The following is a 56,946-nucleotide window of genomic DNA, read 5'->3' on the forward strand; positions in this document are numbered from 1 at the left end:
AACGCTTGGGCAATGCCAACTGGTGGCAACCGGCACCACGGGTGGTTTGTTAGCCGATAAAACGGGTTTATCCATACATCGCTTTAAAAGTGGGCCGTTAGGTGGTGACCAGCAAATTGGTGCGCTCATTGCGGAAGGCGAACTTGATGCGTTGTTTTTCTTTTGGGATCCAATGAACCCTGCGCCCCATGACCCTGATGTAAAAGCCTTACTACGCTTGTGCTCCGTATGGAATGTGCCAGTAGCGTGCAATCGTGCGAGCGCAGACATGATAATCACCTCTCCCTTGTTCATTTCGGACGACTATCAGCGCGACATTCCGTCCTATTAACGTCAAGAAGTGATCCATATCAAGAATATCTCTTATAACTGGTCATAATTTTTACGTCGCAAATTGTATGTACTAGTCTATGCTCAAGAATAGTGCACGTTGGTATATGCGTGACATAAGCAAAGCGCCTCAGGTCGGCTGTATAACGTAGTAGAAAGGTTGTTTGATATGACACTTTATCCTTGGACTTCACAAGCGAACGGACTTTTCAAAATAGTATTAATAGCTCAGTTCTTGTTGGGGCTATTTATCGCGGGCTTTACCGGCACATGGTTACAAGCTGTTATTATTGGCGGCCTAATCGTCGCCTTTCCGTTGGTTTTACTTCAAACCAACCCCGCGGCTGCCGTTACACGACATGCTGTTGGCGTTGCCGTGCAATTGATAACGGCACTGCATATTCAACAGACCTCAGGGTTGATTGAAATGCACTTTGAAATATTCGTGTTGTTGGCGTTTCTAAGTGTTTACCGGGATTGGCAAGTGATCCTCACCAGTACCTTAGTCGTCGCGGTTCATCACATTCTATTTTTCATACTCCAAAGTAACGGCGTAGGCGTTTATATATTCCAAGAGGGGTATGTAACCTTGTGGATCTTAGCGATTCATGCTGGTTTCGCTGTGGCAGAGGGTGGGGTCTTAATTTTTACCACAAAAGCCAGTGAGCAAGAGGCTCTGTCGGGCTTTGTATTGACCAATACCATTGCATCTATATTTAAGGATAGTAGCCGTATTAACCTGAATGTAAATGTTGAAGGTAACGGGCGTGAGATAGAGCAATTTCGGCGTCTGATTGAAGGGGTTAAAACCGTTGTAGGTAGCGCCAAAGAAACCAGTCTTAGTGTGCTCAATTTGTCTGAAATAGTGACCGATAGCGTGTCGAAGGTAGAAACCTCATTATTCAAAAGTACTGACCAAGTGAATGCTATCGCCACCGCAATTGATGAGATGACAGCAACAAATGACGAGGTGGCCAAGCAAGCAGACAGTGTTTCCGAGCTAGCTTCGTCATCGGAATCAGACGTATTGGATACCAAAGCAACAATCGACAGCGTCAGTCATGATATTCAGGCATTAAACGTGGCACTGCGTGATACCTCCGACACAATTGAACACTTGTCCTCAATGTGTAATGACATTGATAGCGCGATGGCTGCGATTAAATCTATTTCAGAACAAACCAACTTATTAGCGCTCAACGCTGCGATTGAATCAGCGCGTGCAGGGGAGCACGGAAGAGGGTTTGCGGTTGTCGCTGATGAAGTAAGGCAGTTATCTATTCGGACCAGTGAAAACGCGGAAGACATTTCTAAAATCACGGCCAAATTGATCACTGAGGCAATGACGTCCGTTGAAAAAGTAAAGGGCTGTGTATCTCAAGTGGAAAGCAGCGTTGAGTTATCCAATGGGGCGGGAGAGAAGACACTGTCAATTACCCAAAGTATTCAACGCTTAAATGAGAATATAGAGACGGTTGCCACGGCAACGGAAGAGCAGTCAAAGGTATCGGGTTCGATTGCTGAGGCGTCAAATGTGTTATTAGCATCGTCACAAGAGCAAACCAAAGAAGCGAAATTGTCATTTGATAAGATCCGTCAATTACGCAGTGAGATCAATGCATTGAATAAACAGTTGGCACAATTTGATACGCCGTGAAGTATCACGCTTTTTGGTTCGTTGGCTTATTGTGGTTTGCGCTGGTGTTACTTTTGTTAGGTTGGTTTGCGACCGAGCAATTGGCGGTATTTGATCATAATGGCAAACTCTATGACAAAATAACTCAGGAAGATTCATTAGTGGCAGCACTAACAGCCAGCGGTGCTGAACTGCCGCAAGGCGTTAAAGTGGCCATTCATATTGAGGATAAGCAATGCTTGTGTCAGTGGGTGGCAACAAAGCATATAGTGTCAGTAAAATCGCTTGCCGAAGCGCAAGGATTTATGAATCTATCAATCACTCTAGATGATATCCCGAGCCTCCAAGACTGGATCCCATCAGTTCCCGCTATTATTTTGCTGTCTGAACGGCACGATATTGTGTATGCCGGACCTTATTCAGCGGGGATGTACTGCTCTGCCGGAAACGGTATCGTCGAGCCCTACATAACAAAAGCGCCAGACCTTGAATTAGGTCCAGCGGTGCCGTTTGATGCTGAGGGCTGTTATTGCCCTCAATAGACTAGAACGTTAATTAACTGTGTCGCGGGCCTTTGCGCATTAATCTTGACAAGCGTTGCTGTTGCTCCTCGGTCAATTGATTGAAGATTTGATGACGCATATAGGCATGTTCTACAGCCTGCTCCATGGCCACGGGCTCGAATTCGGCATAAAGCGATTCCCATGCAGCAAGGTCAAACACTGATTGTTGAATAATATCCCTTTCGGTTTGCTTTAGACTCTGCATTTGCGCGCGAAAAGCGGTTTGTTTGCTTTTGAACGTCGTTTCTATCGACTTGATGGCACTCATTTGCTCATCAGTAAGTGCTAACTTATGGCTGAGTTTGTCCCATTTCTTTTCTCTATCACCGCCACGTTCACCGCGCTCGCCTGATTTATCAGCCATGCGCTGACTGAGCGTCTGTTGCTGTTCTGAGTCGAGTAATTGCCATACGTCATGCATTAAGGTTGCCCGGTTTAACATCGCTTCTTTGCGTGAATCGGCGTGCTCTAAAAAGGCTTGCTGTGCAGCATCAGCATCCCAACTTTCACTTTGTACTATCGCTGACATGGTATCTCGCGCTTCCCTTCTTGCCTCCTTAAAATCGCCCCGAGATGTTCGGGCAGATTCGAGTATCAGTTTAACCTCCTCCCGTTGCTCCGCGGTTAATGATAATTGCTTTAGCTCTTTAAGTAGTGGCGTGCCTCGCTTGCCTTTTTCATGCGCGTAACTGCCTGCGCTAAGTGACAATGCACACAATGTGATAACGACCGGAATGTAACGTTTCATGATTCACCTCTTGGGTTCGGTTTAGTAACGTTTTCAGTCTATGGGATTGAACGCAAAGAAACGCAAAGCCTATGTAAAGGTTGTGTAAAGCTCGGCACATAAAGGTGTATCACCGGACGAAACAGCGTAATCTACATAGGCAGATTAACGCTATCTTGGTTGAGTATGGAACAAAAAACACTTCTGATCATTGATGATGACCAAACACTGACAGAGTTGTTGGTCAGTTATTTCGAGCCACAACACTATCGGGTTATTGTCTGTTCAGACGGACGTTCAGGTTTATTCGAAGCCACATCAAGAACGGATATTGATGTTATCTTGCTGGATGTGATGATGCCTGAACTGGATGGCTTTGAGGTGTTGAAGCGACTGCGACAAACACATCTGACACCGGTAATAATGCTCACAGCGAGAGGAGACGATTTTGATCGGGTATTGGGTCTTGAGTTAGGCGCGGATGATTATTTACCTAAGCCTTTTAATCATCGGGAACTATCTGCGCGGGTAAAAGCGCTTATTCGGCGCAGCGAACACGCATTGTTGGCTGTCAGTCAGCAAGACATAAACGTTGGTGGGATCCGCATTAGTCCGGCTAAACAAATGGCCTATGTGAATGACACCGCTTTGAGCTTAACCATGACAGAATTTATGTTGCTGAAGCTACTTACTTTAAATTGCGGTGAAGTTGTGACCAAGCAAAAAATCAGTGAGCAGGTGTTAGGACGACGTTTAGCCGCGTTTGATCGAAGTATTGATATGCATGTGAGTAACGTACGAAAGAAATTGGCTGAGCAAGGCATTATCGACGCAATTAAAACGGTGCGAGGGGCCGGTTACACCTTAAGCGAGTTAGGCTAATGAACTGGCGTCGATTTGACCCTAGAAGAAGCTTTTTCGGGCGTATATTTTTATGGTTTTGGCTGATCACACTGGTAAGTTTGGGTGCCGGTATATTTGCCTCTCGGTTTTTCGCTCCATCGTCAGAGTTTTCAACCCCAAGCGCCGGGCAATTAGCGCAATTGCAGCGTGTCTCTGAGCGGCTCGCGGAATTGCCTATTACCAATAGAACTTCATTGATGAAGTCCTTGCGTAGAGTTGGCGGGCGTTTTGAAACGGCGGTATTTGTTATTGATGTGCAAACCAATGAGTTTGAGTTTGGCTTTCCACCGCCCCCTAGACCGAGCATGCGTTCATATATTGGGCTCGTTCAAGCCGAAAAGCCGGTCGTTGTAACCCGCGGCAATGAGCAATTTATTGGCCCCGCTATTGTGCGCATCGGCAATCGAGAGATGGCCGTGTTTGTGGGCAATTTAAAACATCAGGATACACCTCGCTTAGCGATGGCCATCAGTTTTGTTGTGGTAGCGCTTTTGGTCAGTGGACTTCTTTGCTACGGGCTGGCAAGAAGTTTTTCCCGGCCGGTAAGAGAAATTCAACGCGCCACGGACAGGCTTGCGGGTGGCGATTTAAATGCCAGAGTGACGTTGTCGTCTAAACGCAACGATGAACTGGACGCGTTATCTTCGGCCACTAATCAAATGGCGTCTCAGTTGCAAAAGCTGTTCAGTGAGCATCAGCGCTTTTTGGCTGATATTTCGCACGAACTACGCACCCCATTAACCCGACTTCAAATCGCCATTGGCGTCGCTGAACAACGCCTTCAAGCAAATTCTGATTTGTCTGCAACAGATCGACAAGTGGATATTGACATGCTTGAACGCGTCAGCAAAGAAACTGAGCAGATGGAAGGCATGATAGCGCAGTTGTTATGGTTGTCGCGCCTCAACAGTGACAGCGTTCAAGTAGAGTATGAACAAAAGCCACTATCTGAATGGATTGAAACGTTGTTTTCTCCTTTAGTCGACGATTTATCCTTCGAAGCTGATGCAACAGGTAAAAGCGTGTTATTTGAATGCGACGTGAATAAGCCTGAGCCTGTCGTAACCTTATGTCGAGATTTGTTGTTAAGTGCCTTAGAAAACGTCTCGCGCAATGCAATTAAATATGCCAAACAAACAGTAGCGCTGCGTGTATCAGTACAAGCACAGCAGCTTGTTATTGAAGTGAGCGATGATGGTAAAGGGGTTAAACCACAAGAGCTGGACGCATTATTTCGTCCATTTTATCGCACAGACGACAGCCGAACCCGAGATACCGGCGGCGTTGGGTTAGGTTTAAGTATTGCACAGCGTGCAATTGAGCGACACGGTGGTAATATACGCGCTATCTTACGTCAGGACATACAAGGGCTTACGGTGATCATCGAGTTGCCGTTAGAGAGTGGTACTAGCCATGTGGGCAATCATTCATGAGCATGAACTTACAGAGCGCCACGCTAGTGACATAGAGGTGTTTTGGCAAACGCAGGTAACGCTTGGCAAATTCAGTGGTCAGCACGGCGCCAATATTCACTATGCCCTGGTTCAGCCAGAAAACCCCAAAGCACATATCGTATTCTCCAACGGTCGCATTGAAACGCTATTGAAGTATAAAGCGTTCGCGTTGGAGTGTTATCAAAATAACATCGCATTGTATATGTTGGATCATCGAGGGCAGGGGTTATCTGACCGAATGATCAAAGATCCGCAGCGTGGGTATGTCGAAAAGTTCGATGACTATGTGCAGGATTTGGCAACATTCGTAGAGCAAATTGTGATGCCACTGTCGGGGCCCAAACCGGTTCTTGCATGCCATTCTATGGGAAGCGCAATCGGTTATCTTACCGCGTTACAGCATCCGAACTTGTTCTCGCGCGTATTATTTTGTTCACCCATGTTTGGGGTTAAACCTGCTATTCCCAAAGCGTTGTTGGCCGTTCTCTTGAAAGTTGGGATCACCACCAATCGCTGGTTTGGCCGCAAGCCTTGGTATGCCATTGGACAAGGGCCATATATAGACATTCCATTCAAGTTGAACATCTTAACCCACAGTGATACTCGCTACCGTATTTTTAGAGCGGAATATAAAAAAGCACCGCAGTTGCAGTTAGGTGGTGTTACGTTTCATTGGCTTGAACAAGCGACCAAAGCAATGGATAAGATAGAGGCGTCTGCCCCAGAGTTTCCATTGAATTGTAAAGTTTTGATGTCAGGTGCTGACAAGGTGGTTGATAATAAGCGAATTGCGCGAGTGGTAAATCGTATGCCGACATGTAGCGTGTTGAAAATTGAGGGTGCACGACATGAATTACTGTTTGAACGTGACGATTTACGCGATCAAGCGCTAACAGCATTGTTTGAATATGCCACCACACCTGAAGGAGAAGCGACGCCCAATGATTGATATTGTGTTGTATCAACCTGAAATTCCCCCGAACACTGGCAACATTATTCGATTGTGTGCAAATACAGGGTTTTCACTGCATCTTATCGAGCCACTTGGCTTCGATTGGGATGACAAAAAGGTCAGGCGTGCTGGGTTGGATTACCATGAATTTGCCGAGGTTAAGCGCTATCAGTCACTCAATGATTATATCCACACTCGACAGCCGAAGCGGTTGTTTGCGTGTGAAACCTGCGCGACCCAATTTCACTCTCAGGCGAGTTATCAAGCGGGTGATGCGGTTTTATTTGGTCCGGAAACCCGAGGACTACCTGATGATGTTATGGACGGCATCGCGGCGGAGCAGCAAATAAGAATTCCAATGCTGCCCAAGAGTCGCAGTATGAACTTGTCGAACGCGGTATCTGTGGTTGTGTATGAAGCCTGGCGTCAGTTGGGGTATCCCAATGCCTGCTAATGAATAGAGTTAGCTTCGATACAGTGTTTTGATAATGTGAAAGCCAAAGCGCGTTTTGATTGGGCCGTGCAATTTTAAAATAGGCTTCTTGAACACGACATCATCAAAAGCTTTCACCATTTGACCGCGTCTGAATTCACCCAAATCGCCGCCTTTTTTGCCGGATGGGCAAATTGAATAGCGCTTGGCTAACGTCGCGAAGTCTTTTCCTTTGGCTAATTGAGCAAGGATTTCATGAGCTTGTTTCTCGGTTTTAACCAAAATATGGATTGCACATGCGGTCGCCATAACGTCGCCCAAATTTGTATTGTTGGTGTATAGTATCAATCCCATCGACAGGGAACAAAGTTTTCAGACTGAATGAGAACAAATGATTCAGGTCAGTAATATTGTGTAATGGAGATATATCTATGCGTTTAATTATGATAGGTCTGTTAGTCAGCATTAGCGCTTCCGCATTTGCGGCAAATGTTGTGCGTTTATCAGAGCCTGTAGCAGTGTTTGAAGACTCTGAGGTGTTTGGCAGTGTTATCGACCCGACTATTCCACAAGTCACATTAGCAGAGTTATTAGAACAGCCAGAGCGCCATCAACAAGCGTTCAGGTTAACGACAACTGTTACTCAAGTGTGCCAAAAGAAAGGCTGTTTTTTTATTACCCAACTGGGTGAACAAACGTTGCGCATTGCGTTTAAGGATTATGCGTTTTTTATTCCATCAGACAGTACCGGTAAGCAGGTAACGCTGGTTGGAGAGTTGATCAAAAAGCCATTGTCAGAAGAGCAAGCGGCGCACTTCAATGCTGATATGGGGCCAAATGAAACCGCAATGGTTGCCGGAGAGCAATACGAAATCCTGGCGTCAGGCGTGCAGATCTTTAATTAATTTTTTAGCATTTCACTAACGGGAAGGGATCCATTGGTCCCTTCATATTCTCTTTTCATCACAACCTTCAAAAAACTTCACTTTTTTTCAATAAGATTTCCAGTGCATAAATATTCCACTTCACAAACTATGCGCGGAAGAAGCCTTCAACCCGCATGCTAAAATCTTCACATGAACGCCCTGCGGAGTAGAAAAGGCCATCGAGTATTTGGTTGGTGGGAGGCGCGAGTTAACTATTTATCCTAAGCGGTGGGTTAAAAGCATGTAAATTGGAATAAATATTCATTTATTGGCCTTGAGTTGAATTTTTTGTACTAAATTGGGGCTTGAAATTAGCGTTAAATGTGTCGAAGCTACGAAATAGGAGTAAGTGACTAAGAGTGAAAAGGCAGATGATTTTCTTTTGTTGGACGGTGAGTAATCGTCGTAGGTGTTCCATCGTTTTACCTGTGGAACAGTAAAAAGTTGCTTGGCTCACAGCTCTTTTGGCACTCGTATGTCCGATAATCAACATCAACAAGTCTTGCTTCAAGTTGAGAGATATTTTGCCAACGACCAATTGGCTCATGCCATTGCGCTTTTGAACCAATATTTAAAACAATCCCCCTTCTTCTACCAAGGTTGGTTGAGACTCAGTAAATGTTTGTTTCATGCGAATTACTTTACGCAAGCGTCAGACATTGCGAGACATGCTGAGCAATTTGATCCATTCGTGAAAGAGTTTGAGCGTATACAGCACTGTATGCAGCAAGAAGCGCTGAGTGAGGCAAGCAGAATAGCATCGAGTATGCTCGAAAAGTGCCCGCATCATCCCAGAGCTATATTCACACTCTCTCACCTCGCACTGCTGCAAAACAGGCCAGAGGAAAGTGTAGCGTTGTTGGAAAGAGAAATTCCGCATTTACCGGCTAATATCACACTTCGTAACATGCTGGTCGATAGTTATTCGCGCTCTGGCAATTTTACTCTGTCATTGAAGTCGGCTCATGATATTGTTGAGTTTCACGAATCCTTTGATTCGCTTTGGAAGTGGATTGGATTACTCCTTAAGTACAGTCAACATGACACGCTCATTGACGCTTGCTCAAGGGCTGCAGAGTACGCCGTCAATGACACGCTCAAGCAAAGTCAGTTAGCCCTCATTAAAGGACAGGCGCTCCGTATCAAGGGGGAACGCGACGCAAGTGTTTCGGCCCTGAAGTACAGTATCAGTCAAGATCCCAACAACACAGAGGCATGGTTGGCATTGGCGGATATGAAAAACTACACATTCAATAAGGATGAGACGCAACAAATTCGTGCCACCCTTGAATCAACCAAACTGTCTCGAAAGTCAAAGGCCATCGCTACTTTTGCTTTAGCCAAAGCAACCGAAATGTCGCAAGGCATAGCGCAAAGTATGCCGCTATATGAGGAAGCTAATAGGTTAGCTGCATCTGATAAGTTCTTTACACAGAGCATGCTGGAAGAATTTGATGCGAGAAGAAAGGCGTTTTCACGTGAGTCATTATCCACACAAGCGTTGCCTCTCGAAAATCAACCGCGCCCGATTTTTATTGTTGGTATGCCTCGCTCGGGCTCGACTCTTGTAGAGCAAATGCTCTCCAGTCACCCCGAAATTGAGGGAACCATTGAACAGCCGACATTACCGAGCGTTGAACTGAAAGCCAATAATTTGTGTCGTGCAAAATATCAGTCCAGCTTATTCAACTCGGTAGGCAGGCTTACACAAGAAGAGTTATCCCATTTGGGGGTGAGTTATATTGAGCAAAGTAGGCTTTTTAGGCATACAGATCTCGCCTATTTTATCGATAAGCAACCCTTTAATTATCGTCTCATTGGGCTTATTCACAAGATCCTGCCTGACGCCATTATTATTGATGTTCGACGCAGTCCCATGGACTGTGGATTCAGCCTGTTTAAGCAATATTTCTATTCGGGAGTTGAATTCAGTTATCGGCTTAAGGATATAGCTGTTGCTATTAATGCGTATAACGCCTTGATGGACCACTGGCACGAGGTATTGCCGAACAGTATTGTTACGGTTCACTATGAAGACCTGGTCAACGAACCCGAAAAACAGCTAAAACGTTTGCTAACTAAAATAGGTATTTGTTTTGACGAACAATGTTTGAATTTTCATGAGAACAAGAGAAGCGTCCATACCGCAAGTAGCGAACAAGTGAGAGAGCCTTTGCACAATCGAAGCATTCATGGGTGGCAAAAGGCTGAAGGTTGGCTCAAAGAACTTCAGGATAATTTACAGATAGTAAGCCCGACTATTTAAATCGAATGCCAGTAATTACCTTGGCTTTGATTAAATGTATGGATGTTTTATTTGATTTTTTAAAGCGTCTGTACTGCACTGTACAGGTGCAAAGTGTTGCACTGAAATGAATCATATGTTGGTCGTTTGTATTAGACGTCGAGTATGGTCCGCTGCATATGGCGGTTGTCCAAGGTGGCATAAAGTATGCTGAAAACAAGATAAAACAAATACATAGTCCGTTGAGGAAATACGAAATGAATGCACACACACAAAACCACGGCATTAAGCGATCGGCAGTGTCGGTATGCATAGCGACCGCGCTAGGCTTAAGTGCCGCAGGGACGGTAGTCGCTCAAGAAACTCAGGCTGAACAGGAAGCCGCTGTTGAAGTGATTAACGTCACTGGCTCCAGAATACCCACCGACCCGAATGTTGTTTCATCTGTTCCCATCCAGTCTTTAGACAGCAAAGATATTGCGCTATCGGGCGAATTAAACCTAGCAGATGTAGTTAATGATATCCCAGCGTTGATTTCATCAACTACGTCTGAAAACAGTTTAACCGGCGCCAATGCACTTAACCTACGTGGTTTGGGTGAAGACAGAACCTTAACATTGGTGAATGGGCGTCGCCATGTGGCCGGCTTCCGTGGTTCTCAAGCCGTTGATATCAGTACAATCCCACGCGCGTTGGTTGAACGCGTTGAAGTGACTACAGGCGGTGCATCGGCTATTTACGGTGCTGACGCGGTAACGGGTGTGGTTAACTTTATATTAAAAGATGACTTTGAAGGCATTCAATTGAACGCTACCAGCGCCGTGCCCGAAGAGTCTGGCGGTGAAAGCTTCGCGTTTGACGGTGCATTTGGTAAAAACTTTGATAATGACAAAGGCAACATCGTATTAACACTAAGTCTCGAAAAAGAGGGTGAGTTGCTGCACGGTGATCGTGATTGGTCTAAAAACAACGGCTTGCACTCAATTGTGCCGGATCCAAACGATAGCAGCAGACGTATTTTGGCCAATGACGTGCGTTATTGGTTAACCTCCAACGAAGGTTCAATCGCGCCTACCTTTGGTGGCCGAGATATTCTCTACGTCGACATTAACAGCAACGGCATCCCTGACTGTCAAGAATCACTAGGTGGTCAAGTGGGTTATCTTGCAGGGTGCTGGATCACTAACCCCGACGGTACTGTGCGTGTAAACAGTGATGGTCCAATATACGACGGTCTACTCAGTAGTGGCGGTGATGGCGGTCGTTTTAACTTTGATAACGACACTTTGATGCCTGACACCGACAAGGTGGTGGTGAACTTAAACGGAAGTTATCAAGTTAATGACGATCTAAGAGCGTTCTTTGAAGCGAAGTATGTCAACACAGAAAGTAATGTGTTTGCAGAATATGACTCATACTATGACACCTTATTTATCCTACCAGACAACCCGTTTATTCCTGAACAGTTACTGCCTGTTGTCGAGCAAACTGGCGGCTTGCTGTTAACTCAGGACGCTATTAATTGGGATAATGATGCGACGACCTACGAGCGTGAAACAATGCGTTTTGTCGGGGGCTTTACGTGGGATTATTCATATGATCATTCACTTGAATTTGCGGTTAACCATGGTCGCTTTACCAATACAACGGATTATACAGACCAATATTTAGACCGTATTTTCGCCTCTATCGATGCGACGACTGATGCTAATGGCAATATTGTGTGTCGCTCGGACCTTGATCCGAATGCAGCATACGAAATTGACTACTTCGCCTATAACGTGAATTACGCCAATGGCGATTTCTTCAGTGACCGATATTATTCATTCACGCCAGGTGATGGTCAGTGTGCGCCTCTTAATCCATTTGGTTTGAATGCGCTAAGTGATGAAGCAAAAGAATTTATCTCAGTACGTAAGCAAGATAAGCTGACAGTAGAACAAACAGTTCTTTCATTGACAGCCGTTGGCTCATTTGAAGTATTAGAAGACTTCTTGGACGATGCAATCGGCTATGCGGCTGGTATTGAGTACCGCGAAGAATCCAGTGACAACCGTTTGGATCCTGTTGAGTTGGGTATTCTTCCGCAGGGTACTTCTTACACACCTGGCGTATTGGTTAGTGAAGTTTCTCCTTGGTTGAACTTCTTAACCGGTATCGACAACGTACAGCAGTTTAATACGTCTGGGGAATACGATGTTTGGGATACATTCGTTGAAGTGCGTCTACCTATATTCTTCGATCGTGAATTTGCTTATGAATTTACCGTCGACGGTGCCGTACGTATGGCAGACTATTCAACATTAGGTAACGCGACAACGTGGAAACTAGGCTTCTCTTACAGCCCAGTTGAAGACTTTAACTTACGCGGTACCATCTCAGAAGCGGTGCGTGCGCCGAACATCACTGAATTGTTTGATCCGCAGTTACCTATCACGGTCAATCTAAATGAAGATCCTTGTGACCCAGCTAACGTAAACGCCGGTACAGCTCAGCGTCAAGCTAACTGTGTGGCTTCGTTGCAAGCGGCAGGGGTGGCAACATCAGAAATATTGGATGCCAATGGTAACTATATTTGGTTAAATCCATTAACCGCACGTTTCAGCGGCACATCAGGTGGTAACCCAGACCTTGACGTTGAAACAGCAGAAACCTTGACATTGGGTGCGGTATTCAAACCGAGCTTTATTGAAGGTTTAATCATTACATTGGATTATTGGGATGTTGAGATTGATGATGCGATTGATGCAGTAGACCCTTCAGATGTATTAGATGGTTGTTTTGACTCCGCAAACTTCCCTAACCTCGGTTTCTGTAGTCAATTCTCACGTCGTGGTGACGGCGGCTTGAATAGTTTGACCACGGGTGAATTAAACTTTGCTCGTATAGAAGCTGATGGTATCGACTTCTCGGTGAATTACACCTTTAGTGTAGATGAGAATGATTTTGGTATCAGTTTAGTGGGTACGCGTCAGAAAGCGCTGAATCGCTTCTTTAACCCAACCGATCCAAATGATGTGGATGTTGTGCTTGAAGAAGTTCAAACACCCAAAACGTCAGGTAATGTTGAGTTAAGCTGGACCCGTGGGCCTTTGAGCATGGCGTTCCAAACAACCTATCAAAGCCGACAGGCCTATGGTTCAGTTGAAAGCTCGTTAGGTATCAATGGCAATGAAGCGTTATTTGGACCAGGTGGTGGTTTCTACAGCAGTACCGTGATCCACGATATCAATGCAAGCTACGAAATTGATGAAAACCTATCAGTATTTGGTGGTATCAACAATATCGCTGACGAGAGTCCGTTCTTGACTGAACTTGCATGGCCAGTAAGCCCAAGAGGACGTACGTTCTTCATCGGCGTGAATTACTACATGGAATAAGCCGTTACTCTATTCATAATGGAAAGTAGCAAAGCCCAGCGTAAGCTGGGCTTTTTTGTTTTGTGCATAAAGCCACGAAAGTAATCGGTATTGATGATTTAGCAAAAGGTAGATGTTTCAGGCTGAGTCACAAGCCAACAAACCTCCAAGACCATAGTGATGCAGTCGTTCAAAAGCCCTGTTAGCAATGAATAGGTTTGTTTTTCCCAAGCTCATGTATGTCATCGTCATTGAGATCTTTGCTCAACCTAACCCTGCCTTGCAGTGAAATGACGAGGGCGCGCTTTAATCGCGGGTTTTTACTCTTGGGACAAAGCTTGATAGTGGTCGGTGTACCAAGCTGACCACTGGCGTGGAATGCCACTTGCCGATTGGGCCCGTGCATGTTGATGGAATCACTGACAACACTGGTTGCGAATAGCAAGGGTTCGTTATTGTCGCGTTGCTTATTTTGATTGCTGTCGGCAAAGACCATTTTGCTCTGCTGCCAGTTAGTAAAATCGCATTTTCTAGTATTCAGAGTTGGGCACAGTGTTATGGTGGTTTGGTCGTCAATTGCGCTGGCTCGTGCCATCCGAATAGTCGCACTGAGGCTATTTAACTCGCTGATGACGCGGGTTTTATTGATCAAAATGGTCATATTGGGTAGCGCGATTGTCAAAATGATAGCCACTATCGACATGCTAACTAGCAATTCAACTAAGGTAACCCCTTGCGATTTAGTGTTCTTAGAGAGTTTCATTCTTTCTCTTGTGTGGGTTAAGAAAGAGACAGATTAGGCGTGTTTAGAGGCACAGCCTACTGGTTAGAAGGCCAGAATAGCTGAATTACTCGGCTTTTTGCTCGCGACCCAATAACGCCATTGCGGCGTCCTTCGCTGATTTCTCCTGATAAAGTACTTGGTAAATTTGTTCACTGATGGGCATTTCTACGCCTTCACGCTGGGCTAATATGTGCACTTCTTCAGTATTGCGATAGCCTTCAACGACTTGACCGATATCTGCCATGGCCTTTTCCACACTGTGGCCTTGCCCCAATGCGATGCCGAAACGGCGGTTACGGCTTTGATTATCGGTGCAGGTTAAGACCAAATCACCTAAACCGGCCATACCCATAAACGTTTCTGGTTGTGCGCCAATCGTCACGCCTAAGCGAGTCAATTCAGCCAGTCCACGTGTGATTAACGCGGTTCTTGCATTGGCACCGAATCCGAGGCCATCAGCCAGCCCAGCGCCTATGGCGATAACATTTTTAACAGCACCACCCAGTTGCACGCCAATAAAATCGGGATTGCGATACACCCTAAAGGACTTAGGACAATGTAACTTGTCTGCGAATTCTGTTGCGAGCCTATCATCGGTAGCCGAAAGTGATATTGCAGTAGGTAAGCCGGCTACCATCTCTTTGGCAAAAGTGGGCCCGGACAATACTGCCATGGGGATGGCTTCACCTAGGATATCCTTGGCAACTTCTTGTAATAATCTGCCCGTGCCAGGCTCAAGGCCCTTGGTTGCCCAAATGACTCGGTGACTATCACGCAGAAAAGGTTTGATGCTTTCTAAGGTTTGTTTAAACGCATGGCTGGGCACAACAATCAGTAAGTCATCGCTCTTGCCAATAGCGTCTTTTAGGTTTGCTTCAATATGCAGCGCCTGAGGAAATGTTGCGCCGGGTAGATAGCGAGCATTTTGGCGAGTCTGCGCCAATGCTTGCATATGCTCACTGTCCCTACCCCAAAGATAGGTTGGAACGCCGTTGCGCGCTAAGCAAAACGCCAGTGCAGTACCGTAGGATCCTGCCCCGAAAACACTGACTGGCGTATGACTCATATTAAGCGTCTGCTGGCGCTTGTTGAGCAGCTTGCTGTTCTTCTGCGCGTCTTTGCAAGTGTGCGGCGAAGATCGCATCGAAGTTAATAGGAGCTAGGTTCACTGGCGGGAATGTGCCACGATTTACCATGTTAGATACTGCTTCGCGAGCATATGGGAATAACAAGTTAGGGCAATATGAGCCTAACAAGTGCGCTTTGTTTTGATCTGGCATTTCGCCTACAGCAAAAAGACCCGCTTGTTGCACTTCGCACAAGAACGCAGTTTCTTCACCAAGCGTAGCGGTAACCGTGATGGCTAACACAACTTCAAATGTCGACTCGTTGACTTGGTTTGTGCGCGTGTCGATGTCTAATTTTATCTCCGGCTTCCACTCTTTAGTGAATACTGCAGGTGAATTCGGTGTCTCAAACGAAATATCTTTAGTGTAAATGCGTTGGATATTGAATTGAGCGCCTTGAGTCTCTTCAGCGCTTGCTGCGCCGTTGGTTTGCTGTTCTTCTGCCATTTGACTGCCTGTATAGGTTTATTTATTCCGCTGAAAGCAGCGGATCAAGTTTATGTTGTGATTCGAGCATATACATATCGTCGCAACCGCCAATATGTTTGTCGTCAATAAATATTTGAGGAACAGTGTAGCCACCGTTCGCTCGGTTTATCATTTCGTCACGCAATTCGGGTTGTTTATCAATTGGATATTCGACAAAGCTTACACCCTTGCTCTCAAGAAGCGCTTTTGCTCTATGGCAATAAGGGCAATACCCTTTTGTGTAAATCTCAACCTTACTCATACAATGCTCTACTGTTATTTAGCTATTGGGAGGCCGGCTCCCGTCCATGCACCGTAGCCACCCTTTAAAACAGAGACTTGAGCGAACCCTGCTTTGCTTAGTTGTGAAGCGGTTTTGCGCGCGCTGTGCCCCATGGCACAAACTATAACAATGGGTTTATCTTTGTGTTTTTCAAGCTTACTAAAATTACCTTCGCGAATTTCTTCAGGTTTTAACTGGCGAGAGCCGAGAATATGACCTTTTTTAAATTCAGCCGGTGGGCGAATATCAAGAACCACAGCATCTTGCTTATTAATTTGCAGCGTCGCGTCATGTGTAGAGACTTCTTTAATAGGAGAAACGGCACTGCTGATATAGCTGTATACCAACATGATGACGAGTGCGACCCAAATAGCCGACAACAGAAAATTATTGCCGGCAAACTCGATGATTTGTTCCATGAACTTCGGCTCCGTAAAGCGCAACAAAAAAAGAACGCAAAGTATATAGAAAAATATCAGTATTGAAAGCCATGAACAGCGATCTAGCGCCAACTATAGCGTCTGGATCTAGCTTTAAACGAATCAAACTGGGAAAGATGTTTATAAAAGTGCTGGATACTGGTACTTTTCATGCTCTGTTTTATATCAATTATTGTCATTCACTGCCTTGAGGACACCATGGACAACGCTGCACAACAACCAAAGAAAACACTTGCTTTACTGATTCTGGATGGATGGGGATACCGAGAAGAAACAGAAAATAATGCTATTGCAGCGGCGAACACCCCGAACCTTGATCGGTTAACTCAAGAATACCCTTCTACGCTTATCTCAGGTTCGGGTTTAGATGTTGGGTTGCCTCACGGGCAAATGGGTAATAGTGAAGTCGGGCACGTAAACCTAGGTGCGGGTAGAGTCGTCTACCAAGACTTCACGCGTGTCAGTAAAGCTATAGAAGAGGGCACGTTTCAAACCAACAAGGTACTGCTAGAGGGTATCGATGGTGCTGTAAATGCCGGTGCTGCGGTTCACATTATGGGATTGATGTCGCCAGGTGGTGTCCACAGTCATGAAGAGCACATTTTTGCCGCGATTCAGTTAGCCGTGGCTCGTGGTGCCTCAGAAGTCTATTTGCATGCCTTCTTGGACGGTCGGGACACGCCTCCGCGTAGTGCGCAAGCGAGTCTAGAAAAAGCCGATGCTTTGTTCGAGTCACTTGGCACGGGGCGAACAGCAACGTTAGTAGGGCGCTACTATGCTATGGACCGTGATAATCGATGGGAGCGGGTACAACAAGCCTATGATTTGCTAACCCAAGGTAAAGCTGAATTTACCGCTGATTCTGCGGTAGAAGGCCTATTGGCAGCCTATGAGCGTGACGAAAATGATGAATTCGTCAAGCCAACAACGCTGGGCGAAGCCGCGACAATTAGTGACAATGATTGCGTGATTTTTATGAATTTCCGCGCGGATCGTGCACGTGAACTAAGCCATGCCTTTGTTGACCAAGAATTTAATGGTTTTACCCGCGCTAAAACCCCGAGTTTGACGGCCTTTATCTCGCTAACAGAATATGCTGCGAATATCCCTTCTAAGATTGCATTTCCATCTGAAGATTTAGTCAATGTGATGGGGGAATGGTTGGCGAAAAAAGGCAAAACCCAATTGCGCATATCTGAAACAGAAAAATATGCCCACGTAACTTTCTTCTACAGTGGTGGCAGAGAAGACGAGTTTGAAGGCGAAAAACGTATTTTGATCCCATCGCCAGATGTCGCCACATATGACCTACAGCCTGAAATGAATTCAGTGAAATTGACGGATGAGTTAGTCGCGGCAATCAATTCAGGTGAATTTGACGTGATCGTGTGCAATTTCCCCAACGGCGATATGGTTGGCCATACCGGTAATTTTGATGCAGCGGTAAAGGCTTGTGAAGCGGTCGATACCGCAATTGGTCGGATTGTTGAGGCGTTGCAACAGCATGGCGGTGAATGCCTAATTACAGCAGACCATGGCAATGCTGAACAAATGCGCGATTTATCCACTGGACAGGCGCACACAGCCCATACCAGTGAGCCAGTTCCTTTTATCTATGTGGGTCGAGACGCTGACATTAGAACGGGGGGAACGCTAAGTGATGTAGCACCCACCATGCTGCACCTTATGGGGATGGAGCAACCGCAAGAAATGACGGGCACATCCATACTCACCCTTAAATAACAGAAGCCTTTGCTGTTTTGTTGAAGGTAACTTCGCTAGACTGGCACGATGTTATTTAATCGGTGTAGCAATTTGCGAGCAGTCACTCAGTATTATTCAGCACTAATGATCTCCGTGAGGCGATCATTGGTGCTTTTTAGTGTCTGTCTTTCAGTAGTATTATCTGTACATGGGCAAGAGCCATCAGAACAAGATCTGGAGCAGATCCAACAGCAGATAAAGCAAACACAGGAGCAGCTTAAGGAAAAGCAAGCACAAGCAAGGCGTTTAGAGGCACAACTGAGAGAGGCTGAAATTGCGATCTCAACTACGGCGAAAGCGTTAGCGGATACCCAAGCTGATTTGAATGAGAACCAGCAAAAGCAAGCGGAATTGGCGCAACAAAAACAACAGCTTGAGCAGCAAATTGCACAGCAACAATCACAACTTGCGGCGCAAATAAAAAGTGCCTTCATGGCGGGCAATTACGATTACGCCAAAATGTTATTAAACCAACAAGATGCGGCAAAGTTTGAACGTGTCCTGAGTTATTACCAATATGTCAGTGAGGCCCGTCGCCAGTCGATCGAAAAGTTCCGTATCGATATCAGTGCATTAGAGCAAGTAAACCAGCAGTTGCAAAACACGATTGCGAGGTTGAACGAATTACGAGAACAGCAACAACAGCAACAAAAAGCCTTGGCCTCACAACAACAGTCGCGTGAAGCCACATTGAGTGCATTAAATCGCTCCATGGAAACGGATGCAGAGCGGGTCGAGCAATTACAAGCCAGTGCGCAGGCGTTACTTGATGCGATTGAACAAGCGCGAGAAAGAGCAGAGCAGCAACCTACAGAACTGGATGGTCTTAACCACCGCAAGGGGCAGTTAGCGATGCCCGCTGAAGGGCGCTTTAGGCGATTGTTTGGTGACCGTCGACAAGGCAGTGTGCGCTGGACAGGCGTCATTATTGAAGGCAGCGAAGGCAGCCAGATCAGTGCTATACATCAAGGGCGGGTGCTCTATGCGGATTGGTTAAAAGGCTTTGGGCTTGTCACGATCATTGATCATGGTGAGGGGTTTATGAGTGTATATGGTCATAGCCAAGCATTGTTAACCCAACCTGGAGATTTAGTCACCGCTGGGCAAATCATTGGTTTGGTGGGACGCAGCGGAGGACAAGATAGCCCGAATTTGTACTTCGAGATACGCCATAAGGGCAAAGCCCTTAACCCCAGTGCATGGTTAAAATGGCGATAACGCTTTTGCGATTAAGAAATTCATTGTGAGTTCGCATTTGTGGCCAAGCGTTGTTATTCTATCTAAAAAAATAAAGACTTTATCCGTGCGCGCATTCGTTTACATCTTAATTTTAATGTCTCAGGCAATCGTTGCGCAGTCGGTATATGCGGCTGACGAGCCCAAAGTCGCCCTTATTATAGATGATATGGGGTATCGCAAGTCGGATGAGAAAGCATTTGAACTGCCCCGTCATGTGACACTTTCTATCCTGCCGCATACGGCAAAATCGACTCAGTTTTCACAAAAAGCCCAACAGCAAGGCCGAGTGGTCATGTTGCATCTGCCAATGGAAACGCTTCAGCCAAGAACCTTAGGCCCGGGGGCATTATTAGCATCGATGGACAGCGGGTTTATGCTGCAGACGTTTGAATCTGCGCTGGAATCTGTACCTCATGCGATTGGGGTCAACAATCATATGGGGAGTAAACTGACCCAACTCAGTTTGCCGATGAAAACCTTGATGGGAGCGCTCGAAAAACGCGGTTTATTCTTTATCGATAGCCGTACAACGCGTTACAGCAAAGCGTTCAATATCGCGAATGAATACGGTGTTCCAGCCTTGCAACGCAAAGTGTTTTTGGATCACAACATCAATGAGCACGAGATAAACCAGCAGTTTGACCGTTTGTTACGCTTAGCACATAAATATGGTGAAGCGGTTGGCATTGGACACCCCCACCCCGAAACGTTACGAGTACTGAAAAGTCGCCTTGCTGAACAGTCAGATGTCGACTTTGTGTCGGTTACGGATTTATTAACTCAATACTCTCCTCGATTGGCCGCGAGTGAACAACAAAATGGGCCAGTAGCGGACGAGTTTTCTGAGTCAAAAGACTCAACAAATCAGCAGGTTGAGTTGTCGCCCTCAAATTAAACTTTTCCCAATCTTTGTTTTGTTATATTATAACGTCTCTGTGATAAGTTATATGTGAGCGAAACAAAAAGCTGTGTCAGATCAAACGCGATTATTAATGGACAAATTGGGCATCTGGGTGTCTGGGCTGTGTGCTATACACTGCCTTGCGTTACCGCTATTGCTTCCCATTGCACCCTTAGTCGCGAGTTCATTTGTTGCAGAAGCATGGTTTGAACGCAGTATTTTAACATTGTCATTGTTGGTTGGTTTCAGCGCCTTGACCATTGGTTATTTTCGTTACCATCGGAAAACCTACCCTGTGTATGCGTTAATCGCTGGCGGCTTAATTTATTGGTACAAGGACATGTTCGGCGAGCAATATGAGCCTTTTACGATTGCAGTGGGGGCTGGCCTCATTATCACCGCCCATGTGATGAATTTAAAATTGTGTAAGGCATACAAGCATCGCAGCAACACCTGTGAAGAAGCGGCGCTACCCGCGGGCTCTAAATTTTAGTTCAGCGTAATGCCTGAATAATGTTTGTCGCGCTTACGGGGTAGTTTGCGAAAATCGCGTCTACGCCAAGCCTATACAACCATTCAATATCGTCTATCTCATCTACTGTGAACACGGCCACTTTTACACCGCGGCTGTGTGCATCGTTAACAATAGCCTGATTCACCACATCGATGTCGATACCCAAATAGCCACACTCAAGCGCTTGAGCCTCAAGTGCCAAACCAACTGGCATTGAAGCCGTTAGCCATCCACGCTGATAAGGTAAATGTTGTTGTTGAGCCTCATACAATACCAGGTGATTAAATGACGACAGTAATATCTGATGGTTTTTAAGTTCAGGGGGGCAATGGGTTTGAATGTAGGAGTGCAAGTGCGCTACAGAGCGTATAGCTTTAACTTCAATATTGAGTACTTTGTCTTGCCAATCTAGCGCTAACACGTCAGAAAGTTTAGGGACTTTTTGTGGTTCGTCGAGGTGATGCCCCGCGCTTAACTGATCAATTTGATCCAAAGTGACCTGATCGATGCGAATTTTTTCGCCTGTCGTGCGTGTTAGCCAACGGTCATGCATGAGTATGTAGTCGTCTTCGACCTGAAAAATATCGATTTCAACGCCAAAAACAGGAGCGGTTAGCGCGAGATTAATTGAGGCAAGTGTATTTTCCGGAGCGTGTCCACTTGCGCCTCTGTGCGCGAGTACTTGCATGAGCTTCAAACTCCACGCGTGATGTGCGCTAGGCTAGCGTTCACACGTCTGTGCTGGTCGATGGTGAGCATTCAATGTTTCGTATATAGATGCTGATACCACCAAAATACCACCAATTAGGGTAGACAAACTAGGGTTTTCGTTAAGTACTAAGATAGCCAAAATAACCCCGTAAAAGGGTTGCATGCAGGCAATCAACGAAAATGTTTTCGCCCTGAGGTGTTGCAAGCTAGCCGCGACTAACGCATGCGGCAAAGCTGTTAACAGGCTGCCTAGCACCAACAGTTGGATCCAAAGTGTGGCATCTGCGGCATAAAATTCCGGTGATACAAACAGGACCAAACAAAGGCAGACTACTAAAATCTGATAAAACATCGTTTTTGCGCCACCGTAGTGAGCGAAGTACTTGCGATGCAGGATATTTCTCAGTGCGTAGAGGCATGCAGAACCAATTCCAATTAAAACACCCAGCGTTGTGTTATCGGATAGGTCAGGGGCGGGAACAATCAGATAAATTCCTAACAGGACGACCAGGCCACTGACGATGTCTTGCCACGCTAACTGAAACTTCTCAAAAAATGGCTCTATAAGCACGGTGATTACTGGGAATGTGAACAGCGCGATCATGCCAACAGATACGCCGGCATATTGCATTGCAGCGAAATAACTGGACCAATGCGCAGCCATTAAAACGCCTAAGCCCGTAGCAATGATATAACAGCGTCTGGAGTCCAACTTAAATGACGAGCGTGATGCTAGCATGAACATGAGCAATGCAATGCAGGCAAAAAGCGAACGACCAAAGGTAATGTCGATGGCATTGAGCGGAATTAAGATGGAGAAGAGTGACGCTGCACTTAACAGAATAACTGTTACATGCAGCGACAAGAGACTGCGCTTGACCGGATCCATGGGCTTTATTGTTCGCCCGCTATTCTCGCAAAGGGAGTACCTAGTCGAGTTACATCACCTGCTGACATAGGTTCGAGGTTAATTTTACCGGGTTCAAAACAGGCCACGATTGTAGAGCCAAGTTTAAACAAGCCCATTTCTTCGCCCTTTTTCAGTGTGATCGCGCTGTCAGGGTTTTCGCTATCATATTGCCAATGCACGACGTTAAGACCGGCCGGTGGTGTTACTGTACCAGCCCAAACAGTGGCGATGCTTGCGACGATCGTAGCGCCCACTAATACGATTGCCATTTTACCGACTGAAGTATCAAATATTGCGACCACGCGCTCATTTCTGGCAAATAAACCAGGTACGTTTTCTGCGGTCAGCGGGTTTACCGAAAATAAATCTCCTGGCACGTAAATCATATCCGTCAATACGCCGTCTAACGGCATATGGATACGATGGTAATCGCGAGGTGATAGATAAATCGTGGCAAAATCCCCGTTTTTAAACGGTTTGGCTATGTCTGGATTGCCACCTAACAAGGCGGTTAAACTGTAGTCATGGCCCTTGGCCTGAAAAATCGCGTCATCACGAATGTTGCCCAATTGACTCACGGTTCCATCTACCGCATGTACTAATACATTCTCATCTTCATCTATTGGACGCGCACCTGCTTTTAGTTCGCGGGTGAAAAAGGCGTTGAAGGTTTTATAGTGTTCAGGATTGGGTTCTGCCGCTTCACTCATGTCGACATTGAACTGTTTAATAAACAGTTTAATTAAGGTGGTTGTTAGCTTGCCAGCATTTGCCGCAGCGAGCGATCCTACCAAACGCGATATCAAATGCTTAGGCAAAATGTACTGCACATTAACTTTGAACCAATTGATCACCGAAAAAATCTCCAAGAAAAAATCCGGTGAATTGTACACTATTCTATCGTGTGCAATAGGAATTTAGTGGAATGAGCCAGTTCAGAACGCTATATCTTATTGTTTACCGGGCTTTTGCGCATGACTTGGCCGGCTTTCATCTAAGTTGGCCAATATTTTGTGGTAACTATCAAACCGCAATTGAGATATCTTCCCTTCCTCAACAGCCTCTCTGATCAGGCAACCAGGATCATGCAAATGTTTACAATCACGGAACTTGCAACCACCCAGGTAATCTCTAAATTCGACAAAACCTTGTGTTATTTGCTCCACAGGAAGGTGCCATAGTCCAAACTCTCTGACCCCAGGTGAATCGATGAGATCGCCACCGGATGGAAAATGCAATAGTTTTGCGGTTGTGGTTGTGTGCTGACCCAATCCGGAGGTGTCTGATATTTCTCCGGTAAGTTCATCATCTGCTTCGGGCAGCAATACGTTAATTAAGCTTGACTTACCTACACCGCTTTGCCCAACAAAGACGCTGACTTTGTGATTCAATATGGTTTGTAATGGAGTAAGGCCATCTTCAGTTTTGCAACTGGTGAAAACGACGGGATAACCTAGGTCTTTGTATAGTTGCAGTTGTTCGTGCAAGGCTTGTTGTTCGTCATCGCTGAGTAAATCCATTTTATTGATAACGATTACTGCAGGGATACGGGTGTCTTCACATGCTACCAAATAGCGATCGATGATATGAGTGGATAGCTCTGGCTTGATCGAACTGACAATAATAATTTGATCAATATTGGCTGCTATGGGTTTGATACCATCATAGAAGTCAGGGCGTGTAAGTACAGTTTTGCGATCGTGCACGGCTTCAATAACACCTTCCAAGCCGCCAGCACTATCCTGACCTGTGCTAACTTCGACGCGGTCGCCACAAACCACCGAATCGACACTTCGTCGAATATGGCAGCGAAGCGTATTACCATGCTCAATTTCCACATCGGCATGCTGTCCAAACCGGCCAATCACAGTTCCTGAGATCAGTGGTTCGCCATTGTGCTGCACTGTGGGGTCAGTCTTACTGCGTTGCTCAAGTCGACGTGTTCGATTGGCGCTGATGCGTCTTTTTTGTTGGTGGGTTAAATGCCGCTTTTTCTTCACTGGCTTCTAATCGTTGGCGTATTTGCTTAGTCATGTTACCGTTTGCGGCTGCGAAGTGCCATGATTTAATGGGTTTAATCCTTCTTTTTGAGAGCCGACATGAAAATAAGTGATAAGAATTTAGTCTGGATAGATATGGAAATGACAGGTCTGGATCCGGAAACCTGTGTTGTGTTGGAAATCGCTACCATAGTCACTGATCCTGAATTAAACATTATTGCCGAGGGGCCTGTCATTGCAGTGCATCAACCGGATGAAATTTTGGACAATATGGACCCTTGGTGTGTTGAAACCCACGGTAAAACGGGGTTAACCGCACGTTGCCGTGAAAGCCAAATTAATGTTGATGAGGCGGCTAAGCAAACTATCGCCTTCCTTGAACACTACGTGCCTAAAGGCAAGTCTCCATTGTGTGGAAACTCTATTGGGCAAGATCGTCGTTTTATGGTGAAGTATATGCCTGAACTGGAAGATTACTTTCACTACCGTAACGTAGATGTAAGCACCATCAAGGAGTTGGTTGCCCGTTGGAAACCCGAGGCATTAGATGGATTTAAGAAAAAAAATGTGCATCTGGCCTTAGACGATATTCGTGAGTCTATTGATGAGCTTAAGTTTTACCGCGAGAAAGTGTTTTCGATTTAAGCGCAAATATTGTTGAACGGTTGATTTTTAGCCGTTCAATGAACTTTTTTTGAAAATTCGGTTGCGCTTGGTCATTTTTTTTGTAAAATGCGCACCTCTTCGAAAGAAGCAGTCCTAAAAAGCGGGAATAGCTCAGTTGGTAGAGCACAACCTTGCCAAGGTTGGGGTCGCGAGTTCGAGTCTCGTTTCCCGCTCCAAATTTTCTAGTTTTATCCATTTTTCAAGTATTCGACAGCTCACGACCCCAAGGGGACGCGACCGAGTGTCGGCCAGTGTGAGTCTCGTTTCCCGCTCCAAATTTTCTAGTTTTATCCATTTCTCAAGTATTCGACAGTACACGACCCCAAGGGACGCGACCGAGTGTCGGCTTGTGCGAAACAATCGACGTTATCCACGTGGCTAAACGATGTTGCTTTACTCAATTGCAATATTGACCATTTCACCGTAAAGTTAACTGGTCTAACCAGAGGGTGATTTTATGGCGGCTGTAAATCCGTTACGCAATTTTGTGTTGAAAGTTAATCAATATCCAACATGGCTGAGTAGTCGGTTAATGACGTGGATGTTCAGGTTCAAAGTCAAACTGACTGGAACGGTGGGCATCGAGATACTGGAGACCGATCTTAAACGCGTCGTTTTTCGTCAAAAAAACCGTAAGAAAGTACAAAACCATATAGGCAGCGTGCATGCCGCAGGCATGGCATTGTTGGCTGAATCTGCAACAGGATTTATTGTTGGGACTAATCTTCCGGGCGATAAATTGCCTTTGATTAAAAACATGAATCTTAGCTACGTAAAAAGAGCTACTGGGGATATGCAAGCCGTCGCAGAATTAACGGATGAGCAAATTCAACAGCTTAAGACTGAAGACAAAGGTGAAGTGACGGTAAAAGTCATGGTAACCGATGCGATGGGGATTGAGCCGGTACTGTGTGAAATGGTCTGGGCTTGGGTTCCAAAAAACAAATAAAAAACAAAGACCTATAATCGTCACATAAATTTAATGAAAAGTTCGTTTGACAGCAGCGAATTTTCGCCATAAAAAGCAAAACTACAATCTGTTCCTAACCTAAACGTGGATGGTTATTGTTATGGCGAATTTAACTCGACTCGATTTGCTAAAACGTATGTTCAGTGATCCTAAAAATTACCCTTACGGATTTTCTCGCTCTGGTGATTTCTCTATTAACGAAAGCAAAGCGCTCAGCCAATACGGTTGTCTGATGGCTGCGCTGGTTGACGGAAAAATTGCACCAGAGACGGATGAAGATAACGCGTTTCTTGCTGCGGCGTATGGGAAAGCCGAACCTGAGGACATTATGTCTCGGGCGTGGGTCAAATATCAGAAGCGCATTAATCGTCCGAAAATGGGCAATATTTATGGATCAAGTAAAGTCAGCAGCAGCGATGATGCTGATGACACTATAGATGATGTTGAAGATTCAGATATCGTTATCGACGATTAGGATCTTTGACCTAAAAACTTGTAAATAAATTGTAAAAAATACCTAAAAGCGCAAAGTTTACGTGTGCTTTTAGGTTGTTTATCCTAAAAATGACGTATTTTGAGATACGTCCCTCACTATTATTCTCTTCGTTGTTTTAATACCACTATCTCATCGGTATAGTCGGTCGCGTGTACAGCTGAAAATGGTTTTTCAGGACTATGAAATAACAACCGTAGGAGATTACTTTGTGAAGATGATGTCGGGCGCTGCCATGGTGGTAGAGGCGCTAAAAGATGTGGGCGTTACACATGTGTTTGGTTACCCCGGTGGTGCCGTTCTAGACATTTATGATGCGCTGTTTGCGCAAGATTATGTCAAACACGTCCTCGTCCGCCATGAACAGGCTGCAGCTCACATGGCTGACGGCTACGCGCGTTCTACCGGCAAAACGGGCACGGTTCTCGTCACTTCAGGTCCAGGTGCGACGAATACTCTTACGGGTATCGCGACCGCGTACATGGACAGTATCCCCATGGTGATTTTATCTGGCCAAGTGCCTTCTATGCACATTGGCGAAGATGCATTCCAAGAAACCGACATGGTGGGATGTTCTCGGCCGGTTGTTAAGCATAGCTTTTTGGTTAAACGCCCTGAAGATATTCCGATGGCAATCGCCAAAGCATACTATATTGCCAATAGTGGCAGACCCGGCCCAGTCGTGGTCGATCTACCCAAAGATATTGTTAATATCCAAGAGTCTCATCCTTATGTTTTCCCTGATGACGTTACTATGCGTTCTTACAATCCGACTGAACGTGGTCATCCGAAGCAGATACGAAAAGCGGTTAGCGCTATTTTAGATGCTGAACGCCCGATTCTTTATGTGGGGGGGGGTGCTATTAGTGCGGGGGCGTCTGGACAAGTAACCAAGCTCGCTGAGCTATTGCATGCGCCGGTGACTTGTACCTTGATGGGATTGGGCGCATTTTCCGGTACGCACGACAACAACCTTGGTATGTTGGGTATGCACGGAACGCTCGAAGCCAATAAGTCGATGCACAATTCGGATTGTATTATCGCATTGGGTGCGCGCTTTGATGACCGTGTGACTAACAATGTCGATAAATTTTGTCCTCACGCGACCATTATTCATGTGGATATCGACCCCGCGTCTATTTCAAAGACGGTCAACGCCCATATTCCCGTAGTTGGGTCTGTGGAGAAAGTCTGTGAACAGCTTTTAGCTGAGCTCGAAACACATAATTTAGCCCACCAAGAAGAAAAGCTTGGCGATTGGTGGGAGCAGATTGGTCAGTGGCGCTCTAGGCAGTGCTTAAAATATCAAACCTCAACCGACGTTATAAAGCCTCAGCGCGTTGTAGAAGCGGTATATGAGCACACGAAAGGTGAAGCGTTTGTGAGTTCTGACGTGGGCCAGCATCAAATGTTTGCTGCCCTATATTATCCCTTCGATAAGCCACGCCAGTGGATCAATTCTGGCGGGCTCGGCACCATGGGGTTTGGTTTGCCTGCTGCAATGGGGGTGCAGTTTGCACACCCTGATGCTACGTCTGTGGTAATCACGGGGGACGGCAGTATTCAAATGAACATACAAGAGCTGTCGACCTGTTTGCAGTACAACTTGCCCATCAAGATCATTTCTTTGAATAACCGAGCGCTGGGTATGGTTCGTCAGTGGCAAGATATGATTTACAAAGGCCGGCATTCGCACAGTTACATGGACTCTATGCCTGACTTTGTAGCGTTGGCGCAGGCCTATGGCCATGTCGGCATTAAAGTAGATAAGCTGGATGAATTAGATGATGCGATGAAAGAGTGCTTTTCGCTTAAAGATCGTTTGGTGTTTATGGATATATCGGTAGACCAAAACGAGCACGTGTACCCAATGCAAATTAAATGGGGCGCGATGGATGATATGAGATTAAGCAAAACGGAGCGCACCTAATGAAAAGAATTATTTCAGTATTAATGGAAAATGCTCCGGGGGCTTTGTCGCGTATTGTTGGGGTATTTTCCCAGCGCGGGTATAACGTGGATTCTTTATGCGTAGCACCGACCGATGACCCAAGTTTGTCACGCTTGACCATTACCACGCATGGTGACGACAAAGTCATAGAGCAGATCACCAAGCAAGTGAACAAGTTGATCGATGTACTTAAGGTCGTTGATTTAACCGACGGCGCACATGTTGAACGTGAGCTCATGCTGATTAAAGTAGCCACACGCACTGAGTTAGCGCGTGCAGAGGTTAAGCGTAATGTGGATATTTTCCGGGCACGAATAGTTGATGTAAATGCCTCAAACTACACAATCGAAGTAACGGGTACGACAGACAAGCTCGATGCGTTTGCACTGACCTTAGCGCAATGCACTGAGATCATAGAATCATCGCGAACTGGGGTGTGTGGTTTAGCCCGTGGTGAAAAAGCGTTACGCCCTTAAATCTTGCCATAAAAGACTTCAAGCCGGAGCGCGATACCGTAAGACGGTTTGAAGTCTTCTTCTTTTAGCCATAAAACAAAAGGCTCAACTTCATAGTACAACCATTTGCGAGTAGGGTTAGTGCGCCATCTCGCACTTAAAAAGACTTGTTCGGTGTGCATGTTGGGGCGGCTTAGGCCTTCGACAAATAAGGTATATATAAATGCGCTGTCGTTTGTCACTTGCGTTAACCATTGTGCTTCGTGACGCCAACGCCAATCATTGGAAATATCACGGTAGTAGTAGCGGTTGTTTAAACGCCACAGTGATTCTTCGTCAACGATATGTTGGTAAGTGAGCCCTAACTCACCGCCAAGTCTGTCGCGATTGTAGTAATATAATTCTGCGTCATAAAACAGCGTATTCTCTGCATCAAGCACATATCCATCGCGATAACGACTTTTGACGAATATTTGATCGCGTCGACCGAAGCCAATGCGGTGCGATAACTTAGCGTCTGGTGTACGTCTGAACCGCAACGACAATGTGGTTTGGTCGCGCCGACCGAGTTGATCATTGCGAGCTGCTTTTACGCTGTTTTCATCTAAGTCATCTTCATCATCGGTTAGCAGTAAATCGACGCGATTTTGCAATGCTGGGAGCTTCACTCGCACGCGAAAACGAACGTCAAATTCGGCAAAGTCTCGGCTACGCGGCTCCCAACCCAAACGTATTCGACCTGACGCTCTGGCATCCTCGTGTGAGCGGTCGCCGGAAAGTGCAAAGAATGCATCTAAATCTTGCGCGGTATCATCCATGGCAGATTCGAAGTTTAATAGCCATTGATCAAACCATGCATGATCGGCAGTTGTGTCCTGTTGTTCTTGCGCATAGGAGGGAAGCGTTAGGCACGACAAAATCAGCCCGTAGGCGAGAGTTCTGATTTTGCTGCTAACAGGTTGTTTCATTTTGTTATGCGCGCCTTATGAAAGTACCAATTTTTGCGATTACTGAAACGTTATAATGACAAAACTTCGTAGCATTGAATAGGTGGGTTGTGACACAATGACGTTTATGCATTTCTAATACCAAAAATAGGTGATACATGGGCGGAATAAGTCTTTGGCAACTTCTTATAATCTTAGTTATTGTGGTGCTACTGTTTGGCACGAAAAAGTTGCGCGGCATGGGCAGTGATTTAGGCTCTGCGGTTAAAGGTTTTAAGAAAGCGGTCAATGATCAAGACGCAGATTTCGAACAGCAGAAGAAAGTAGAAGCTGACGAAGCTAACAAGCAAGTTGAACAAAACGCCGAAAAATCAAAAGCTGAGAAAACTGACGCGTAGCCACTATGTTTGATATAGGTTTTTGGGAGTTACTCGTTATTGCCGTTATGGCATTGCTTGTACTCGGTCCCGAACGTTTACCCGGTGCCATTCGGTCAACTGCGAGAACCATCCGCAGCGTAAAATCGATGGCAAATGGATTCAAAGCCGAGATGGATGAGCAGTTGCGTATTCACGAACTGCATGAAAATTTGCGCAAAGCCGAATCCATGGATATGCAAAACTTATCGCCAGAGTTACAGCGCAGCGTTGCTGAGTTAAAAGCCGCGGCCGAATCGGTGCAACAACCCTACAAAAAAATAGACGCTGAAAAACCCAAATCTGATGACGAACCCAAGTCCTGATAGCAGTTTGATTTCACACTTAATCGAACTACGCAGCCGTATCTTACGTGCGCTTTTGAGCGTACTTGTGGTGTTTTTATGCTTGGCATATTTTGCCCAAGACTTATACCACTTGCTCGCACAGCCTTTATTGGCCACCATGCCTGAAGGTGCAAATATGATCGCAACCGATGTTGCTTCTCCGTTCTTTGCGCCTTTTAAGCTTACTTTGGTGTTGTCATTTTTTATCGCAATTCCATTCGTTTTATATCAAGTGTGGGGTTTTGTAGCCCCCGGTCTGTATAAAAATGAAAAGCGTTTGATTGCGCCGTTGATGTTATCCAGTACGCTACTGTTTTACGCCGGCATGGCATTTGCGTATTTCGTTGTATTTCCGCTGGCGTTCGCTTTCTTTAACAGCGTTGCTCCTGAAGGTGTGTTAGTCAGTACAGACATCAATAGCTACTTAAATTTTGTCCTGAAACTATTTTTTGCATTTGGCTTATCATTTGAAATCCCGATTGCAATTATCTTAATGTGCTGGACGGGTATAACTGATGCTGACTCTCTGCGAGCAAAACGCCCCTATGTTATTGTTGGTGTGTTCGTGGTTGGCATGTTGTTAACCCCTCCAGATGTCATATCGCAAACCCTACTCGCATTACCAATGTGGCTTTTATTTGAACTTGGAGTGCTAGTTGGTGGTCTTTATTCCTCAAAAAAACAAGAACAGGAAACCTCATGAAGTATGTACCTTCTCTTAAACCGCGCATGGCAGTGTTGCTCATGGCGCTATTGGGTTTAAGTCATGTTGTAAATGCGCAAACACAAACCGTTGAAAGTGCTATCCAAGCTTGTAGCCAAGAGTCCAATAGTCTCCAACGCTTGGTTTGTTATGACCGATTGGCAAAGCAGTTGCGAGAGTATAGCGGTGGCAAAACGGCACTGCCGACGGTTAGTCAGAGACCCACTCCACGCCCGGCACAAATACCTGCTCATGCCCAGAATAAAGTGGCTGAAACACCAGCTGCAGTGGCAGCATCGCCATCTGTAGTGACTAATTCAGCACAAGATCAGTTTGGTTTAGAGCATCGCCAAGATACCGACGCCATGATCCAAAAGATCTACGCTGTGGTCACGGATATTACTTCAAATGCGTATAAGAAACGCACTATCACCCTAGATAACGGGCAACGTTGGCGCCAACAAGATGGTAGTTCTTTGAAAATTGCCGTAGGTGACACGATCTATATTGAGCGCGGTGTGTTAGGGGCTTTCTATTTAAGTACGGATGACCTCAACCGACGTATGAAGGTTAAACGAGCCGACTAGTGCGTTGGTTTGATGCAGGTGTGAATTGTTTCGACGATCGCCTGCCCCTAGCTGAAACCTTAGAAGCTGCGCGCACAAAAGGCGTTGACCGTATGTGCGTTATTGCCACTCATCAAAGGGACTGGGATAAATGTTTAGCGTGGGCTTCTCAGTACCCTGAAAACTTGTGTTGTACTATCGGGGTTCATCCACATTACGCGGATGGTGTTAGTGCGGATTGGTTAACACAGTTAACCCATCTGGCAAACACCCATAGCGTTTCAGCCATAGGCGAATGCGGGCTAGATTTTAATCGCATGTTTTCCACTCAAGAGAACCAGTTGCACGTGTTTGAACAACAGCTGCGTCTCGCCGCTGATTTGAAATTACCGGTATATTTGCACGAACGTGATGCGTTTGATCAGCAGTATCAGCTGTTAAGTGAATATCATTCAACCTTAGTGGGTGGCTTGGTACATTGCTTCACTTCTCACAAAGAACACTTGAAAGCCTATTTAGATTTGGGGTTTTATATTGGGATCACCGGTTGGATTTGTGATCCTAAAAGAGGTGATGCATTGCGCGACGCGCTCCAGTATTTACCGTTAGACAGACTCATACTTGAGACGGATTCGCCCTATCTATTTCCGAAGGGATTTAAACCGCGAACCCGCAATAATACACCTGCACACTTACCGTATATTGCTCAACAAGTTGCTGATTTAAAAAACATCACAGTTGAACAAGTCAATCAAGTGAGTATTATCAATACAACCCAATTATTGTGGCGATGATATGACGAGTCCTGATGCGAAATCCATTGCGATTGATGCGCCGATTAGACGTTGGCGCTTCGGTATTGCAAGTGCCATTATGCTCGTGCTCGTTTGGGGGGGCGTGTTTTTCAATCTGATAGAGAAACGGGACAATGAAGTACAGGGTATCGAGTACGTATTGGACGAACACGCTGCACTCGCGTTATCCTCAGTCATCGACTCGACTGATTTGCCTTGGCAATCTATCGGTGAAGACAGCTCTTTAGGTATGAATACTGCGGCATTTTGGTTTCGTTTCGAACTCCCATCGCGGGTAATCAATGATTCAGAAGGTGACTTCATATTAGAAGTCGATTATCCCATGCTTGATGAGTTGGACATTTGGCTGGTGGATAAAAAAACCAGTGCTGGCTTGTTTAACATTATTGAGCACTATCGCTTGGGCGACACAATTGCGTTCTCTGAACGTCCGATACCTCACCCTCTATTTTTAATTCCGTTAAAGCATTCAAATGACATTACCCATGTTTATGCACGGGTAAAAACCAGTGGAACGGTGCGCTACCCTGTCAGTATCTGGAAGAGTACAGAATACATCGCTGACTCCACTAAACATGCCAGTATTATGGCACTGTTTTTTGGCTTTATGGTGGCAATGGCCATCAGCAATCTATTTTTCTTTATCACGACCAGAAGCGTTACTTTTTTGGTGTATACCGGTTATGTACTTGGGCTTGGTATTACAATCGCGACATTGCACGGTTTTGCATTTCAATACTTATGGCCATCCAATACCTTTGTGCAGGGGCGGGCGATAGCTATTTTTGCCTCCTTAACCCTAACGTTTGCGGTTGTTTTCTCGTATCAGACCTTGGATGTCATTCGGCATAGTGTCTCGGCTAATCGCTATTTGCAGGTGCTCGCTGCCATTTTTGCATTGTATGCAGTGATTAGTTGCTTTGCGCCGTACGCCATCGTTATCAAAGTGTTTATGCTCATGCTGTTGATGGCAGTTGTATCCATCTTGGCCTGTGGTATTTGGCTATCACTCAGAGGCAGTGAAGTCGCACGTTACTATACGTTAGCTTGGGCGTTTTTATTGCTCAGCGGTTTTTCTGCAACGCTGGATAACCTTAATCTCGTCGAGTTACCGGTATCCTCGCATTACATTTTAATCTTCGGCGCCTCCATAGAGACCCTGTTGCTAGGGCTTATTCTTGCTATGCGTTACAGCCAACAGCGCGATAGCCTGTCGGCTGCACAAGCACAGGCACTTGAACAAGAACAAGAAGCGACGAAAGCTAAGGATGAGCTCATTCAAGTACAACAGCAAAGCCAGGATGAACTTGAGTATAAGGTTCAAGAGCGAACCTTGGAGCTCGAAATCGCGCTACGAGAATTATCTGAAGCCAATCGTGAGTTAGAGAAAATCAGTGCAATGGATCAACTGACGTCATTGCCGAATAGACGTCACTTTGACAAGCGCCTGCTGGCTGAAAGTCGCAGGAGTCGACGTGAGCAGACACCTTTAGCGATTGCGATGGTTGATGTTGATCACTTTAAGCAAGTGAATGACCAGTATGGTCATGTGGTCGGTGATGAGTGTTTGAAACAGATTGCCGCGGTTTTAAAATCTGGGTTAAAACGCCCAACCGATGAAGTCTGTCGATACGGTGGTGAAGAGTTTGCGTTAATAATGCCCAATACAGACTTGTTGGGTGCAACTCAAGTTATAGAGGAAATGCGCCAGGCAGTAGCAGAAACTCTTATACAAACCGATCATGAAGAAATGCGCGTGACAATCAGCGCTGGTGTCACGTCTTCAAGCATATCGTTTGAAGGGCAAGAAACAGCCCTCATTGAGTTTGCCGACAAACTGCTCTACGACGCCAAACGAAACGGCAGAGATCAGGTTATTGGTCGGGCATTTAGTCAAAAACAACAGGATAAGAAGTAATGCAAAACCCTCAGCGGTTTCCCCAATCACGCCCCAGACGTTTAAGAAGAACACCTGCACTAAGAGCGCTCGTGAGTGAGCATGCGCTCAGTGCAGACGATTTAATTTATCCAATGTTTGTGCTACCGGGCAATCAGTCGCGCGAAGCTATCCCTTCAATGCCCGGCATTGAACGCTTATCGATTGATTTGTTACTCAACGAATGTGAATCCTTGCTAGCGCTGGGCGTTAAAACGGTTGCGTTGTTTCCGGTAACCCCTGCTGAGCATAAATCGTTACTTGCAGAGCATGCCTATGCGGGTGATGGTTTAGCGCAAACGGCGGTTAGGGCGATTAAAGAGTGTCTGCCTGAAATGTCAGTGATCACCGATGTGGCGCTTGACCCTTTTACCGTGCACGGACAAGACGGGATATTGGATGATCAGGGCTATGTTTTGAATGATGAAACAACGGATGTACTCATCAAACAAGCGCTCAGTCATGCCGAAGCGGGTGCTGATATTGTGGCACCATCTGACATGATGGACGGGCGCATTGGCGCGATAAGAAACGCGCTAGAAGAGAAAGGCCATATTCACACCTGTATCATGGCGTATTCAGCGAAATATGCGTCTCACTATTACGGACCGTTCCGTGATGCGGTCGGGTCAGCTGGTAACTTGAAAGGGGCTGACAAGAAGACCTATCAAATGGACCCTGCGAATACTGATGAAGCATTACGCGAAATTGCCCTCGATATTCAAGAGGGGGCTGATATGGTCATGGTCAAGCCCGGAATGCCCTACCTTGACGTTGTAAGACGATGTAAAGATACCTTTCAGGTACCTACATTTGCCTACCAAGTCAGTGGTGAGTATGCGATGCACAAGGCGGCCTTTGCCAACGGTTGGTTGGCAGAAGAGCCTGTTGTTATGGAGTCGTTATTGGCGTTTAAACGCGCGGGTGCTGACGGTATTTTGACCTACTTTGCCAAGCAGGCTGCAGAATATTTAAAAGGTGTATAGCACCTTAACTGAAACTTAGCTGCCAACCCGCTTTGTGGGTTAACCAGGCTTCATTGTTCAGTTCAGCTTTGATCAGCGGGTGGGCGTTTAACCAACCATCGGGAAACGACATCCGCCAGTGATCACCTTCTAATTCCAAACTGATGTCCGGTAACTCTAGATTCGCCCGACGAATTGATAACACCACTGCAATACGAAGAATTCGCAATAAATTCAGCACCATAGGCTTCACGTCATCATGATAGCCTTGGAAATCTTCCACATTGATATTTTGTCGGTGGCCTTTCACCAAGTTGCGAATCGTGGTTTTTTGCAACAGGGTGTAACCCGGTAAATCAATGTGGGACAGTACGTAAGCGCCGTGCTGGTGATACAGCTTGTAATCAATGTGTAAGCCCAGTTCATGCAGCATACAAGCGGCTTTAAGCACCGCATCGGTGTCAAAGTTACAGATACCGGTTTGTTCGCACACTTGCTTGGATAGCATTGACGCGGTGCGGTGGACGGTTCTTGCGTGCACAATATCAATGCGGAAACGTTGCATCGCTTGATTCAATGTTTGCGAACGGCGATCGTTATCTTGCATCGAATCTAACATACCGTAAATCAGGCCTTCCCTCAGTGCGCCACCGGAAATGTTCATTTCTTTAATGCGCAACTGCTCAAACAGGGTAATAAGAATCGCTAAGCCGCTGGGGAAAATGGCACGTCTGGCTTCACTGAGTCCACTAATATCCAATTGCTCCATGGAGCCACACGCGATGCACTGCTCGCGCAATTGGTACAGATAATCTAAACGAATAGAGTCGCTAATACGCTGATTGACCAGGATCTCAACAATCGCTTGGGGCGTGCCTGAGGCGCCAAGGCAATTACGCCAGTCAAAGCATAAAAACTCGTCTTTAATTGGACTAACTAGTGCTTTAGCCGCCGCTTGCGCTTGTTCGAAGTTGTCTTTAGACAATTTTCCTTGGCTAAAATAACGCTCCATAAAGGTGACACAACCCATGTCCAGGCTGGTGACGTTTATGGGGGTCATGTCATTACCGAAGATAATTTCGGTACTGGCACCACCAATATCGATGACTAAGCTGCTACCTTGATTGGCTGAAGTATAGGCAACACCAAGATAAATTTGGCGTGCTTCTTCTTCGCCACTGATCACGTTAATCGGGTGGTTCAATACCTCTTCGGCTTGATGAATAAAGGCTTGTGCATTGCTTGCTAAGCGCAAGGTTGCAGTGGCAACCACTTTAATATTCGAACGTGGAATGTCTTGTAAACGTTCTGCAAAAGAGCGTAGACAATTGAGCCCGCGATCAAAACTCGCTTGGTCTAGCTGCATTTCGTCATTCAATCCGGCAGCTAAACGCACTTTTTGCTTAATTTTTCCAACGATCTGAACGCTGCCATTGATGACATGCACAACCACCATGTGGAAGCTATTGGAGCCTAAATCAACGGCTGCGTAATACTCGCCTCGCAGCGTAGGCAAACCGAAGGTGTTATCCATACTTAACGCGGGCCTCTGTTTCCTGATTGGCGGTTATTATTCCCACGGTTGGATTTGCCGCGAGAGCTTTTATTACGGTCGTTACTGCGGCGCTTGTGCTGGAACTTAGGTGTTTTAATATCCTCAAGCAACGCATTGCTGTCGTAATCGGTGACAGGAATTGAATGATTAATATAGGTTTCGATGGCCGGCAAGTTAAGCGCATACTTTTCACATGCGAAACTGATCGCGTGCCCGCTCTTGCCAGCGCGACCTGTGCGTCCGATTCGGTGAACATAGTCTTCGGCATCATCGGGCAAGTCGTAATTAAATACGTGTGTGACTTTATCTATGTGAAGTCCGCGTGCCGCCACGTCTGTTGCTACAAGAACATCGAGTTCGCCGCGAGTAAATTTATCCAAAATCGATAATCGTTTCTTTTGCGGAACATCGCCCGATAACATACCAACGCGGTGCCCATCGGCCTTTAACCACGCTTCAACTTGTTCACAACCATGTTTGGTATTGGCAAACACTATGGCTTTTTCAGGCCACTCTTCTTCCATTAGGGTCAGTAGAAGACGCATTTTGTCTTCGTCAGACGGGTAGAACAGTTCTTCCTGAACACGACTCGCGGTTTTCTGTTCTGGCTCTACTTGCACATGCGTTGGGTTGTTCATGTGTTCGTAGGCTAATTCTTGTACGCGCATACTCAAGGTGGCTGAGAATAGCATGCTCAATCGCTTGCTTGGTTTAGGCATGCGACGGAATAAGAAACGTATGTCTTTAATAAAGCCTAAATCAAACATGCGGTCAGCTTCGTCGAGCACTGCGACTTGAATGTGGTCGAGTGAAAACACGCCTTGTTTGTAATAGTCCAGTATACGCCCGGTGGTACCAATAATAATATCAACGCCCTTTTCTAACTTTTCGCGTTGACTTTGGTATCCTTCGCCCCCATATATCAACCCTAATGAGAGTCCAGTGTGTTTGCTGAGCAATTCCGCGTCATTGAATATTTGCACGGCAAGCTCTCGAGTCGGTGCCATAATAATTGCTTTAGGCGACGCATCAGTGTCAGTTGGATTCGATAGCAAGTGGTGAAATGTCGCAACTAAAAATGCGATCGTTTTACCTGTACCGGTTTGCGCTTGACCTGCGACATCTAGACCGTCTAGGCTAGGCGGCAAACTGAGCGCTTGAATAGGGGTGCAGTGCTTAAAATTGGCTGCATCAAGAGCCGCGATCACATCTTTATGGATCGGAAGCTCGGAGAAATGTGTAGTAGTTAAATGAGTTGTTTGCATAGCTTATAGCTTATCAATGCTTGCATTAAAAACAGATTCTATATAACACTTACGGTAGTGCTGAAACAGTATCAGCAACAGACCATTAACGGAGAAAAGAATGAGCGACAAAATTATCCAGTTAACTGATGATAAGTTCGAAGCAGATGTTATCAATGCTGCGGGTCCTGTGCTGGTTGACTTCTGGGCCGAGTGGTGTGGCCCGTGTAAAATGATTGCACCTATCTTAGAAGACATTGCTGGTGAATACGAAGGCAAGTTAACAGTTGGTAAACTGAATGTCGATGAAAATAACGAAACTCCGCCTAAATACGGTATTCGTGGAATCCCAACATTGTTGTTGTTTAAAGACGGTAACGTAGCTGCAACTAAAGTTGGCGCGTTGTCTAAAACTCAATTAGAAGAGTTCTTAAACGAACATATCTAAGCAATATCGCTGGTCAATAAAAAACCCTCTGCGAGAGGGTTTTTTTGTGTCTTTTCATTAGGTTGGCAGTTTAATGCTAGAATGAAGCGCTGATCAGGTAGTACATATACCCTACATAAATGGCGCTAAAAACTGAACCTTCAATGCGGTTTAAACGGCCTTGCTTACCCTTTAAACCAATACAAAATACGAGTAAGGCGGCGGTCAGGCCCACCATAAGCAGTGCGTCACGATATAAAAATTCAGACTCAACTTGCATCGGTGCGATAACACCGGCTAAACCGACAACACCAAGCGTATTGAATAAGTTTGACCCAATGACATTGCCCAAGGCTAGCTCATGCTCGCCCTTTCTAACGGCGACAAGCGCTGCGGCTAATTCAGGCAACGATGTACCTATCGCAATAATTGTTAAGCCGATAATAACGTCGCTCACACCGAATGCAGTGGCGACTTCGACAGCGCCCCAAACTAAGAGGCGCGAGCTGGCAATCAACAAGACCAAACCAATGCCAAGAGAAATCAGGCTGGTCTTCAACGGCTGATGCTCTGGTATTTCAGCCGCTACATCGTCAGCCAATGCATCCTCTCCGCCTTTTAATCCGGAGTAAATACTCCACACCATAAGCCCAACAAAAATACCCAGAAGGGCGTATGCATCATCGTGGGAGACTTCTAAATCTAACAGCTGATAAACTGAAAATAGGCTGATCCCCAGCAGTAAAGGCAGCTCCTTCTTGAGTACTTCCGATTTTACTGCTATTGGGCTGATGATGGCGGTTAAGCCTAATATCAAGGCGATATTGGCGATATTGGATCCATAAGCGTTACCTAACGCAAGTCCAGGGTTGCCTTGGCTTGCGGCAAAGGCAGACACAATCATTTCAGGTGCAGAGGTACCAAAACCGATGATTAACATACCAATCAGGAGTGGAGACATGCCTAAATAACGCGCTGTTGCTGCGGCACCATCGACAAATTTGCCTGCACTCCACAACAACACTACAAGACCGACTACTATGGCCAAAATGGGAAATGTCATATACACCTTTATAGTTATGTAACGGCTACTTTATTGTTAAAAACCTTCATGCTGGATCAATCAATGCGTTTCAGTAATAGAAGGCGTGTTTACCGTGATTTTTACCTTGTGATCGAACCGGTATTGTAGATGACCTGATACTGGGCGGCTACCGAATTACGCTAGAATTCGGTAATGAACGATAAATTTAGGTAACTTTTTCTCATCAGACTAGACGAAATGTAAATATGGTGCTAAGTTTCTTAACAGCTCAAACCCGAGCTTTCCAATTATCTTTCAAATCTGAGCAGTATTTATAACTCTTTTCGAATAAAAAGATTACGCATAGTAGCGTTTACGTACAAAGACCCACCAATATGAATTTAACAGAACTAAAGAATAAACCTATCAGTGAGCTGGTCGCATTGGCCGAAGAAATGGGCCTAGAAAACATGGCTCGTGCTCGCAAGCAAGACATCATTTTCTCTATTTTAAAAGCCCACGCCAAAAGCGGTGAAGACATCTTTGGCGATGGTGTGTTGGAAATATTGCAGGACGGGTTTGGTTTCTTACGTTCTGCTGACTCATCCTATTTGGCCGGTCCAGATGACATTTACGTATCACCCAGTCAGATCCGTCGTTTTAATTTACGTACAGGTGATACCATTGCCGGGAAAATTCGCCCGCCAAAAGACAGCGAACGTTATTTCGCGCTATTAAAAATTCGCGAAGTTAACTTCGACAAACCAGAAAACTCGCGTAATAAGATCTTATTCGAAAACTTAACGCCGCTGCATGCAAACGAGCGCTTGCGCATGGAGCGTGGAAACGGCAGTACCGAAGATATTACGGCACGTGTACTGGATTTAGCAGCACCTATTGGTCGTGGTCAGCGTGGCTTGATTGTGGCACCGCCGAAAGCGGGTAAAACGCTTTTACTACAGAATATCGCTCAATCCATCGCTGCGAACCATCCAGAATGTCAATTGATGGTGTTATTGATTGATGAGCGTCCTGAGGAAGTTACAGAAATGCAACGTTTGGTGCAGGGGGAAGTGGTTGCGTCTACCTTTGACGAGCCCGCTAGCCGCCACGTTCAAGTTGCAGAGATGGTAATTGAGAAAGCTAAACGTTTGGTTGAGCACAAAAAAGATGTGGTTATCCTGTTGGATTCGATCACTCGATTGGCGCGTGCCTATAACACGGTAATCCCGTCGTCAGGTAAAGTATTGACCGGTGGTGTTGACGCTAATGCCCTACACAAACCAAAGCGTTTCTTTGGTGCTGCTCGAAACGTCGAGGAAGGTGGTAGTTTAACTATTATCGCGACGGCACTCATTGATACCGGTTCTAAGATGGACGAAGTTATCTACGAAGAGTTTAAAGGTACCGGTAACATGGAACTTCACTTAAACCGTAAGATTGCTGAGAAGCGCGTTTTCCCTGCGATAGATTTCAATCGTTCAGGTACTCGCCGAGAAGAGTTATTAACCACGCAAGATGAATTACAGAAAATGTGGATCTTACGTAAGATTGTCCATGAAATGTCTGAAATTGATGCAATGGAGTTTTTGATTAACCGTTTGGCGATGACCAAAACAAACAATGAATTCTTCGATGCAATGAAGCGACAAAAAAGTTAATTCACGCATTTTGCAGCCTATAGAGCCATGTCTTTTGACATGGCTTTTTTATTTGGGCTATTGGTGAACATTGAGTTAATCTGTGAGTACGTTCACTAAAAAGATACTCAATATGAAGAAGTTCGCCCTATGTTTACTTTTCTGTGCCACAACATTCAACGTTGCCGCACGTCCAACGCCAGATCAACTCAATTCAATGAGTGGCAATATTGAAGCGGATGTCATTCAGTGGCGCCATCATTTGCATGAGTTTCCAGAACTATCTAATCGAGAATTCAAAACAGCGGCGTATGTAGAAAAATATTTGCGTGATTTGGGTCTTGAAGTGACCACCGGCATTGCCAAAACAGGTGTTGTCGCTGTGCTAGACAGTGGCAAGCCTGGCCCTGTCGTCGCGCTGCGTGCTGACATGGATGGATTACCTGTATTAGAACAAAATGACTTGCCATATAAGTCAACTCAACGTGGTGAGTTTAATGGCAATGAGGTGCCTGTTATGCACGCCTGCGGTCACGATACCCATATGGCAATGTTAATGGGCGCAGCCAAAATTTTAGTTGACGTTAAAGATCAGTTACGCGGCCAGGTTAAATTTATTTTTCAACCTGCGGAAGAGGGCGCTCCAGCCGGCGAAACAGGCGGCGCTGAAGATATGGTTAAAGAGGGGGTACTGAGCAATCCGGATGTCGATGCAATTTTTGGTTTGCATATCAGCTCAGATACCGATGTGGGTAAAGTGCGCTACCGTGAAGGTGGTGTTATGGCGGCGGTCGATCCGTTTAAAGTCGTCATCAAAGGAAAGCAGGCTCACGGTGCTTATCCATGGTTGAGCGTGGACCCTGTCACGACGGCTGCTCAGGTTATTATGGGGCTACAAACCATCGTTAGTCGTGAACTCAAGCTTGTCGATGATGCGGCCGTGATTACCATCGGCTCAATTCACGGCGGTAATCGTTCCAATATCATTCCAAGTGAAGTCGAATTGGTTGGTACTATCAGAACCTTAAATCCTGCCGCGCGAGATCACATTTATGAGGCGCTGCCGCGTAAAGTGCATGCTATCTCTGAAAGCATGCGCGCAACAGCCGAGGTTACCCTACCATTGGATTACAATTATCCGATTACGTTTAACGATCATTCGCTAATGGCGCAAATGTTACCTACAATTCAACGTACGGCGGGTGAATCAAATGCGCTTTATTCCAAAGCAGTGACCGGTGCAGAAGACTTTTCTTTCTTCCAAGAGAAAGTACCAGGCGTATACCTTTGGGTTGGCGGTAAGCCTCTAAACGTCGCGGCTGAAGACGCGCCAGCTCACCACACGCCAGAGTTTTATGTAGATGACAGTGGTATGCGTCTTGGGGTTGATTTGCTAACCAATATGACGGTGGATTATCTTTTTGCAGACTAGGTGACAAGGATAGCACTCAGTGATTAAATTTTTACTTAACAACAAACCTATAAGCGCGCTGATACTCACGCTGCTAGGGATGTTGTTACACTGGGTGCCTCCACCATTTGAAACCAAAGGTATATTCTCCTTTGGTTTTTCGTTTGCTGTTTTTATTGGCTTACTGTTCGGTTTAAGAGCGGCTATCGGCAGTACATTACTTATCAGTTTGCCGTATTGGTTACCGTTGTTTCTGACGCACCCCTTGCTCCAAGTGGAAGAACACAGTCCAATTCTGTTGGTTGTAATGATGTTGCAACCCATCGTCGTAACCTACTTTTGCTATAACAAACCAATACAAAGAACCTTAGTTGTTGGATTAGGCTATTGGATGGCCCTAATCGTTCCTGTGCTCTTTCTGCTGTTTTACGCAGAAAATCCCCATAGCCTTTTGCTGGCTTGCACGGCCATGGCCGTGAGCTGTTTTTCGGCGATTATCAGCTTGGTTGTGGGTCACTTTATGTTTATTGCCCGTTTCATGTTGTGGCCATCTGCAAAAACGCCGATGGTGGAAGTGCGTGTGCTTTTTCAATACTTTTTTGCCGGGGTATTCTTTTTTGCGTTGGTCAGCGTAATTTACTTTTATATTGCCAGCTTCCAAGCCCAACAAAAGCGTCAATTGCTGGGCTATATGCAGCAGCGCACCATGGTGCTTAGTGATCAGTTAGGGGCGTTTTTTGAGCGTCACCAATCGGCGATTACGTTGGCAGCAAGAGTCTTGCAAAACGAACCGCAATTAACCGACCGTATGTTGGCTGAGTTAGCGGTTCAACATCGTCAATTTGTGACGTATTTGGTGGCGGATGAAGAAGGCAAGATAACCCATGCGTATCCGAGTTCTATGATGGCAATGGCCAATCGCTCGGGTTTTATGTCAGTAGCAAACCGCGATTATTTTTATGAAGCAAAACGCACCGCCAAGCCTTTCATATCTGGGGCATTTAAAGGCAGAGGGTTTGGCAGCCAAAATATCGTGGCGATATCAGCGCCGATGTTCAACGGAGAAGGACGATTTACCGGGATCGTAGAGGGTTCGTTGGAGCTGAATGAATTTAACCTCTATGACGATAGGAATTTAACCGGCTTTGCAACCATGGTTAGTGATAGCCAAAATCAGGTTGTGTACGCAACAAACTCACTTGCGGTTGAGCGCTTAAGTGATATTAATAATGTTCAATGTCTCGGTCAGCCGTGCAAAAGCAAATTGGTTGAGTTTGAGCAACAGCAATGGTACGTGCAGTCGAGGCTAGACGGTCCAAATGGTTGGGGAACTCACGTTTTTTACCCACGAGAACAGTTTGTCGAATTAACTTCCAGCTACCTACTCACCGCGTTAGGTGTTCTATTCTTGCTTGGTGCTCTTGGTGTTTTGATGGGGTATTTCGTGGCTAACCTTGTGTCAAAACCCATGCGCACGCTAATGCACCATTTCGCTGTTTTCGACCCTGCCAGCACAACGGAGTTTAAGCGGGATGAGACGAATCGTTTATATTTGCGTGAAGTTGATGCGTTAAACAGCGAGTTTGTGAGTTTACGTTGTCGTTTAGTCGATACATTTAACGAGTTACAAAGAGCACGCTCAAAGCAGGAACAACTCAATAGAGAGTTGAATGATCTGAACAGTAATTTACAAGCCCGGGTGGATGAAAAGACTCAATCACTCTCTGCCGCACTTAAATTGGCCGAAGTAGCCAGTGATGCTAAATCCAAATTCTTGGCGAATATGTCACATGAAATTCGCACACCGATGAACGGTATTATTGGTAGTTGTGAAAACTTGGCCAGCGAAGCGTTACCGGATGATGTGCGGCGACGGATCAGTGTTATTGCCCAATCCGCACAGAATTTATTGCTGATATTGGATAGTGTGCTGGACTGGTCGAAGATTGAGTCTGGCCAAATGACGGTTAGAAATTACCCCTTTGATGTTGCCGCGGCTACGCGTTCAGCATGTGAACTGCATGGTGAGTCAGCGGTTAAGAAAGGTATTCGCCTAGTAGCCGATATCGCCGACAACGTACCGAATTTAGTTTCGGGCGATGCCGGCAAGTATGCCCAAATCCTAAATAACCTGTTGAGTAACGCCATTAAGTTTACGCAAATCGGCAAGGTAACGCTTTCGTTGGATTACAGCGAAAAAGTGATTCGCTTGATTGTGAGGGACACAGGGGTTGGTATTGACAGTGAAGAGTTGCAATTCATTTTCGATGAATTTGTACAAGCTGACTTAACCTCGACCAAGCAATTTGGCGGTACCGGTTTAGGCTTAGCCATTACCAAAAAGATGGTAGAGATGATGTCAGGCAATATCGCCGTCAATAGTACACCAGGCGAAGGCACGGTATTTTCCGTTAGCTTACCTATGCATGAAGCCCAGTCACCAAAGGTGGCTAAGCAAATTGGACTGCCACAACTCCCGTCCGGATTACGCATTTTAATTGTTGAAGATAATCAAATTAATGCGGATATTCTCAGCGATATGTTAAGTAAAGAAGGGATTAGGGTCGTTCATGTCAGTAGCGGCAAAGATGCGTTGTTGGCGGTCGAAAAGCACCGTTTTGATGCGGTTCTAATGGACTGTCAAATGCCGGAAATGGACGGCTATGAAACCACTCGCCATATTCGTCAAATGGACAATGACAAAGCGTCTATCAAGATTATTGCTGTAACGGCCAATGCGTTTGATGATGACAGAGAACGCTGCATGATTGCTGGCATGGATGATTACGTGAGCAAGCCTGTAACGCGGGCCGCGCTGATAGAAGCACTGGCCCGCAACATTCATGATGATTAATGTGAGTTCGCCTACTTAAAATGTAACAGGCGTGTCAATGCATAGTTCGTGGAACTTGGTTTAGGCCAGTATCAGGAATAGATCGGCGGATGATTCTCTTTTAAGAAAGTCATTTAGCATCTGACTTATCATGTGCTCTCTCCAGAATTAGTAGTGTGTTGTGGTTGTTCTGTAATGTCGCCATGCTCACGCAGGAATTGTTTAAACCCGGAAGCCGCAAGGCTTTCAGGTCGGCTGTTCAGTGTGACCGCCTGCCAATAGTTGTGTAAAGGGAAATCGGTAACATGAAGAATTTTCACGTCATCAGCTGGTGTGTGGGCCAATGTTTGCTCAGAAATAATGGCTAAACCAAGGCCTGTGGCAACCGATAAACGGATGGCTTCGTTACTTTCGATGACCATTGGGTTTTTCAGCGTAATACCATGTGATTGGCAATAGTCATCCACGAGTTTTCGCGTACCTGAGCCTGGTTCACGTAACAGAAAACGCTTTTCTGCTAAGGTACTGAGGTTGCAATTATCTGGGCCTGTATAGGTTTTAGGCGCAATAACACTCAACCGGTTCATCAAAAAGGGTTCAGCGTGAATGGCCATGTCAGCAGGAGGTTGGCTGAAGATATAGATATCATCCTGATTGCTCTGTAGGCGTTCAATAATTTGTGCACGATTCCCGACCTTTAGGGTTACATCGATGCCCGGGTGTTGTTCACAGAATTCTGCCAGTAACGGAGGTACGACATACTTGGCTGTGGTAACAACGGCTATTTTTAGCGTACCAACTTCCATGCCCTGTAGCGCTTGCATGTAACTGTCGAGGCGTGCTTGGGAACTTAATACCTCTTGTGCACACTGGTACAGCGCTTTGCCTGCATCAGTCATGTGTAAACGGCCATGGTATTGCTCTAGCAAAGCCATATTGAACAGTGAGGATAACTTTTTCAGCTGCAATGAAACGGTAGGTTGCGACAGCCCCAATGCAGAGGAGGCCGCTGTGATCGAGCCGCTATCGACGACTTGTTGATAGACTTGTAAGAGTCTGAACGTAAGTGAATTCATAACGCTCCTGCATAGATTAATGTAAAATAAAATACAAAATGGATTACGAAAAGTAAAAGCAAATCGGATTAATTAACGACTTTTAGCTACGTAATAAGGCTTAAATGGGAACAAAGTATTTTTTGCGGTATACTCTGCGCCCTTTTTTTAAGTATGTGATTTAACCTACGGATCTGACCGACGTTTGGAGTCCAAATGAATAAAGTTGCGATAGTGATGGGGTCGACTTCTGATTGGCCAACTATGCAAAATGCCGCAAAAATGCTTAAAGCATTCGGCGTTGAGTTTGAAGCAAAGGTAGTGTCGGCGCATCGCACTCCGGATAGATTAACCGAGTTTGCGGTTACTGCTGCTGATAATGGCTTCGACGTGATTATAGCAGGGGCTGGTGGGGCCGCGCATTTGCCGGGCATGATAGCAGCACATACGCATTTACCTGTGTTGGGTTGTCCTGTGCGATCAAGTCAACTCAGTGGTATGGATTCGTTGCTTTCAATTGTGCAAATGCCCAAAGGCGTTGCGGTTGGTACATTGGCTATTGGTGAGGCAGGGGCCGCTAATGCTGGATTGCTGGCAGCGCAAATTATTGCATTACATAACGAATCAGTACGCCAAGCGATTATTGATTTTAGACAAGAGCAAACGGATAAAGTACTGGCCAACGCAGATTTGGAATTAAGCGAATGAAAGTAGTCGTTTATGGCGATGGTCAACTTGCTCAAATGTTGAGTTTGTCAGGTTCGCCGCTCGGTATTGAAGTGGTAGCTGTAAACGTCAAGAACCATCAGCTGGTAAATCCTGTTGATAAAAGTCCGTTGAATGAATCACTCAAAAGTGCTTTGGAAAGCGCTAATGCCTTAACGGTTGAGTTTGAGCATGTGCCGGTTGATTTATTACAGGCAGCGAGCGCGACGGGCAAGCTTTTCCCAAGTTTCGATGCGATTCGCTTAGGTGCAGATCGCGTACTTGAAAAGCGTTTTTTAGATCGCTTATCCATTCCAAACTGCCAACATCGTGTGATCACGGATATCGCTCAACTACCAGAAGCGGTAGAGGCATTAGGTCCGCGCATCATATTTAAAGCCAGCTTAGATGGTTATGATGGTTATGGGCAGTGGCGTTTAACCGAAAGCAATACCATTGAAGACGTCACGCAAGAATTAGCGAAACTGGACCTTAAGGCTGTACCATTGGTTGCAGAGAAGATGGTGAGCTTTGAGCGTGAGTTATCGATCATTGGTGCGCGCAATGCAGCAGGCCAAATCAGTACTTATCCATTGGCCGAAAACCGACATCATCAAGGGCAACTCCACGTGTCTGTGGCACCTGCTCCGAACGTATCGACCGAACTTGAAGAGAAGGCTAAGGTCATTTTTTCTAAGATTGTGTCAGATCTTGATTACGTGGGTGTGTTGGCCGTTGAATTGTTTCAAATCGGCAATGACCTATTGGTTAATGAACTGGCTCCACGTGTTCACAACTCTGGGCATTGGAGCCTACATGGTGCGCATACATCGCAGTTTGAGAATCAATTACGCGCCGTGTTGAATTTACCTTTAGGTGATATGAGAACCACTGGTGTGAGCGCAATGGTCAACATTATCGGCTGCGGCAGTATCAGTAAAGAGGTCTTGGCGCTGCCGGGTTGCCACTTGCACTGGTACGGTAAAACCGTACGCGAGAAGCGCAAGATGGGGCACATCAATGTAGTTGCCAATGATTACGCAGAATTAGCGGCCCGCCTAATGGAATTATCGCGTTTGTTACCTGCTGAATTCTTCCCAGTACTTGGCGAAGAAGCCGGTAAATTGGCGTTGCAGAAAGATTCTTAAAAACAAGCTTGACAATTAAGGCGCGCTGCCTAAAATACGCGCCTCTACAGTGTGCCGACTTAGCTCAGTTGGTAGAGCAACTGACTTGTAATCAGTAGGTCGCCAGTTCGATTCCGGCAGTCGGCACCATTTTCTTTCTTGCCATTTTTCACACTGTTCTATTGTTCCCTGATATCGATCAACTCATCAGCACAAAGTATTTGCGTGCGCGATCAATCCATGCCCTAATGGGGTGGTTTTAACCAGCAGTCGACGTTTTAAACTTTAGCATACATGTATTTGGCCTTTCGAATTCCTCATCACATATTGACGAAAATGAGCTATGTACTCATTGCAGTTTTGATGTGTTTGAATCCGGTGGTTCACGCATTAGCGTCTTCTCAGATGGCTACTGCACAGCAGTTGGCTGGTGAGGACACCATGATGGTGTGTACCGGTAAAGGCATGGTGTACATTGATCAAGCGCTATATTTTGAAACCGGTGAAGTGCGCTATGTTGAGCTTGAGCATGCCGATGACGGTGACGAGCTTAAAATGAAGCCGATGACTGGCTGTGAGCTCGGTCAGTTTTCCAAAGTATCGACTATCGATCCAGTAATACCGCAAATCACTATTCAAGAAATCGCTTATGTTGAGCAAGTACGCGCACGTGAGTCGCGTGCTGTACAAACTTTTGCTTATCTTCCTTCAAACCCCAGAGCACCACCTTCTAAACGTTAAAAACCAACCTTACAAGTTTGTCGCCATGAGCGACGGTTTTAACGTTTTTTGAAGGATATTTATGTTTTTATCTACTCCCAACTGGCGTGTGACGCCTGTCACGCTGGCTATTTCTGTCTGTTTAAGTGGGCCAGTTTTGGCCACAGAATTACAAACACCTGATGCATCTGAGCAGGTGATGATTGAACGGATCACTGTACACGGTCAAGTCGCAACCAAAGACGACACTATCAATCGCACATTGGTTTCAGGCATCGCACCTGATGTGCGCGAACAAATAGACACTGAGCCGGGCTATTCGATTAATAGCAACGGCGTTGTGACCGGTATAGTGCAGCATCGTGGCATGTTTGGAGACCGAATTCATGTGAGTCATCAAGGCGCCAGTGTGTTTGGTGCGGGCCCTAATGCTATGGATTCGCCGCTATCGCATGTGATCGTAGCGCAGCATCCTAAAGTGACCTTTTATCGCGGTATCGCGCCCGTCAGTGCAGGCTATGAGTCAATCGGTGGCGCGATAAAATTTGAGCAACAAGATTGGCAGTTAAGCCACAACAATTCTTTGCAATATAGCGGAAATCTCGCAGCAGATTACACCGATAACGGTGGGCGTGAGCAATACAGTACATTTAACGAGTGGGTCGACAGCTCATGGGGTTTGCGCGTTGCTGCCCAATACCAAGTCGGGGAAAACTACCAAGACGCCAAAGGTGATGACGTGAATCACACATTGTATGAAAGGTTGTTGGGAAGTGTATCCGGTATCTGGGCCAGTGATGTCCACGAATTGACTTATGATGTGGGCTACAACAAAACAAACGTTGCCGGCACGCCAGCGTTAGCCATGGATATAGAGTTTATCACCGCACTTTGGTACCGCACTCAGTATCAGTATCAAGCCAATGACGCGACCTTTCGGGTGCGGTTATTTGGCAACAATAATCGTCATGATATGAGCAACTTTGTGCTGAGAAACGCCATGCCGGCCATGCAACGGCGCAATGGTGTTAGTAGCGATGTATTGGGTTTTGCTGCTGAATATGAGCGCGAATGGCGAGTCGATTCATCAGCTATCTACTGGGTTTCTGGCGTAGAGGCTGTCGAGCGTGATCACGAAAGTGATATTATAAACCCCGCCAATGAGATGTTTTTTATTCGTAACTTCAACGGGGTTGAGCGCGATCTGTTAACAGCTTTTTCTGAGTTGAATTGGCGTGACGATTCAGGCGTTTTTGCGACCTTCGGATTGCGTCCAACACGCGTGAGTTTCGATGCTATGGATGTCGGCACTAGCATGGCTATGATGAACCCTAATGCAGCGGCATTGGCCATGGCGTTTAATCGTGCGGACAAATCACAAACACGCACTTGGGTTGATGTCAGTTTGCAAGCAGGGTTGGCGCTGGATGATGACTGGACGCTCTTTGCAACCGTGGCGGAGAAAGGGCGAGCACCGGGATATCACGCCTTATTTACCTGGTTTCCATTGGGTATATCCGCGGGCTTAGCAGATGGTAGAAACTATTTAGGTAATCTTGATCTGCAAGAAGAAAAAGCGCGCGAATACGAATTGGCGCTGACCTATCAAACGAAACAAGCCAGCGTGAAGCCTCGCGTATTTTATTACGATGTAGCGGACTACATTTTAGGGCGACCGAGTGACAATCCTTCAGCGAATGCAATAGCCATGATGATGGGCGCGGCCATGCCACTGCAGTGGCAAAACATTGAAGCCGAGCTCTATGGATTTGATGTATCGGCCTCTGTGAATATTACTCAGCATTGGTCGCTACAAGCGGCTTATGAATGGGTACGCGGTAATGATGTAGCGCTCGACCAACCGTTATATCGTATTGCGCCGCAACGGTTGGATGTGAGCACTCACTATGCAGAAGGTGACTGGCAGGCATATGCAGCGCTAACACTGGTGAGTCGTCAGGATGAGGTATCACTAATTCAGAATGAACAGATTACACCCGGATATGCGGTAGTCAATCTGGGCGGCGCTAAAGTCTTGGCGGAAGGGTTGACCTTAAATGTGGCGATCAATAATCTGTTAGATAAGCAGTACGCGACGCATTTAGGCGGCGTAAATCGGGTTATGTCAGACACCCTGGCGATAGGTGAGCGTATTCCAGAAATGGGCCGTTCGGTAAACGTGTCTGTGCGTTACCTGTGGTAATCGCAAGTACAACAAACTAATTATGCTGTGCTTGCGTATCGCGGGCACAGTGCATCGTTAAAAAAGTGAGGATTTATGAAAGTACGCATCCGTGTAATGACGCTAGGCCTATTAGTATTAGCGTGGGTTGGTCAAGCCATGGCTTCAACGACCCCAAACGTTGAGATTTCAAACCCATGGGCGCGCGCGACATTTGCCTTGGCGACCACAGGCGCTGTTTATTTTAGCTTGAATAATCAAGGCGCTGAGGACCTAAAGTTGATAGGTGCCAGTGTGAGTGATGCCATTGCCAACGAAGCGCAAGTGCATGATGTGCTGATGGATGGAGACGTGATGAAAATGCGCCATCAAAAAGACGGTGTGATCATCAAGGGTAGTAGTACACTAGAATTTGCGCCCGGTGGTAAACATATTATGCTTATGGGGTTAGCGTCAGGATTGAATGAAGGGCAGACATTTGCGTTGGTTTTACAGTTCGAAAACGCGCCCGATATCACCATTCAAGTGCCGGTCAAAGCTGATGCGGGTAACGAGCACGAACACCACCATCATCATGAGTAGTGTTGATCAAGTAGAAATCTAAATATTGAGTTACACCGTTAAATACATGACGCAACCTAACGACAGACATCATTGCTCTGTCGCTTTTTGTCGGCGTTAAAATCGATTATCAGTATGATGCTGATAACCAAACAAAGGAGTTTCCATGCATAAGATTGATATAGGCATTAATGAGTCAAACCGAATTGCGATTGCAGATGGTTTGAAGCGTTTATTGGCTGATTCTTATACGTTGTATTTACAAACACATAATTTCCATTGGAATGTGATTGGTCCACAGTTTCGTGAACTACACCTAATGTTCGAAGAACATTACACCGAGTTGGCCATCGCCGTGGATGATATTGCTGAGCGTATTCGTACACTCGATGTGGCTGCTCCGGGCACTTACAAGGCGTTTGCGGAATTAAGCTCAATCAAAGAAGTGGAAGGCGTACCAGAGGCCAGTGAAATGGTTGCACTATTGACTAAAGGTCACGAGCAAGTGGTTAAAACTTGTCGGGCAGTCTTGAGTGTAGCGCAAGACGCTGATGATGAGTCCACTGCTGCGTTAGTTTCTGATCGCATGCGCGTGCATGAGAAAACCGCGTGGATGCTACGCGCTACTCAATCTAAGTAAGGCTGGAATTGCTAAAATGAAAGTGAAAAATGCTTTGATGCTGGCGGGGGCGATGTTGCTCTCGCCAACCATTACATTGGCTACTGAGTCGACGGACAACTCGGTTCAAGTTAAAGAATTAACCGACGGATTGAGCCACCCTTGGGGAATGGTGCAGTTGCCCAATGGCGATTTTATTATCAATGAACGTCCGGGAACTATGCGCCGCTTTAGCCAAGGCACATTAGGCGAGCCAATTACCGGCGTACCTGAGGTCGTTGCACAAAATCAAGGTGGCTTATTAGGTATTACGGCGGATCCGGATTTTGCCAGCAACAATACCCTGTATTTTTGTTACAGCAGTCCCGGCGAAGGTGGTGCCGCTAGCACCGTTGCGAAGGCTGAGTTAAAAGGGAATTCACTGAGCAATGTGAAAACCATATTTACCGCCTCTCCGCGTATTGATACCGGGTTTCATTTTGGCTGCCGCGTGGTGATCGACGGTGAAGGCTATTTGTTTATCTCACTCGGTGATAGAGGTTCACAGCGTGACCAAGCGCAAAACACGGATAACCATATTGGCACCGTAGTGCGCATTAAGACCGATGGTGTTGTGCCTGCAGATAATCCGTTTGTCAGTGGTGCAGCACCTCAAGTGTTTACCTACGGTCACCGAAATGTTCAAGGCATGACGGTACACCCGGTTAGCGGACAAGTCTGGACAAATGAACATGGTCCGAAGGGCGGCGATGAAGTTAATATCTTGGAGAAAGGCAATAACTATGGCTGGCCAGTGATCACCTATGGCGTTAACTATAACGATACGCCAGTGTCTGACTTGACAGAAAAAGAGGGAATGCAGCAGCCATTTCTTCACTGGACACCATCTATCGCGCCAAGTGGAATGGACTTTTATGACGGTGACGCATTTACCGAGTGGAAAGGTGACTTATTAGTCGGTTCGTTGAAATTTGATCACTTACGTCGGGTTGAGTTAGATGACAACAATAATGTTGTGGCTCAGCATGAGTTACTGCGTGATCGTGGCGAACGCATTCGTGACGTTATCGTTGGGCAAGATGGTCTTATTTACCTGCTAACGGATGAACCAAACGGTAAGTTATTACAGGTATCACCCAAATAAACGATATCGCAAGTCAATAAAAAAGGCGGTCATACAGACCGCCTTTTTTTAATGTTTGTCAGATCAGGATTTTATCGATATACGCCCAATCAGAATATCTTTAAACATTACCCAGTCACCCATTAGGCTGTAAAAGGGGTAAGTGAAGGTGGCAGGTTTGTTATGTTCGAAAAAGAAATGCCCAACCCATGCAAAGCCATACCCAATGACGGGCATTAACCACAGCAGCGCCCAGTTCTGAGTGAATATCGCAGCGGCAATAACAGCCAACACCAGCCATGAACCAATAAAGTGTAATAGGCGGCAGCGTGCATCTTGGTGTTCGTTTAAGTAATACGGATAAAACTCGGCAAATGTCGAAAACGTTTGTTGTTGCTGTTCTGCTTGCATAGTGCTCACCAATGCGGGTTGTTGACCTGAGGACAGTAATATTGCGTTATCCGGTATACGGTCGGGTTGATATTCATTTTTAATACCACATATTATAGCCATCTTGGCAAATACACGGCTGTTATTCAATGCAAAATCTGTCCTCAAATATCGTAGAGCTCACCCCAGAAAACTTTCAGCAAGTGCTGATCCAGCAATCACAAGAAAAATTAGTGATCGTGGATTTTTGGGCAGAATGGTGTGAACCCTGTAAGGATTTGATGCCGATTTTGCAGAAGCTCGCCGCCGAATATGCAAATGAAGTGATCTTAGCCACCGTTGATTGCGACAAACAGCAAGAGATAGCAGGCCAATTTGGCGTGCGTAATCTGCCGACCGTGATGCTGGTTAAAGAAGGGCAGCCGGTGGATGGTTTTGCGGGTGTTCAACCTGAAAGCCAAATCCGTGAAATGCTGGCTAAGCATTTACCTTCGCCTGAAGAGGGATTGCTAGAACAAGCCGCCGCGCTAATCGCCGAATCGAATTATGCTGACGCGTTCCCAATTGTGAAAAAGGCGTTTGAACTCAATCCGGACAATCTCGATGGCAAGCTGATGATGGCTGATTGCAATATCGAGCAAGGCTACATCGAACAAGCAAAAGAGATTTTAGCGACGATTGGTCTTGTTGATCAGGATGGTCGCTACAGTGCCTTGCAAGGCAAAATTGAGCTTGCCGAACAAGCCGCAGACTCTCCAGAGCTTAAAGCGTTACAAGAAAAGCTAGCCGCGGATCCGGATGATTTTGAAACACGCGTACAACTCTCCGTGCAATTGCAACAAGCGCACAAGAATGAAGAGGCGCTGGAGATGCTATTCAGTGTTATCAGTAAAGACCTGAATTTTGGTGAGGCGAAAAAGCTGTTTCTGGATATGGTCAATGCATTACCAGACGGCGATGCGTTGAAGTCGAAATACCGTCGTAAGGTATACAGTTTGCTCTACTAGTGTGCGGGGAGAACAACCTCCTCGGACCATAAAATCCCCATAACATAGGTGCTGATGCAGGGAGTTGCGTGATAGTATTCGCGCAGCTAACGTGTATTTTAATCTGTAGACCCTGACACATGTATCAACATCTGTATTCTCGATTTATCGCAGCGAACCCTAAGCGCCAGCACTTTGCCTGCCACAGTCATTATTTTTGGCCGGATGTTACGCGTGAAGCCCATATGCAATATTGGGATGACACCGCTAGTTATGTAGACGACAAATGGGGTTACTTTTTTCAAACCTGTATTCCGCAGGTTCAGCAAAAAATTGCGGCTGTGCTCAATGTACCCGCGCCTGACCAAATTGTGTTTGCACCCAATACCCATGAATTGTTGTATCGCATCCTGTCATGCTTGCCGACGGATAAAACACTGAATGTGTTGACCACTGACAGTGAGTTTCACAGCTTTTCGCGTCAAATAGCCCGACTGGAAGAGTCCGCCAGAGTAAAGGTGACTCGTGTGACATCGGCACCCTATGCCGATTTTAGCACGCGGATGATTGCCGAAATTAACAACAATGATTTCGATTTGGTGTTCTTTAGCCAAGTGTTCTTCAATTCAGGTGTAGTGGTTGACGACGTCGAGGCAATCGTCAGTGCAGTGACTAACCCGGAAACACTGGTAGTGGTTGATGGTTATCATGGCTTTATGGCTAAACCGACAGACCTAAGCCAGATCACGCAGCGTGCATTTTATTTGGCTGGTAGTTACAAGTATGCGCAAGGGGGTGAAGGCGCTTGCTTTGCGGTGGTGCCCGAGGGCTGCGAGTTACGACCAGAATACACTGGTTGGTATGCAGAGTTTGGTGAGTTAAGTGCCGCGAAGACGGGTGAAGTTAAATACAGTAAAAATGGCATGCGGTTCGCCGGTGCGACTATGGATTTCAGTGCCATTTACCGATTATTAGCCGTGCTGAACCTATTTGAGCAAGAAGGGTTAACCGTTGAGAAAATTAACCGTTACATTCAGTCATGCCAGCAAGCGTTTCTCGCCTATTTAGATGAGTTGCAACATCCGTTAATCAATCGTGACGCGTTATTGTGCCGGGACTTGGATGAACACGGCCACTTCCTAACCTTTGAATTGCCCGATGCTGATGTAGCGGGGCAGTTACACGATCATCTAGCGGAACACGGCGTGTTAACGGACTACCGTGGCAATCGCTTGCGGTTTGGATTTGCGCTTTATCATGTACCTGAGCAATACGATTTATCTTGCTTGGCGGGCGAGCCTCGCTAATGGACACTTCAACGTGGTTAATTGCGCTGAGTATGGTGCTGATTATCGAAGGCATAGGGCCACTGTTGTTTCCTAAACGCTGGCAAAAATTTATGTTCTCGATAAGTTTGCAGCCCGCCAATGAGCTTCGTCGCGTTG

At 46.0% G+C, this 56,946-nt stretch carries 57 protein-coding genes and 2 tRNA genes (2 of these 59 only partly in view); 42 read left to right on the top strand and 17 right to left on the bottom strand.

Annotated elements, in window-relative coordinates:
- The 3 genes from CSH93_RS07990 to CSH93_RS08000 form a co-directional block, all read left to right on the top strand.
- Positions 1 to 331, top strand: the 3' portion of a protein-coding gene (locus CSH93_RS07990; RefSeq protein WP_100642707.1) for a methylglyoxal synthase. It extends 80 nt beyond the left edge of the window; 331 of the gene's 411 nt are visible here — the last part of the coding sequence; the start codon falls outside the window, past its left edge; it ends in the stop codon at positions 329 to 331.
- 168 nt (positions 332 to 499) lie between these two features.
- Positions 500 to 1,987, top strand: a complete 1,488-nt coding sequence (locus CSH93_RS07995) for a methyl-accepting chemotaxis protein (RefSeq protein ID WP_100642708.1) — start codon at positions 500 to 502, stop codon at positions 1,985 to 1,987.
- The gene (locus tag CSH93_RS08000; protein WP_100642709.1) at positions 1,984 to 2,508 is read left to right on the top strand and encodes a DUF6436 domain-containing protein; all 525 of its coding nucleotides are present in this window, start codon (positions 1,984 to 1,986) and stop codon (positions 2,506 to 2,508) included. The genes CSH93_RS07995 and CSH93_RS08000 overlap by 4 nt, the downstream gene beginning before the upstream one ends.
- A 13-nt stretch (positions 2,509 to 2,521) precedes the next feature.
- Here the strand turns inward: CSH93_RS08000 and CSH93_RS08005 are convergent, their stop codons facing one another.
- Positions 2,522 to 3,277 (bottom strand): Spy/CpxP family protein refolding chaperone, encoded by a 756-nt coding sequence (locus CSH93_RS08005; protein ID WP_100642710.1) that lies wholly within the window; start codon positions 3,275 to 3,277, stop codon positions 2,522 to 2,524.
- 165 nt (positions 3,278 to 3,442) lie between these two features.
- Between CSH93_RS08005 and CSH93_RS08010 the strand changes: the two genes are divergently transcribed.
- The 4 genes from CSH93_RS08010 to trmL are packed head-to-tail and all read left to right on the top strand — an operon-like array spanning position 3,443 to position 7,019.
- A complete protein-coding gene (locus CSH93_RS08010) occupies positions 3,443 to 4,138 on the top strand; it encodes a response regulator transcription factor (RefSeq protein ID WP_100642711.1) in 696 nt (231 codons plus the stop codon).
- On the top strand, positions 4,138 to 5,592 hold the full coding sequence (locus CSH93_RS08015) for an ATP-binding protein (RefSeq protein ID WP_100642712.1): 1,455 nt from the start codon (positions 4,138 to 4,140) through the stop codon (positions 5,590 to 5,592). Before CSH93_RS08010 ends, CSH93_RS08015 begins: the two co-directional genes overlap by 1 nt.
- Positions 5,573 to 6,562, top strand: a complete 990-nt coding sequence (locus CSH93_RS08020) for an alpha/beta fold hydrolase (RefSeq protein WP_100642713.1) — start codon at positions 5,573 to 5,575, stop codon at positions 6,560 to 6,562. The genes CSH93_RS08015 and CSH93_RS08020 overlap by 20 nt, the downstream gene beginning before the upstream one ends.
- Entirely contained in the window at positions 6,555 to 7,019 is a 465-nt protein-coding gene (trmL, locus tag CSH93_RS08025; RefSeq protein ID WP_100642714.1) for a tRNA (uridine(34)/cytosine(34)/5-carboxymethylaminomethyluridine(34)-2'-O)-methyltransferase TrmL, read from the top strand. Before CSH93_RS08020 ends, trmL begins: the two co-directional genes overlap by 8 nt.
- 9 nt (positions 7,020 to 7,028) lie before the next feature.
- Here trmL and ppiC read toward each other — a convergent pair whose 3' ends face one another.
- Positions 7,029 to 7,307: a peptidylprolyl isomerase PpiC gene (ppiC, locus tag CSH93_RS08030; RefSeq protein ID WP_100642715.1), complete on the bottom strand. Its 279-nt coding sequence runs from the start codon at positions 7,305 to 7,307 to the stop codon at positions 7,029 to 7,031.
- Positions 7,308 to 7,429: 122 nt separating this feature from the next.
- Between ppiC and CSH93_RS08035 the strand changes: the two genes are divergently transcribed.
- The 3 genes from CSH93_RS08035 (at position 7,430) to CSH93_RS08045 (ending at position 13,549) form a co-directional block, all read left to right on the top strand.
- Positions 7,430 to 7,903 (top strand): DUF4920 domain-containing protein, encoded by a 474-nt coding sequence (locus tag CSH93_RS08035; protein WP_100642716.1) that lies wholly within the window; start codon positions 7,430 to 7,432, stop codon positions 7,901 to 7,903.
- Between the two features lie 496 nt (positions 7,904 to 8,399).
- Complete coding sequence (locus CSH93_RS08040; protein WP_100642717.1) at positions 8,400 to 10,190, top strand: tetratricopeptide repeat-containing sulfotransferase family protein; 1,791 nt, start codon at positions 8,400 to 8,402, stop codon at positions 10,188 to 10,190.
- 236 nt (positions 10,191 to 10,426) lie between these two features.
- Complete coding sequence (locus CSH93_RS08045; RefSeq protein ID WP_100642718.1) at positions 10,427 to 13,549, top strand: TonB-dependent receptor domain-containing protein; 3,123 nt, start codon at positions 10,427 to 10,429, stop codon at positions 13,547 to 13,549.
- Between the two features lie 181 nt (positions 13,550 to 13,730).
- Here CSH93_RS08045 and CSH93_RS08050 read toward each other — a convergent pair whose 3' ends face one another.
- The 5 genes from CSH93_RS08050 to CSH93_RS08070 all read right to left on the bottom strand — a co-directional run bounded on the left by CSH93_RS08050 (position 13,731) and on the right by CSH93_RS08070 (position 16,609).
- Positions 13,731 to 14,291 carry a GspH/FimT family pseudopilin gene (locus CSH93_RS08050; RefSeq protein WP_100642719.1) on the bottom strand — a complete coding sequence of 187 codons (561 nt, stop codon included), beginning with the start codon at positions 14,289 to 14,291 and terminating at the stop codon, positions 13,731 to 13,733.
- A gap of 85 nt (positions 14,292 to 14,376) precedes the next feature.
- On the bottom strand, positions 14,377 to 15,378 hold the full coding sequence (gpsA, locus tag CSH93_RS08055) for an NAD(P)H-dependent glycerol-3-phosphate dehydrogenase (protein WP_100642720.1): 1,002 nt from the start codon (positions 15,376 to 15,378) through the stop codon (positions 14,377 to 14,379).
- 1 nt (position 15,379) lies between these two features.
- Complete coding sequence (gene secB, locus CSH93_RS08060; RefSeq protein WP_100642721.1) at positions 15,380 to 15,886, bottom strand: protein-export chaperone SecB; 507 nt, start codon at positions 15,884 to 15,886, stop codon at positions 15,380 to 15,382.
- A 22-nt stretch (positions 15,887 to 15,908) separates the two neighbouring features.
- Positions 15,909 to 16,169, bottom strand: a complete 261-nt coding sequence (grxC, locus tag CSH93_RS08065) for a glutaredoxin 3 (protein ID WP_100642722.1) — start codon at positions 16,167 to 16,169, stop codon at positions 15,909 to 15,911.
- A 14-nt stretch (positions 16,170 to 16,183) separates the two neighbouring features.
- The gene (locus CSH93_RS08070; RefSeq protein WP_100642723.1) at positions 16,184 to 16,609 is read right to left on the bottom strand and encodes a rhodanese-like domain-containing protein; all 426 of its coding nucleotides are present in this window, start codon (positions 16,607 to 16,609) and stop codon (positions 16,184 to 16,186) included.
- Positions 16,610 to 16,828: 219 nt separating this feature from the next.
- Here CSH93_RS08070 and gpmI point away from each other — a divergent pair, with 219 nt between their 5' ends.
- The 4 genes from gpmI to CSH93_RS08090 all read left to right on the top strand — a co-directional run bounded on the left by gpmI (position 16,829) and on the right by CSH93_RS08090 (position 21,027).
- The gene (gene gpmI / locus CSH93_RS08075; RefSeq protein ID WP_100642724.1) at positions 16,829 to 18,373 is read left to right on the top strand and encodes a 2,3-bisphosphoglycerate-independent phosphoglycerate mutase; all 1,545 of its coding nucleotides are present in this window, start codon (positions 16,829 to 16,831) and stop codon (positions 18,371 to 18,373) included.
- A 129-nt stretch (positions 18,374 to 18,502) separates the two neighbouring features.
- Positions 18,503 to 19,612, top strand: a complete 1,110-nt coding sequence (locus tag CSH93_RS08080; RefSeq protein WP_240615525.1) for a murein hydrolase activator EnvC family protein — start codon at positions 18,503 to 18,505, stop codon at positions 19,610 to 19,612.
- Positions 19,613 to 19,697: 85 nt separating this feature from the next.
- Positions 19,698 to 20,528, top strand: a complete 831-nt coding sequence (locus tag CSH93_RS08085; protein ID WP_240615526.1) for a divergent polysaccharide deacetylase family protein — start codon at positions 19,698 to 19,700, stop codon at positions 20,526 to 20,528.
- 97 nt (positions 20,529 to 20,625) lie between these two features.
- On the top strand, positions 20,626 to 21,027 hold the full coding sequence (locus CSH93_RS08090) for a MerC domain-containing protein (RefSeq protein WP_100642725.1): 402 nt from the start codon (positions 20,626 to 20,628) through the stop codon (positions 21,025 to 21,027).
- Between the two features lies 1 nt (position 21,028).
- Here CSH93_RS08090 and CSH93_RS08095 read toward each other — a convergent pair whose 3' ends face one another.
- The 4 genes from CSH93_RS08095 to rsgA form a co-directional block, all read right to left on the bottom strand.
- Positions 21,029 to 21,736, bottom strand: coding sequence for a glycerophosphodiester phosphodiesterase (locus CSH93_RS08095; RefSeq protein WP_100642726.1), 708 nt, complete (start codon positions 21,734 to 21,736; stop codon positions 21,029 to 21,031).
- 33 nt (positions 21,737 to 21,769) lie between these two features.
- A complete protein-coding gene (locus tag CSH93_RS08100; protein WP_100642727.1) occupies positions 21,770 to 22,648 on the bottom strand; it encodes a DMT family transporter in 879 nt (292 codons plus the stop codon).
- A gap of 5 nt (positions 22,649 to 22,653) precedes the next feature.
- Positions 22,654 to 23,523 carry an archaetidylserine decarboxylase gene (gene asd, locus CSH93_RS08105; RefSeq protein WP_100642728.1) on the bottom strand — a complete coding sequence of 290 codons (870 nt, stop codon included), beginning with the start codon at positions 23,521 to 23,523 and terminating at the stop codon, positions 22,654 to 22,656.
- Between the two features lie 96 nt (positions 23,524 to 23,619).
- The gene (rsgA, locus tag CSH93_RS08110; RefSeq protein WP_100642729.1) at positions 23,620 to 24,669 is read right to left on the bottom strand and encodes a small ribosomal subunit biogenesis GTPase RsgA; all 1,050 of its coding nucleotides are present in this window, start codon (positions 24,667 to 24,669) and stop codon (positions 23,620 to 23,622) included.
- Between the two features lie 99 nt (positions 24,670 to 24,768).
- On the opposite strand from rsgA, the gene orn reads away from it, so the two are divergent.
- From orn to ilvN, 6 genes are all read left to right on the top strand, one after another.
- Positions 24,769 to 25,314, top strand: coding sequence for an oligoribonuclease (gene orn, locus CSH93_RS08115; RefSeq protein WP_100642730.1), 546 nt, complete (start codon positions 24,769 to 24,771; stop codon positions 25,312 to 25,314).
- Positions 25,315 to 25,435: 121 nt separating this feature from the next.
- Positions 25,436 to 25,511: transfer RNA gene (locus CSH93_RS08120), tRNA-Gly, on the top strand.
- 281 nt (positions 25,512 to 25,792) lie between these two features.
- Positions 25,793 to 26,284: a DUF4442 domain-containing protein gene (locus CSH93_RS08125; RefSeq protein ID WP_100642731.1), complete on the top strand. Its 492-nt coding sequence runs from the start codon at positions 25,793 to 25,795 to the stop codon at positions 26,282 to 26,284.
- Positions 26,285 to 26,405: 121 nt separating this feature from the next.
- Positions 26,406 to 26,780 carry a MaoP family protein gene (locus CSH93_RS08130; protein ID WP_100642822.1) on the top strand — a complete coding sequence of 125 codons (375 nt, stop codon included), beginning with the start codon at positions 26,406 to 26,408 and terminating at the stop codon, positions 26,778 to 26,780.
- Between the two features lie 229 nt (positions 26,781 to 27,009).
- Complete coding sequence (locus CSH93_RS08135) at positions 27,010 to 28,728, top strand: acetolactate synthase 3 large subunit (RefSeq protein WP_100642732.1); 1,719 nt, start codon at positions 27,010 to 27,012, stop codon at positions 28,726 to 28,728.
- Positions 28,728 to 29,225 (top strand): acetolactate synthase small subunit, encoded by a 498-nt coding sequence (gene ilvN, locus CSH93_RS08140; RefSeq protein ID WP_100642733.1) that lies wholly within the window; start codon positions 28,728 to 28,730, stop codon positions 29,223 to 29,225. The genes CSH93_RS08135 and ilvN overlap by 1 nt, the downstream gene beginning before the upstream one ends.
- Here ilvN and CSH93_RS08145 read toward each other — a convergent pair.
- On the bottom strand, positions 29,222 to 30,172 hold the full coding sequence (locus CSH93_RS08145) for a hypothetical protein (RefSeq protein WP_100642734.1): 951 nt from the start codon (positions 30,170 to 30,172) through the stop codon (positions 29,222 to 29,224). The genes ilvN and CSH93_RS08145 overlap by 4 nt on opposite strands.
- A 137-nt stretch (positions 30,173 to 30,309) precedes the next feature.
- Between CSH93_RS08145 and tatA the strand changes: the two genes are divergently transcribed.
- From tatA to hemB, 7 genes are read left to right on the top strand one after another with little or no spacing between them, the layout of a single operon-like run.
- Positions 30,310 to 30,549 carry a Sec-independent protein translocase subunit TatA gene (gene tatA, locus CSH93_RS08150; protein WP_100642735.1) on the top strand — a complete coding sequence of 80 codons (240 nt, stop codon included), beginning with the start codon at positions 30,310 to 30,312 and terminating at the stop codon, positions 30,547 to 30,549.
- A 5-nt stretch (positions 30,550 to 30,554) separates the two neighbouring features.
- Positions 30,555 to 30,893, top strand: a complete 339-nt coding sequence (gene tatB / locus CSH93_RS08155; RefSeq protein ID WP_100642736.1) for a Sec-independent protein translocase protein TatB — start codon at positions 30,555 to 30,557, stop codon at positions 30,891 to 30,893.
- Positions 30,874 to 31,617: a twin-arginine translocase subunit TatC gene (gene tatC / locus CSH93_RS08160; protein WP_100642737.1), complete on the top strand. Its 744-nt coding sequence runs from the start codon at positions 30,874 to 30,876 to the stop codon at positions 31,615 to 31,617. Before tatB ends, tatC begins: the two co-directional genes overlap by 20 nt.
- Positions 31,614 to 32,204 (top strand): hypothetical protein, encoded by a 591-nt coding sequence (locus tag CSH93_RS08165; RefSeq protein WP_100642738.1) that lies wholly within the window; start codon positions 31,614 to 31,616, stop codon positions 32,202 to 32,204. The genes tatC and CSH93_RS08165 overlap by 4 nt, the downstream gene beginning before the upstream one ends.
- The gene (locus tag CSH93_RS08170; protein ID WP_100642739.1) at positions 32,204 to 32,977 is read left to right on the top strand and encodes a TatD family hydrolase; all 774 of its coding nucleotides are present in this window, start codon (positions 32,204 to 32,206) and stop codon (positions 32,975 to 32,977) included. Before CSH93_RS08165 ends, CSH93_RS08170 begins: the two co-directional genes overlap by 1 nt.
- A 1-nt stretch (position 32,978) precedes the next feature.
- Positions 32,979 to 34,916 (top strand): sensor domain-containing diguanylate cyclase, encoded by a 1,938-nt coding sequence (locus CSH93_RS08175; protein WP_100642740.1) that lies wholly within the window; start codon positions 32,979 to 32,981, stop codon positions 34,914 to 34,916.
- The gene (gene hemB / locus CSH93_RS08180) at positions 34,916 to 35,920 is read left to right on the top strand and encodes a porphobilinogen synthase (protein WP_100642741.1); all 1,005 of its coding nucleotides are present in this window, start codon (positions 34,916 to 34,918) and stop codon (positions 35,918 to 35,920) included. The genes CSH93_RS08175 and hemB overlap by 1 nt, the downstream gene beginning before the upstream one ends.
- A 4-nt stretch (positions 35,921 to 35,924) precedes the next feature.
- Here hemB and CSH93_RS08185 read toward each other — a convergent pair whose 3' ends face one another.
- Together CSH93_RS08185 and rhlB are read right to left on the bottom strand one after the other, a co-directional pair.
- Positions 35,925 to 37,433 carry a Ppx/GppA phosphatase family protein gene (locus CSH93_RS08185; RefSeq protein ID WP_100642742.1) on the bottom strand — a complete coding sequence of 503 codons (1,509 nt, stop codon included), beginning with the start codon at positions 37,431 to 37,433 and terminating at the stop codon, positions 35,925 to 35,927.
- 2 nt (positions 37,434 to 37,435) lie between these two features.
- Entirely contained in the window at positions 37,436 to 38,719 is a 1,284-nt protein-coding gene (gene rhlB / locus CSH93_RS08190) for an ATP-dependent RNA helicase RhlB (RefSeq protein WP_100642743.1), read from the bottom strand.
- Positions 38,720 to 38,819: 100 nt separating this feature from the next.
- Here rhlB and trxA (CSH93_RS08195) point away from each other — a divergent pair, with 100 nt between their 5' ends.
- Complete coding sequence (trxA, locus tag CSH93_RS08195) at positions 38,820 to 39,146, top strand: thioredoxin TrxA (protein WP_100642744.1); 327 nt, start codon at positions 38,820 to 38,822, stop codon at positions 39,144 to 39,146.
- A 76-nt stretch (positions 39,147 to 39,222) separates the two neighbouring features.
- Here trxA (CSH93_RS08195) and CSH93_RS08200 read toward each other — a convergent pair whose 3' ends face one another.
- Positions 39,223 to 40,188 (bottom strand): calcium/sodium antiporter, encoded by a 966-nt coding sequence (locus CSH93_RS08200; RefSeq protein WP_100642745.1) that lies wholly within the window; start codon positions 40,186 to 40,188, stop codon positions 39,223 to 39,225.
- A 356-nt stretch (positions 40,189 to 40,544) separates the two neighbouring features.
- Between CSH93_RS08200 and rho the strand changes: the two genes are divergently transcribed.
- The 3 genes from rho to CSH93_RS08215 all read left to right on the top strand — a co-directional run bounded on the left by rho (position 40,545) and on the right by CSH93_RS08215 (position 46,054).
- Positions 40,545 to 41,810 (top strand): transcription termination factor Rho, encoded by a 1,266-nt coding sequence (gene rho / locus CSH93_RS08205; protein ID WP_100642746.1) that lies wholly within the window; start codon positions 40,545 to 40,547, stop codon positions 41,808 to 41,810.
- A gap of 196 nt (positions 41,811 to 42,006) precedes the next feature.
- Positions 42,007 to 43,221, top strand: coding sequence for an amidohydrolase (locus CSH93_RS08210; RefSeq protein WP_240615538.1), 1,215 nt, complete (start codon positions 42,007 to 42,009; stop codon positions 43,219 to 43,221).
- A 19-nt stretch (positions 43,222 to 43,240) separates the two neighbouring features.
- On the top strand, positions 43,241 to 46,054 hold the full coding sequence (locus CSH93_RS08215) for a response regulator (protein WP_100642748.1): 2,814 nt from the start codon (positions 43,241 to 43,243) through the stop codon (positions 46,052 to 46,054).
- A gap of 128 nt (positions 46,055 to 46,182) precedes the next feature.
- Here CSH93_RS08215 and CSH93_RS08220 read toward each other — a convergent pair whose 3' ends face one another.
- A complete protein-coding gene (locus tag CSH93_RS08220) occupies positions 46,183 to 47,109 on the bottom strand; it encodes a LysR family transcriptional regulator (RefSeq protein WP_100642749.1) in 927 nt (308 codons plus the stop codon).
- A gap of 195 nt (positions 47,110 to 47,304) precedes the next feature.
- On the opposite strand from CSH93_RS08220, the gene purE reads away from it, so the two are divergent.
- The 8 genes from purE (at position 47,305) to CSH93_RS08260 (ending at position 54,146) form a co-directional block, all read left to right on the top strand.
- Complete coding sequence (gene purE / locus CSH93_RS08225) at positions 47,305 to 47,796, top strand: 5-(carboxyamino)imidazole ribonucleotide mutase (RefSeq protein WP_100642750.1); 492 nt, start codon at positions 47,305 to 47,307, stop codon at positions 47,794 to 47,796.
- Positions 47,793 to 48,941: a 5-(carboxyamino)imidazole ribonucleotide synthase gene (locus CSH93_RS08230; protein ID WP_100642751.1), complete on the top strand. Its 1,149-nt coding sequence runs from the start codon at positions 47,793 to 47,795 to the stop codon at positions 48,939 to 48,941. The genes purE and CSH93_RS08230 overlap by 4 nt, the downstream gene beginning before the upstream one ends.
- Positions 48,942 to 48,994: 53 nt before the next feature.
- Positions 48,995 to 49,070, top strand: a tRNA-Thr gene (locus CSH93_RS08235).
- Positions 49,071 to 49,256: 186 nt separating this feature from the next.
- Entirely contained in the window at positions 49,257 to 49,661 is a 405-nt protein-coding gene (locus tag CSH93_RS08240; RefSeq protein WP_100642752.1) for a DUF2946 family protein, read from the top strand.
- Positions 49,662 to 49,722: 61 nt separating this feature from the next.
- Entirely contained in the window at positions 49,723 to 51,843 is a 2,121-nt protein-coding gene (locus CSH93_RS08245; protein WP_100642753.1) for a TonB-dependent receptor plug domain-containing protein, read from the top strand.
- 75 nt (positions 51,844 to 51,918) lie between these two features.
- A complete protein-coding gene (locus CSH93_RS08250; protein WP_100642754.1) occupies positions 51,919 to 52,404 on the top strand; it encodes a copper chaperone PCu(A)C in 486 nt (161 codons plus the stop codon).
- Positions 52,405 to 52,549: 145 nt separating this feature from the next.
- A complete protein-coding gene (locus CSH93_RS08255; RefSeq protein ID WP_100642755.1) occupies positions 52,550 to 53,023 on the top strand; it encodes a Dps family protein in 474 nt (157 codons plus the stop codon).
- A 16-nt stretch (positions 53,024 to 53,039) separates the two neighbouring features.
- Positions 53,040 to 54,146 carry a PQQ-dependent sugar dehydrogenase gene (locus tag CSH93_RS08260; RefSeq protein ID WP_100642756.1) on the top strand — a complete coding sequence of 369 codons (1,107 nt, stop codon included), beginning with the start codon at positions 53,040 to 53,042 and terminating at the stop codon, positions 54,144 to 54,146.
- A gap of 63 nt (positions 54,147 to 54,209) precedes the next feature.
- On the opposite strand, the gene CSH93_RS08265 is transcribed toward CSH93_RS08260, so the two are convergent.
- On the bottom strand, positions 54,210 to 54,536 hold the full coding sequence (locus CSH93_RS08265; RefSeq protein ID WP_100642823.1) for an Mpo1-like protein: 327 nt from the start codon (positions 54,534 to 54,536) through the stop codon (positions 54,210 to 54,212).
- A gap of 128 nt (positions 54,537 to 54,664) precedes the next feature.
- Here CSH93_RS08265 and trxA (CSH93_RS08270) point away from each other — a divergent pair, with 128 nt between their 5' ends.
- From trxA (CSH93_RS08270) to CSH93_RS08280, 3 genes are all read left to right on the top strand, one after another.
- Positions 54,665 to 55,522 carry a thioredoxin gene (gene trxA, locus CSH93_RS08270; RefSeq protein ID WP_100642757.1) on the top strand — a complete coding sequence of 286 codons (858 nt, stop codon included), beginning with the start codon at positions 54,665 to 54,667 and terminating at the stop codon, positions 55,520 to 55,522.
- 119 nt (positions 55,523 to 55,641) lie between these two features.
- Positions 55,642 to 56,808 carry an aminotransferase class V-fold PLP-dependent enzyme gene (locus CSH93_RS08275; RefSeq protein ID WP_100642758.1) on the top strand — a complete coding sequence of 389 codons (1,167 nt, stop codon included), beginning with the start codon at positions 55,642 to 55,644 and terminating at the stop codon, positions 56,806 to 56,808.
- A protein-coding gene (locus tag CSH93_RS08280) for a DUF2065 domain-containing protein (protein ID WP_205663244.1) crosses the window boundary here: on the top strand, positions 56,808 to 56,946 show its 5' portion. 53 nt of this gene lie beyond the right edge of the window; only the first 139 of its 192 coding nucleotides appear in the window; it begins with the start codon at positions 56,808 to 56,810; the stop codon falls past the right edge of the window. The genes CSH93_RS08275 and CSH93_RS08280 overlap by 1 nt, the downstream gene beginning before the upstream one ends.

It is taken from the genome of Neoalteromonas facilis, from assembly GCF_002807665.1.
Taxonomy (GTDB): domain Bacteria; phylum Pseudomonadota; class Gammaproteobacteria; order Enterobacterales; family Alteromonadaceae; genus Alteromonas_E; species Alteromonas_E facilis.

Coding starts and splice junctions, on each gene's coding strand:
- purE (WP_100642750.1), top strand. CDS start 47,305: ATGAATAAAGTTGCGATAGTGATGGGGTCGACTTCTGATTGGCCAACT.
- trxA (WP_100642757.1), top strand. CDS start 54,665: ATGCAAAATCTGTCCTCAAATATCGTAGAGCTCACCCCAGAAAACTTT.
- ilvN (WP_100642733.1), top strand. CDS start 28,728: ATGAAAAGAATTATTTCAGTATTAATGGAAAATGCTCCGGGGGCTTTG.
- CSH93_RS08255 (WP_100642755.1), top strand. CDS start 52,550: ATGCATAAGATTGATATAGGCATTAATGAGTCAAACCGAATTGCGATT.
- grxC (WP_100642722.1), bottom strand. CDS start 16,169: ATGAGTAAGGTTGAGATTTACACAAAAGGGTATTGCCCTTATTGCCAT.
- CSH93_RS08020 (WP_100642713.1), top strand. CDS start 5,573: ATGTGGGCAATCATTCATGAGCATGAACTTACAGAGCGCCACGCTAGT.
- gpsA (WP_100642720.1), bottom strand. CDS start 15,378: ATGAGTCATACGCCAGTCAGTGTTTTCGGGGCAGGATCCTACGGTACT.
- CSH93_RS08005 (WP_100642710.1), bottom strand. CDS start 3,277: ATGAAACGTTACATTCCGGTCGTTATCACATTGTGTGCATTGTCACTT.
- CSH93_RS08045 (WP_100642718.1), top strand. CDS start 10,427: ATGAATGCACACACACAAAACCACGGCATTAAGCGATCGGCAGTGTCG.
- CSH93_RS08145 (WP_100642734.1), bottom strand. CDS start 30,172: ATGAAACAACCTGTTAGCAGCAAAATCAGAACTCTCGCCTACGGGCTG.
- rhlB (WP_100642743.1), bottom strand. CDS start 38,719: ATGCAAACAACTCATTTAACTACTACACATTTCTCCGAGCTTCCGATC.
- CSH93_RS08015 (WP_100642712.1), top strand. CDS start 4,138: ATGAACTGGCGTCGATTTGACCCTAGAAGAAGCTTTTTCGGGCGTATA.
- CSH93_RS08090 (WP_100642725.1), top strand. CDS start 20,626: ATGGACAAATTGGGCATCTGGGTGTCTGGGCTGTGTGCTATACACTGC.
- CSH93_RS08200 (WP_100642745.1), bottom strand. CDS start 40,188: ATGACATTTCCCATTTTGGCCATAGTAGTCGGTCTTGTAGTGTTGTTG.
- CSH93_RS08125 (WP_100642731.1), top strand. CDS start 25,793: ATGGCGGCTGTAAATCCGTTACGCAATTTTGTGTTGAAAGTTAATCAA.
- CSH93_RS08040 (WP_100642717.1), top strand. CDS start 8,400: ATGTCCGATAATCAACATCAACAAGTCTTGCTTCAAGTTGAGAGATAT.
- CSH93_RS08130 (WP_100642822.1), top strand. CDS start 26,406: ATGGCGAATTTAACTCGACTCGATTTGCTAAAACGTATGTTCAGTGAT.
- CSH93_RS08245 (WP_100642753.1), top strand. CDS start 49,723: ATGTTTTTATCTACTCCCAACTGGCGTGTGACGCCTGTCACGCTGGCT.
- CSH93_RS08240 (WP_100642752.1), top strand. CDS start 49,257: ATGAGCTATGTACTCATTGCAGTTTTGATGTGTTTGAATCCGGTGGTT.
- CSH93_RS08265 (WP_100642823.1), bottom strand. CDS start 54,536: ATGCAAGCAGAACAGCAACAACAAACGTTTTCGACATTTGCCGAGTTT.
- trmL (WP_100642714.1), top strand. CDS start 6,555: ATGATTGATATTGTGTTGTATCAACCTGAAATTCCCCCGAACACTGGC.
- rho (WP_100642746.1), top strand. CDS start 40,545: ATGAATTTAACAGAACTAAAGAATAAACCTATCAGTGAGCTGGTCGCA.
- CSH93_RS08275 (WP_100642758.1), top strand. CDS start 55,642: ATGTATCAACATCTGTATTCTCGATTTATCGCAGCGAACCCTAAGCGC.
- CSH93_RS08070 (WP_100642723.1), bottom strand. CDS start 16,609: ATGGAACAAATCATCGAGTTTGCCGGCAATAATTTTCTGTTGTCGGCT.
- CSH93_RS08250 (WP_100642754.1), top strand. CDS start 51,919: ATGAAAGTACGCATCCGTGTAATGACGCTAGGCCTATTAGTATTAGCG.
- CSH93_RS08175 (WP_100642740.1), top strand. CDS start 32,979: ATGACGAGTCCTGATGCGAAATCCATTGCGATTGATGCGCCGATTAGA.
- CSH93_RS08050 (WP_100642719.1), bottom strand. CDS start 14,291: ATGAAACTCTCTAAGAACACTAAATCGCAAGGGGTTACCTTAGTTGAA.
- CSH93_RS07995 (WP_100642708.1), top strand. CDS start 500: ATGACACTTTATCCTTGGACTTCACAAGCGAACGGACTTTTCAAAATA.
- CSH93_RS08210 (WP_240615538.1), top strand. CDS start 42,007: ATGAGTGGCAATATTGAAGCGGATGTCATTCAGTGGCGCCATCATTTG.
- CSH93_RS08220 (WP_100642749.1), bottom strand. CDS start 47,109: ATGAATTCACTTACGTTCAGACTCTTACAAGTCTATCAACAAGTCGTC.
- CSH93_RS08100 (WP_100642727.1), bottom strand. CDS start 22,648: ATGGATCCGGTCAAGCGCAGTCTCTTGTCGCTGCATGTAACAGTTATT.
- CSH93_RS08165 (WP_100642738.1), top strand. CDS start 31,614: ATGAAGTATGTACCTTCTCTTAAACCGCGCATGGCAGTGTTGCTCATG.
- CSH93_RS08010 (WP_100642711.1), top strand. CDS start 3,443: ATGGAACAAAAAACACTTCTGATCATTGATGATGACCAAACACTGACA.
- CSH93_RS08095 (WP_100642726.1), bottom strand. CDS start 21,736: ATGCAAGTACTCGCGCACAGAGGCGCAAGTGGACACGCTCCGGAAAAT.
- tatA (WP_100642735.1), top strand. CDS start 30,310: ATGGGCGGAATAAGTCTTTGGCAACTTCTTATAATCTTAGTTATTGTG.
- CSH93_RS08035 (WP_100642716.1), top strand. CDS start 7,430: ATGCGTTTAATTATGATAGGTCTGTTAGTCAGCATTAGCGCTTCCGCA.
- secB (WP_100642721.1), bottom strand. CDS start 15,886: ATGGCAGAAGAACAGCAAACCAACGGCGCAGCAAGCGCTGAAGAGACT.
- tatC (WP_100642737.1), top strand. CDS start 30,874: ATGACGAACCCAAGTCCTGATAGCAGTTTGATTTCACACTTAATCGAA.
- trxA (WP_100642744.1), top strand. CDS start 38,820: ATGAGCGACAAAATTATCCAGTTAACTGATGATAAGTTCGAAGCAGAT.
- orn (WP_100642730.1), top strand. CDS start 24,769: ATGAAAATAAGTGATAAGAATTTAGTCTGGATAGATATGGAAATGACA.
- tatB (WP_100642736.1), top strand. CDS start 30,555: ATGTTTGATATAGGTTTTTGGGAGTTACTCGTTATTGCCGTTATGGCA.
- CSH93_RS08185 (WP_100642742.1), bottom strand. CDS start 37,433: ATGGATAACACCTTCGGTTTGCCTACGCTGCGAGGCGAGTATTACGCA.
- gpmI (WP_100642724.1), top strand. CDS start 16,829: ATGGACAACGCTGCACAACAACCAAAGAAAACACTTGCTTTACTGATT.
- ppiC (WP_100642715.1), bottom strand. CDS start 7,307: ATGGCGACCGCATGTGCAATCCATATTTTGGTTAAAACCGAGAAACAA.
- hemB (WP_100642741.1), top strand. CDS start 34,916: ATGCAAAACCCTCAGCGGTTTCCCCAATCACGCCCCAGACGTTTAAGA.
- CSH93_RS08260 (WP_100642756.1), top strand. CDS start 53,040: ATGAAAGTGAAAAATGCTTTGATGCTGGCGGGGGCGATGTTGCTCTCG.
- CSH93_RS08230 (WP_100642751.1), top strand. CDS start 47,793: ATGAAAGTAGTCGTTTATGGCGATGGTCAACTTGCTCAAATGTTGAGT.